Below are 54,895 nucleotides of genomic sequence, written 5' to 3'. Positions count from 1 at the left end.
AGGCGGGCGTTCAGGAGGCTGAGCGGATCAGCGCACGACGGCGATCTGCTCGCGGGCACCACCCTTGTAGGTGAACAGCGTCAGGGCGCCATTCTTGATGTCACCCTTCTCGTCAAAGGCGATGGTGCCGGTCACACCCTTGTAGCCGGCCGTCTTGGCCAGCACGGGCAGGTACTTGGCCGGCTCGGCGGAACCGGCCTTGACCATGGCGGCAGCCATCACATTGACGGCGTCGTACACATAAGGTGCATAGATCTGCACGTCGACGTTGAACTTGGCCTTGAACTTGGCCTTGAAGTCGTCCATCGACTTCTTGGCTTCGCCTTCGACGCCACCGGCTTCGGCACAGACGACCTGGCCGTCACCCATGGTGCCGGCGGCCAGCTTGGGCAGTTCGCCCGAGCAGATGCCGTCGCCGCCCATGAACTTGGCTTCAATGCCCAGTTGCTTCATCTGGCGCAGCATCGGGCCGGCCACGGCGTCCATGCCGCCGAAGAAGACGACGTCGGGCTTCTTGCCCTTCAAGGAGGTCAGGATGGCGGTGAAGTCCGTGGCCTTGTCGTTGGTGAATTCGCGACCGACAACCTTGCCGCCCGCGCCCTTGACGCCCTTTTCGAACTCGTCGGCAACGCCCTGGCCATAGGCCGTGCGGTCATCGATGACGGCGATGGACTTGCCCTTCAGGTCCTTGGCGGCATAGCGGCCCAGCGTGCCACCCAGGTGCACGTCATCGGCCACGACGCGGAAGGTCGTCTTGTAGCCATTGCGGGTGAACTTGGGGTTGGTGGCCGACGGCGAGATCTGCGGAATGCCGGCGTCGCTGTAGACCTTGGAGGCCGGGATGGAGGTACCCGAGTTCAAGTGACCCACGACGCCGTTGACCTTGGAGTCCACCAGCTTTTGGGCGGCGGCGGTGCCCTGCTTCGGATCGCCGGCGTCGTCTTCAGCCAGCAGTTCGAACTTGGCCTTCTTGCCGCCGATCATGACGCCCTTGGCGTTCAGTTCCTCGATGGCCAGACGGGCGCCCAGTTCGTTGTCCTTGCCCAGGTGGGCGATGGCGCCGCTGGTCGGGCCGACGTGGCCGATCTTGACGACCAGGTCCTGAGACATCGCGGCACCGCTGAGCAGCGCTGCAACGGCACCCACCACCACATTCAATTTAACTTGCATGGATCAACTCCAGTTTGAAAGAGAGAGGAACAAACAGAGAACTGTTGATTTTTCAACCAATTGAACATACCCCAAATCCGGGGGGCTCTCATTCGGGAAAGCGTGGACGCAGCGTTGTCAACCTGCCGCTGAAAAGTGGTCCAGCTTGGCACCGGCCTGCTGATAGACGCGGTAGCGCGCACGCCCAGCCTGAACGCGCTCCGGCGCCTGTCCGATGACCTCCAACACGCGTTCAAATGCAAGCGCGTCCGAGGGCATGTCGTCGCACAGGTTCAGCAGCAGCCCGCGATGCGGCAGGCGCGCCGCGTCATCAACCAGGAGCACCTCGCCCGGCGCCGGCGGCGTGGCGCCGTCCCAACGCCGATGCGGGATGAACTCGGCCGCGTCGAAGCTCCACAGCAACTCGTCTAGACGAGTGGCGTGGGCGGCCGACACACAGACCCCCACCGGCTTGCCCGACGCGAGGGCGCGACGGATCAGCCGGCAGGCGTAATGCAGCGGTTCCGCCGCGTCGCTGTAGAAGCTGACCTGAACGACCACTTATTTCGCGTGGCTCAGCACGAAGTGCGTCAGCAGGCCCACGGGCCGGCCGGTCGAGCCCTTCGCAGCGCCGCCCTTCCAGGCGGTGCCGGCGATGTCGAGATGGCCCCAGCGGTATTTGCCGGCAAAGCGCTGCAGGAACTTGGCCGCCGTGATCGAGCCGCCCGCGCGGCCGGCGATGTTGGGCACGTCGGCAAAGTTGCTCTTCAGGCCTTCCGCGTACTCGTCGTCCAGCGGCATGCGCCAGCAGGGGTCCAGGGCCGCGTCGCCCGCCGCGGTCAGCGAGGCGGCGAGTTCGTCGTCGCTCGCGTACATGCCGCTGCGCACGCCACCCAGCGCGATGACGCAGGCGCCGGTCAGCGTGGCCACGTCGACGACGACGGCCGGCTTGAAGCGCTCCGCATAGGTCAGCGCATCGCAGAGGATGAGGCGGCCTTCGGCGTCGGTGTTCAGGATCTCGATGGTCTGGCCCGACATCGACGTGACGACGTCGCCCGGCTTGACGGCACGGCCGCTGGGCATGTTCTCGCAGGCAGCCACGATCATGACAAGGTTGAGCTTGGGCTTGAGTTCGGCCACCGCACGCAGCGTGCCGATGACGCTGGCCGCGCCGCCCATGTCGAACTTCATCTCGTCCATCTCGGCACCGGGCTTCAGCGAGATGCCGCCGGTGTCGAAGGTGATGCCCTTGCCCACCAGCACGACCGGCGCGACCGTCTTGGCCGCGCCTTCGTAACGGGCCACGATGAAGCGCAGCGGCTCGTCCGAGCCCTGGGCCACGGACAGGAAGCTGCCCATGCCGAGCTTTTCGACGGCCTTCTTGTCCAGCACCTCGACCTTCAGGCCATGGGCCTTGCCCAGGCCCTGCACCACCTCACCCAGATAGGTCGGCGTCGCATAGTTGGCCGGACGGTTGGCGCATTCGCGTGCCAGCTCGATGCCGGCAGCGATGGCCTCGCCGCGCGCCAGGCCCAGCTTGGCGGCCTTCACATCGGCCTTGCCCACCAACAGGGCCAGCTTGGCCAGCTTGGATGCGGCCGGCGCGCTGGGTTTGGTGTGGCGATAGACATAAACCGCATCGGTGCCGGCCACCGCGGCCTGCTCGGCCAGCGACTCGGCCAGGCCCGCATCGAAGCCCGCGAACGCCACGGCCGCGCTGACCACGCCGCGCGACTTGATCTGGGCCAGGCCCGCCGCCAGGGCGGCGCGCGCGGCGGCCAGCGTCGTCTTGCCACTGGCGACAAGCACGAGGCGGGGCGCCTTGACGCCTTCGACCTGCGTCAGCGTGAGCGCCTGACCGCCCTTCAACGCGAAGTCGCCCAGCTTGATCGCGGCCTGGGCATGCTTGGCGACGACAGCATCCAGACCCTTGGGCAGCGCCTCGCCGCCGAGCACGACGATCAGGGCGTCGGCACCTGCACCCGCGAGCCCATCCAGCTCAGCGGTTTGAATCTTGAAGTCCATAATGACCGAAAGTAGATAGAAGTGCGTTTGATGTTATTCGATTCATCCACGCGATCGGAGTTGGCCAAGAGCTTCGGCGTCACCCTTGTGGTCATCCTGACCATCATGTTGACGTCGACGCTGATCCGTACGCTGGGCCAGGCCGCCGGGGGCAATGTGGCGCCCCAGGACGTGGTGCTGCTGATGGGCTACGCCACCATCGCCCACCTCGCGACCATGCTCATCCTGTCGCTGTTCATCGCCGTCGTCCTCACGCTCAGCCGGTTCTACCGCGAGTCCGAGATGACGATCTGGTTCGCCAGCGGCGTGCCGCTGTCGCGCTTCGTGCGGCCGGTGCTGCGCATGGCCTGGCCGGTGCTGCTCGGCGTCATCGTGCTGGAGCTGCTGGTCTGGCCCTGGGGCAACCAGAACAGCGCCGAGCTGCGCGACCGCTACCAGAAGCGCGGCGACCTCTCGCGCGTCGCGCCGGGCCAGTTCCAGACCTCGCGCGACGGCAGCCGGGTCTTTTTCATCGAGCGCGACGGCGACAACGCCGCGACCGGCCGCAATGTCTTCATCCTGGCCAACCAGCATGAACGCGAGTCGGTGACGACCTCGGCCCGTGGCCATCTCGAGATGGAAGGCGATGACCGCTTCCTCGTGCTGGACCATGGCCAGCGCAACGAGAGCCAGCTCAAGACCGGCGAGAAGAGCCTGGCGCGCTTCGAGCAGTACAAGGTGATGACCGACACCCAGGTGCTGGCCAATGCCAACCAGCTGCCGCCCAAGGCCATGGCGACGCTGGACCTGCTGCGCCTGCCCACGCCGAAGAACCAGGGCGAACTGGCCTGGCGCTTCGGCATGATCCTGGGCGGCCTGAACATGGCGCTGCTCGGCGTCGGCCTGTCGGCGTCCAACCCGCGCCGCGCCAGCAACTGGAATCTGCTCTTCGCGCTGCTGGCCTTCATCATCTACTTCAATCTCATCAACCTGTCGCAGTCCTGGGTCGGCAACGGCCGCATGGCCCTGCCGCGTGCGCTGGTCGTCGTCCACGGCAGCGCCCTCTTCCTGGCCCTGACCGTCATCTGGCTGCGCGACAACGCCAACCGCTTCAGCCTGCGCCGGCGCGGCAGCAAGGAGGCGGTGGCATGAGAACCGTCCGCGCCCTGCTCTACAAGGACATCGCCGGCTCGGTGCTGCTGGTCGCGCTGGCCTTCCTGTCACTGTTTTTCTTCATCGACTTCGTCGACGAGATCGAGCGCATGACGCGCGTCGGCGCCGGCGCGGGCAAGGCCGCCCTGCTCGCCGTGATGGAGTTGCCGGGGCATTTCTACGAGCTCTTTCCCATCGCCGTGCTGATCGGCGCCATCGTCGCGCTGGCCCGGCTGGCGCAGAGCAGCGAATTCACCATCCTGCGCACCGGTGGCCTGGGCCCCGCACGGGCGCTGGCGCTGCTGGCCGGCCTGGCCGCCGCCTTCGCCGCGCTGACCTTCTTCATCGGCGACTACGTGGCCCCGCGTTTCGAGCGGGAAGGCGATGAGATGCGCGCCCGCTTCGTCCGCGACAGCAGCCCCGCCAAGCGCGGTGCCTGGCTGAAGGACCACCAGAAGATCGACGGCCAGGAGCGCAGCTATTCAGTCAAGGTCGGCCGGGTCGGCGGCGGCGGCGAACTGGAGGACGTGCGCATCTTCGAGTTCGACGCCGAAGGCCGGCTGATGTCGCGCACCGAGGCCGAGAACGTCGACGTCGACGCGCAGGGCCTGTGGCATCTGCAAAAGGTCAGGCGCACGGTCTGGAACCCCGGCACGGCCACGGCCAGTGGCAGCGTCGGCGACGTCGTCGTCAGCGAGCAGCAGCTCGACAAGCTCGACTGGCAGAGCTCCCTGCATGCCGGCGTCATCGCCGCGGCCGTGCTGCCGGCCATGTCGATGTCGACACTGGAGCTCTACCGCTACACCGAGCATCTGTCGGCGCAGGAGCAGTCGGCCCAGGCCCACAACATCCAGTTCTGGCGCAAGGCCTTCTATCCCTTCGCCTGCTTTGTCATGGTGGCCCTGGCCCTGCCCTTCGCCTATCTGCACGGGCGCTCAGGCGGCATCAGCATCAAGGTCTTCGGCGGCATCATGCTGGGCATCAGCTTCGTGCTGCTGAACAACGTGGCCGGCCATCTGGGCCTCTTGAAGAACTGGACGCCCTGGGTCGTCGCGGCGACACCGAGCCTGCTCTACCTGGGCCTGTCGATGGCGGCCTTCACGTGGCTGGTGAGATATCGATGAGCGAAGGGCTGCTGCTTTTCGCCCACGGCGCCCGCGATCCGGCTTGGGCAAGACCTTTCGAGACCATTGCCGAGCGATTGCGCGCGGCACGGCCCGGCACGCCGCTGGCGATGGCCTATCTCGAGTTCATGTCGCCGGGCATCGAAGAGGCCGCCGAACAACTGGTCAGTGCGGGTTGCACGCGCGTGCACGTGCTGCCCCTTTTCCTTGGCACCGGCGGCCATGTGCGCCGCGACATACCCCCGCTGCTGGACCGTCTGCGTGAGCGCCATGCCGTGGAATGGCTGCTGCACGCACCCCTCGGTGAACAGGAAGCCGTGCTCAACGCCATCAGCCTGGCCTGCCTGGGCGTCCTCGAATGAACCTCCACCAATTCCGCTTCGTCCAGGAAGCTGCCCGCCGCAACCTCAACCTCACCGAGACGGCCAAGGCGCTGTTCACCTCCCAGCCCGGCGTGTCCAAGGCCATCCTCGAGCTTGAGGAGGAATTGGGCGTCGACATCTTCTCGCGCCACGGCAAGCGGCTGCGCAGCATCACGGAGCCGGGCCAGCAGGTGCTGGCCTGCGTCGAGATCATCCTGCGCGAGGTCGGCAACCTGAAGCGCATCGGCGAGGAATATTCGCGCCAGGACAGCGGCACCTTCTCCATCGCGACCACCCACACCCAGGCCCGCTATGTGCTGCCCGCGCCGGTGGCCCAGCTGCGCAAGAACCTGCCGCAGCTGCGCATCAGCCTGCACCAGGGCAGCCCGGACCAGGTCGCCAAGATGCTGCTCGACGAGACCGCCGACCTCGGCCTCGCCACCGAGTCCCTGGCCCAGTACCCCGACCTCGTCACGCTGCCCTGCTACGAATGGCAGCACGTCATGGTCGTGCCGCGCGAGCATCCACTGGCCAGCGCCGAGCGTGTCAGCCTGGAGCAGCTCGCCAGCGAGCCGCTGGTGTCCTACCACCCCAGCTTCACGGGCCGCACCCGCATCGACAAGGCCTTCGCTGCGCGCCACCTGACGCCCAATGTCGTGCTCGAAGCCATCGACTCTGACGTCATCAAGACCTATGTGCGCCTGGGCATGGGCGTGGGCATCGTGGCCGAAATGGCCATGCGTGAAGAGCCGCCCACCAGCGACCTGGTGGCGCGCCCGCTGGGTGCCCTGCTCGGCAGCAACGTCACGCGCATCGCGTTCAAGCGCGGCGCCTATCTGCGCAACTACGTCTATGCCTTCGCCGAGCTGCTGTCGGACCGGCTGAGCCGCAAGCTCATCGAAAAGGCCATGAGCGGCGAAGCCGACGACTTCGATCTCTAGGACCGGGTGTCGCCGAAGCGGGAGTCGATCGGCAGCATCAGGTCGACCTCCTCGCCGCGCAGGCCGGCCTCGAAGAGATCGCGGGCCACGCTGTAGAGCGTCAGCAGGTCGCGGTAGGCCGGCAGCTCGAAGCTCGACACACCCGGGCCGCCACCGCGGGCGAGCAGGTCCTGCAACATCTGCATGGCGGTACCCGGATCGGTCCAGACCACTTGCAGATGCGCGATGACGCTGGGGCTGGTGTCCAGGCTGCGGCCGCGCGCCAGGCTTTGCGTCCATTGCGGAGCCTGCACGCGGAAACGCGGCTCGAACTGCTTGACGAGCTCGGCGAACACCTCGGGCTCGCCACGCTGCTGGCACAGCTCCATCAGCATCAGATAGGGCATGGCCCCGGCATTGCCGCGCGCCAGCCGCGTGGCCAGCAGGTCGGCGGCCGCCTCGTGCTGGCCGAGCAGTTGCAGGAAATCGACCTGCTGCTGCAGGTCCAGCAGCTCGTCCGCGACGGTCAGCTCGTTGGACAGCGTCGGGGCCGCGGCCGCCTGCAGGCGCTGGGTCATCTGCAGACGTTGGGTCGCCTGCAGATCGGGCGCGGGCGGCGCGACCGGCGCAGGCGGCGGTGGCGGTGATGCGATCGGCGCCGGCGGCCAGGCCATGGGCCGGGGCTGCGGCCGCGTGGCCTGGTGCTGGCCTTCGTCAGGCAAGGCCGCAGCACGGCCGGCGGAGGGTGGCGCCATGCCCGGCGAAACCGGCGGCGGCGCCGCCGGTGGCAGGCCGGCACCTTCCGCGGCGTGCAAGGCGCGCCAGTAGGCCAGCTCACGGCGCGCGCGCTGGTCGCGCCAGCGGCTGCCATAGAAGGCCGCCGAACCCGCCAGCAGGCCCAGCCCCAGCGTGAGCACCCAGGTCATGGGGTCGCGATAGGGCGACGCGTGCGCGCTGTGCACGACCGCCGGTGGCGGCGCCACGACCGGCGCGGAAGCCGCAGGGATGGCGGCCGCGGCCGATGCCGCGGCTTCGGCCTGCAGCCGCGCCTCCAGGTCGGCGCGCAACTGGGCCACCGTCTGTTCCAACTGGGCGATCTGGGCCTCCAGTTCGGGCGTCAGCTCCATCTCGGGCGCGCTGGCGGCGGGCTGGACCGGCCGCGGTGCTTCGGCCACCAGCACCTCGGGCCGCTCCAGCATCAGGCGCGGGCCGCTGGCGCGCGGCTTGGCGCGGGGCTTGTGCCGAATCACCGGGGCCGGCGCAGGCGCTGCCTCGGCCACTACCTGAGGGGCGGGGGCCGCGGCGGGCGGCGCCATCGGCAGCGGCGCCGGCGCGTTGCCAGCACCCGCCGCCGGATCGATGAAGGCGTTGAATTCGCGCGTCAGCCGCAGCGGGCAGCCCAGGGCCAGCGTGATGCGCAGCGCCGGCTCATCGATGCGGGCCAGGCTTTGCAGACGGATGCGCTGCTGACCGGGTTCACCCTCGACGCGCATCTGCAACAGCCCGGCCGGCACTCGCGCATCGCCGGCCGAGACCTCGGCGCGCACGCAGGAATCGGTCAGCTGTTCACCATCGGCCAGCGTCACCGGAATGCTGGCATCCAGCGGTTTGCCCAGGGCGGAGTGGATTTGCGGTCGCCCCAGACCCAGGCCCTGAGCGTCTTGCGCCAGGCCGAGCAGCAGTGCCAAAGCGGGTGTGAGGGCGCCAGCCAAGGTCAGGCGCGGGGCCGTAAGGGGCATCGACTGCAGGCGGCTAGCTATCGGTTGAATGAGGGGGTGGAGACAGCGCGGATCACTCTAGCATGGGGGGCACCCGCCAATGGCCCCAATCCCAGGGGATGCGCGGGCGGCACAATGCCTCCCAGACCATGAACGCACTCAGCCTCACTCCCGCCGAACGCCAGCAGATCGACCAGGGCCCCTGGTTCTCCAAGCTGTCCGAACCGCTGCGCAACGACATCCTGCAGCGCGCCTTCGTGCGCCGCCTGGCCGACGAGACCATGTTGTCCCACCGCGGCGAGCCTGCCGAGGAGTGGTCGGCCGTGGCCAAGGGCGCGGTGCGCGTCAGCTCGGTGTCGCTGGCCGGCAAGCAGATCTCGCTGACCTATGTCGAGCCCGGCACTTGGTTCGGCGACATCGCCCTCTTCGACGGCCTGCCCCGCACCCACGACGCCTATGCCCATGGCGAGACGACGCTGCTGTGCGTGCGCAAGTCGGACTTCCGCGCCCTGCTGCTGGCTCATTCCGAGCTCTACGACGCGCTGCTGAGGCTGAACTGCCGCCGCCTGCGGCTGATGTTCGACATGATCGAGGACCTCAACACCCGGCCCCTGGCCGCCCGCCTGGCCAAGCAGGTGCTGCTGCTGGCGCGCTCCTACGGCGTGCAGGAGGGCGACGAGACGCGCATCGGCCTGCAGCTCGCCCAGGAAGACCTGGCCCAGCTGCTCGGCGCCTCGCGCCAGCGCGTCAACCAGGAATTGAAAGCCTTCGAGCGTGAAGGCGCCGTGCGGGTTGAGCCCACGCGCCTCGTCGTGCTGAGCCGAGAGAAGCTGCTGGCTGCAGCGTCGCGATAGGGACACGCCCGCCGGCCCTTGCCTTTCAGAATGGAAAGTTCGACCCCTGCGAAACGACCTCCATGGAAGCATTCACCGGCACCCGCCCCCTCGCCCAATCGCTGGACACTGCGGCTCTTGAAGCCTGGCTGGCCGCCCATGTCGACGGCTTTGCCGGGCCGCTGACCCTCGAGCAGTTCAAGGGCGGGCAGTCCAACCCGACCTATCTGCTGAAGACGCCGGGCGCGCAGTACGTGATGCGCAGCAAGCCCGCGCCGGTGGCCAAGCTGCTGCCGTCGGCCCATGCCATCGAGCGTGAGTTCCAGGTCATGGGGGCGCTGGCCGGTACCGACGTGCCCGTGCCGGCCATGTATGCGCTGTGCGAGGACGAGGCCGTCATCGGCCGCGCCTTCTATGTGATGTCCTTCATGCCCGGCCGCGTGCTGTGGGACCAGAGCCTGCCCGGCATGAGCAATGCCGATCGCGCCGCCCACTACGACGAGATGAACCGCGTCATCGCGGCCCTGCACCAGGTCGATTTCAAGGCCGTGGGCCTGGAGGCCTACGGCAAGCCGGGCAATTACTTCGAGCGCCAGATCGGCCGCTGGAGCAAGCAATACCTGGCCTCGGTCACCGAGCCCAACCCGGCGATGGATGCACTGCTGGCCTGGTTGCCGGCCCACATCCCGGCCTCGGCACGCGACGAGAACGAGGTCGGCATCGTCCACGGCGACTACCGCATGGACAACGTCGTCTTCCATCCCACCGAGGCGCGCGTCATCGCCGTGCTGGACTGGGAGCTGTCCACGCTCGGCCATCCGCTGGCCGACTTCAGCTACCACTGCATGAGCTGGCACATCCAGACCTCGGGCGCCGCGCGCGGCCTGGGCGGCCAGGACCTGGCCGCGCTGGGCATTCCCAGCGAGCGCGAGTATGTGCAGCGCTACTGCGAGCGCACCGGCCGCGCCGACGTCGGCGCCGTCATGGCCGACTGGAACTTCTACATGGCCTACAACCTGTTCCGCATCGCGGCCATCGTGCAAGGCATCGCCAAACGCGTGGTGGACGGCACGGCGTCCAGCGATCAGGCCAGGGAAACCGCCAAGAACGCCCGCCCCCTCGCTGAGTTGGCTTGGAGCTTCGCGCAGAAGGCGTGAGCACCGTACCAGTTGCGGGCCGAGCGACGGGCCGCCCCTAGCCGGCCCGCGCAGGGCGATGTGCTTGCCGGTCGGCGTCCAGCGCGGCAAGACTGGACGAGGGGCTTCAGCTCACATCACCGGGGCGCGTTGACGGCGTCCAGGCGATCGACGTCGTCGTCGGCCAGGCCCCGCCCTCGGACAGCCGGCCGCTGACGCGTTGCGCCTCGCGCGCCGCGGTCTCGAGCAGGCGCACCAGGGCCTGCACCTTGGGCAGGTCGGCCTCGCTCATCTCGGTGCGCAGATACAGATTGCCGCGCATGCTCATCAGCACGAAGGGATGGCCTTCGGGCAGCAGGTCCTGGCTGGCCTGCACCAGCATTTCGCTGAGCTCGCCATCGATCCACGCGCTCGTCAGCTCCTTGGTCACGCCGACGATGCCGAAGCGCTGGCGCACGATCTGCGACGCCGCGTTGTTGAACTTGGGGAACATGACCAGCCAGCGCATCTCCTCCGGCGTGTCGGTGTCGACGCGGGTCTTGAGCGTGTCGGTATAGGCCTCGAAGACGGCGCGCTCCAGGTTCTCCATCAGCGCGCGGCACAGCACCATCATCTGCAGGTCGTGGTGCAGGCCCATCTCGCAGCGCATGCGCAACTCGAAGCCGGGCAGGTAGCTGCGCTGCGACACCCCCCACTCGATGCGCAGCGGGCCAGGCAGGGCCTTGGGCGCCTCGATGAGAAAGCCCAGGCCGTCGCGCGTCTGGCTGAACTCGGAATTGCGTGACTCCGCCCACTCCTCGATCGGGCGCCAGCGCGCTGCGTTGGCGCGCGTCACGAGCCAGTGCTTGACTTGCTTTACCACCATGAGTCGTGAGGAAGTCTGAGAATGGGGCCTGCTTGCTAGGCACACCGCATGGAGGCGACGAATGATCGAAGTGTATTCATGGCCCACGCCCAACGGCCACAAGGTGCACATCATGCTGGAGGAGTGTCGCCTCGCCTACCGGGTGCATCCCGTGGACATCGGCGCCGGCGAGCAGTTCGCACCGAATTTCCTCGCCATCAGCCCCAACAACAAGATCCCCGCCCTCACCGATACGGATGGCCCCGAGGGCAAGCCCATCTCGCTGTTCGAGAGTGGCGCCATCCTGCTCTACCTGGCCGGCAAAACGGCCAAGCTGCTGCCCACCGACGTGCATGGCAAATACGAGGTGCTGCAGTGGCTGATGTTCCAGATGGGGGGCGTCGGCCCCATGCTGGGCCAGGCGCATCACTTCCGCATCTACGCGCCCGAGAAGCTGCCCTATGCCATCGACCGCTACACCAACGAGGCCCGGCGGCTCTACAGCGTCATCAACAAGCGCCTGGCCCACTCCACCTATCTCGGGGGGCCTGACTACAGCATTGCCGATATCGCCGTCTTCCCCTGGCTGCGCTCCTGGAAAAACCAGGGCGTGGAAATGAGCGACTACCCGCACCTGAAGGGCTGGTTCGACGAGATCGCCAAGCGCCCCGCCGTGCAGCGCGGTGTGGAGGTACTGGCCGGCGCGCGCAAGCCGCTGACGGACGACAAGGCGCGCGAGGTGCTGTTCGGCAAGCGCCAACTCGAGCAACGCTGACGTCAGGCCGGCACCAGGCGCAGCTCGCGATGCGCCGGTGGCAGGCCATGGCTGGCGAGGATGAGGGGCTCATGCGCCGCCACGGCGCCGGGCACAAAAGCCGCCCGCCCCTCGACGTCGGCCAGGGCGACCACCGCCGGCTGGTCGGCGAAGGCCAGCACATCGGGCGCACCCAAGCCCATGGAAGCCGCGCCGAAGCCTGGATCGGCGAAGACCTGCAGTGCCGCGGCCCCGATGCTGCCCGCGCGCGGCGGCGGTAGATGCAAGGCCAGCCGTCCCTCGCCATCGCTCGCACCTTCGTGCACACGGCCTTCGGCATCGACCAGGGACACTCGGGCCCAGGCCGCCGGCTCGCCGTCGCCCTGCCAGGTCAGCAGGCCGTAGACGCTGCAGACACCCGGTGGCGGCCTGCGCGTCGGCGCACTGAGCAGGCCCACGCGCATCATGCGCATGCCTCCCAGCACCCGGTCACTGAGGATCTGGCCCACCGGCCTGGCTGGCAGCGGCCAGGGCAGGCTCAGGGGCTGGAAGCGTTGCAACTCATCGCGCACCAGCACGTCGGCGCTGAAGGCCTCCTGCGGCTGGCGCCAGCGCTCGGGCAGGTCGGGCCACACATGCAGGCCCGACGGCGTGACGACTGAACGACCGAGCAGCCGGCCGCCGCCGCGCTGCACCAGGCTGCAGCGCAGGCCCGTCGTGATGAGGTCTCCGCTGGCCAGGTCGACGAAGACCAGCGCTTCGCCCACCGGCAGCCGCAGGCGCTCCAGTGTCGGTTCGCGCCTTGTTGTCGTGACTGCCATGGCCCGATCCTAGGAAGGAGGGGGTGTAACAGTCACCCTGTTTGTTAGGGGCGCACTCCGGGAGGCTGGATTGCCATGCCGGCCGAACGCCGCGCCAGATACACCTCCAGCGCCAGCAGTTCAGCGCTGTCCCAGTCCCACACGGTCGCGCGCACGCCGCTCAGGCAACCGCGCAGGCGGCGCTGCAGGCTGCCCAGGGATTGCCATTCCAGGCGGAAGACCGGGTAGTCGTCAACATGGGCCTGGGGGATGAGGCTGCCGCCCAGGCGCAGTCCCGCGCGCTCGTCGTGGCACTGGGCGCAGGACAGGTTGAGGGCGCCGATGCGCGTCGTGTAAAGGCGCTGGCCCCGGCTGGCCGCCTGGTCCAGTTCAGGGCCGCGCGGGGGGCTGAGCGGCAGGCCGCGCGACCGCTGGGCGACCAGGGCACTCAGCGCAAGCAGCGGCTCGGCTTCGGGCGCCCAGGCAGGCTGCTGCTGATGGCGAACGCGGCAGCGCTGGATGCGACCGGTCAGGTCGACGAGGCCCTGATCCCAGGCCGGGTAGCGCGTCGCCGCGCCGCGCAGCTTCTCTGGCTCGCCATGGCAGCTCGCGCAGGACCTGGCGCCGGCACCCCACTGCTCACGGCCCAGGGCCAGCGCAAGTTGGGCGGGATGCTGGGCGTCGTCGGCCTGCAGCGTGCGCAGTGCCGGGCTCATCGTGTCGCGGCCGGAGCGGCGCTCGTCGGCGCCGGCGGCCAGCGCGATGAAGAGCAGCAGCCAGGCTCTCATGCCACGGTCAGCGGGCGAATCTCACGGTGCTCGAAGCCGTTGTCGCCGCGCCAGACGAAGCTCAGCTCGCCGGACCTGTCCGAGCGCATCCAGAAGGCCAGATAGGGATTGGCCGAGATGGCCGCGTAGAGATCGGCCGCGAAGACCAGTTCGCCATCCAGACGGCACTCGAAGCGCCGCACCAGATCGCGCAGCAGCCGTGCACCGTCGTCGCCGGTGCGGTAGCCCGTCTCCATCGCATGGGCCACGGTCGCCCTCACTTCAAAGGCTTCGCCGGCCTTGACGGCGGCGGGCAGGGTGATGACGGCGCGGCTGGCCATCCTCAGGGCTCCACGCAGGCGGCCAGCGTCACGATGACGTCCACACCCGTCTGCCAGCAACGCCCGTCGGCCGCCTTGGCCACGGCGACGATGCGCTGACTGCGCGCCAGGCGCATGCGCGTGCTGAACTCGGGCCGGGCCATGGCCGCGCCCAAGGCCGCATGCACGACCTCGGGCTCGGGATTCAACGGCGTGAACAGGGCCAGCCCCACCACAGCCTCGTCAGCCACGATGCGCACCGGCACCGCATTGCCGTTTTCCACCAGTTCGGCAATCTCGATCTTCAAGACGCCGGCCTCGGGCGTGCGCCCGGCCCAGGTGCGGATGGCCGCGCGCATGGCCTCGTCGCTGGCCTGCGCCTCGGGCAGCAACGCCAAGGCTGCAGCCGTCATGGCGAACTCGCGCCGCTTCATGGCCTGCCCAGCGTGCCCAGGTAGGACACGATGTCGTCCAGCTGCTGCTCGGTCAGGGCCGCTCTGCCCTGCCAGGCCGGCGCGACGTCACGCAGGCCCTCGGTCGAGCGAAACGGCGGCATGACGGTGGCCGGGTTGAAGCGGCGCATGTCGGCAATGCGCTCGCGCAGGCCCTTGGCATCCAGCCGCGTCGCCACAGCCTCCAGCGGCGGCGCGAGATTGCCCTGGTTGGCGTCGCCCGCACTGTGCAGTGCATGGCAGAGCAGGCACAGGCTCTGGGTGCGATCGGCCACCAGGGCGCGGCCGCGCTCCACGTCGGCGGCCTGCGCATGGGCCGCCCACAGCAGAGCGAGCAGCCAGCGCATCACACCAGCTTGTGCTTGGCCAGCGGCAGGTCGCGGATGCGCTTGCCCGTCGCCGCGAAGACCGCGTTCAACACCGCCGGTGCGGCGACCGCGATGGTCGGCTCGCCGACGCCGCCCCAGAAGCCACCCGACGGCATGACGATGGTCTCGACGGCCGGCATGTGCTCCATCTTGACGACCGGGTAGGTGTCGAAGTTCTGCTGCTCGACGCGGCCGTCCTTGACCGTGATCTCACCGAACAGTGCCGCCGACAGGCCATAGACAAAGCTGCCCTCGACCTGGGCCGCGATCTGCTGCGGGTTGACGGCATGGCCGGGATCGGTGGCGGCGACGATGCGGTGGATCTTCAATTCGCCCTTCTTGTTGACCGACACCTCGGCGCAGGCCGCCACATAGCTGCCAAAGCCCATGATCTGGGCCAGGCCCAGATGCCTTCCCTTCGCCCGCGGCTTGCCCCAGCCGGCCTTGGCCGCCACCGCGTTCAGCACGGCGAGATGCTTGGGCGAATTGGCCAGCAGTTCGCGACGCAGCTCCAGCGGGTCGCGCTTGGCGGCATGGGCCACCTCGTCGATGAAGCACTCCATGTAGACCGCGTTCTGATTCAGGTTCACGCCGCGCCAGAAGCCCGGCGGCACCGTCGGGTTGCGCATCGCATGGTCGACGAGCAGGTTGGGCACCGCGTAGCCGAGCGCGCCTTCCGCACCACCAGCGTTCAAGCCCTGGAAGACGACAGGATCCTTACCGTCCTTGATGTTCTGCGGAAAGATGCCCGCGATGATGCTCTGGCCCGAGATGCGCATGTGCAGGGCCGTCAGCTTGCCAGCCGCGTCCAGGCCCGCCGTCAGCTTGCATTGGGTCACCGGGTGGTAGCGGCCATGCAGCATGTCCTCCTCGCGGCTCCAGATCAGCTTGACCGGCGTGCCCGGCAGTTCCTTGGCGATGGCCACGGCCTGGCGCACCCAGTCATGCACGGCGCCGCGCCGGCCGAAGCCGCCGCCCAGATGCAGCTTGTAGACCTCGCACTGCGCCGGCGTCAGGCCCGAAGCCTCGCTCGCCGCGGCCAATGCGGCTTCACCGTTCTGCGTCGGCGTCCAGACCTCGCAGCGCTCAGGCGTCCCGGGCTTTGCAGGCGTGATGAGCGCGGTGGCGTTCATCACCTCCATGGTTGCGTGGTTCTGGTGCGGGTAGCTGTAGACGGCTTCGACCCTTTTCGCGGCACCGGCCAGCGCCGCCTTCACATCGCCCTGGCTGCTGCCGACTGCGGCCTCGGGCGCGTCCAGTGCTGCCTTCAGCGTGGCCGCCGTGTCGGCGCTGTTCTGGCTGATATTGGCGCCCTCGTCCCAGACGATGGGCAAGGCCTCCAGAGCCGTCTTGGCCCGCCACCAGGTGTCGGCCACGACGGCCACTGCCGAGTCGCCGACCTTGACGACCTTCTTCACGCCGGGCCGGCCCTCGATGGCCGCGGCGTCGAAACTCTTCAGCTTGCCGCCAAAAACGGGGCAGTCTTTGATGGCCGCGTTCAGCATGCCGGGCAGCTGCAGGTCCATGCCGTAGACCAGCGAGCCGTCCAGCTTGGGCTTGGTGTCCAGCCGCTTCATCGGCCGGCCGGCCAGCTTCCAGTCCTTGGCGGGTTTGAGCTGGATGTCGGCCGGTGCGGCCAGCTTGGCGGCCTCGGCAGCGAGCTGGCCATAGCTGAGCTTCTTGCCGGCGTGGGTCACCCAGCCCGAGTTGGTGGCGCATTCGACGACCGACACCTGCCACTGGTTGGCCGCCGCCTGGATCAGCAGGGCCCGCGCCAACGCGCCGCCCTTGCGCACATACTCATGCGATTCGCGCACGCCGCGGCTGCCGCCGGTGCTCATGCTGCCCCAGGCGCGGTTGCGCGCGAGGTTCTGGCCGGGCGTCGGGTACTCGGTCTTGACCTTGCTCCAGTCACACTCCAGCTCCTCGGCCACGAGCTGGGCCAGGCCAGTCAGCGTGCCCTGCCCCATCTCGGACCGCGCGATGCGGATGACGGTGGTTTCGTCGGGCAAGACCTGCACCCAGGCGTTCAGCTCGGGCGTCCCTGCCGATTGGGCGAGACCGGGCACATGGAAGCCCACCATCAAGCCGCCGGCCGCGGCCGAGGTGGTGTGCAGGAAGGACCTGCGTGAGAGAACCGCGCTCATGCCTGGCCTCCCTCGATGACGATGGGGATCTGCTTGCGCTGCACCTGGCCGGCGGCCAGGTGGATGGCGGCCCGCACGCGGTTGTAGGTGCCGCAGCGGCAGATATTGGTCATGGCCGCATCGATATCGGCATCGGTCGGCTTGGGCTTGGCTTTGAGCAACGCCGCGGCGGCCATCAACATGCCGCTCTGGCAGAAGCCGCACTGCGGCACGTCCAGCGCGTCCCAGGCCTTCTGCAGCGGGTGCGAGGCGTTGGGTGCCAGGCCTTCGATGGTGGTGATCTTCTGCGCCGTTGTCAGCGCCGAAGCCGGCATCACGCAGCTGCGCACCGGCGCGCCGTCGATGTGGACCGTGCAGGCGCCGCATTGCGCGACACCGCAACCGTACTTGGTGCCCGTGAGACTGAGCTGCTCACGCAGCACCCAGAGCAGCGGCGTGTCGGCTTCCGCCTCGAACTGCATCCGCTTGCCGTTGACCGTCAATTCCGCCATGCCGCTTGCTCCCATCCGCCACCGCTGGCGGGCGCGGGGCAGCCTAGCAGCATAGTCACCCTTCTGTCTTTAGGATGCTCAACATGGCTCGCATCCTCATCCCCCTGCCCGCCCAGGACTACGACCCGTCCGAGGCCGCCATCCCCTGGCGGCTGCTCAGCGCAAGCGGCCACGACATCCGCTTCGCGACGCCCGACGGCCGCCCCGCCCAGGCGGATCCGCGCATGCTGGACGGCAACGGTCTGGGCGTCTGGAAAGGCGCGCTGCGGGCCGATGCCAACGCCCGCGATGCCCATGCGGCGATGGTGCAGAGCGAGGCCTTCCGGCAACCGGTCCGCTATGACGACATCGACGCCAGCAGCGTCGACGCCCTGCTGCTGCCCGGTGGCCATGCGCCGGGCATGAAGGTCTATCTGGAGTCACTCCGGCTGCAGGCCCTGGTGGCGGCTCAGTTCGCGGCCGACAAGCCGGTGGCCGCCATCTGCCACGGCGTGCTGCTGGTGGCCCGATCCAGGCGTGCCGACGGCAAGTCCGTGCTGCATGGTCGGCGCACCACCGGCCTGACGAAACAGCAGGAGATGACCGCCTGGCTGATGACGGCGGCCTGGCTGGGCAGCTACTACCGCACCTATGCCACGCCGCTGCAGACCGAAGTGCAGTCCCTGCTGGCCAGGCCGCAGGACTTCGACACCGGTCCGCCGCCGCTGCTGCGCGACGACCCGGCGCATCTCGGCCGCGGCTTCACCGTCCGCGACGGCAACTACCTCAGCGCTCGCTGGCCGGGCGACGCCCACGCCTTCGCGCTGGCCTTGGCCCAACTGCTGCAAGCCTGATCAGACCGCCAGCGCAAAGCGCAACTCGACACGCAGGCCCTGGCCGTCGGCGCCGCGCGACAGGCGCAGCGCAACGCCGTGGCGGTCGGCCACCGCCTTGACGATGGCCAGGCCCAGGCCGCTGCCAGGTTGGGCCTGATCGGGTACGCGGAAGAAGCGGTCGAAGACGCGCCCATGCAGGTCCTCGGGGATGCCGGGGCCGGTGTCCTCGACCCACAGCAGCAGCTCCGCGCCCTGCTCGATCAGGCCGAGCTCCACGCTGGAACCCGCGGGCGAATACTTGATCGCGTTCTCGACCAGGTTGTCGATCAGCGACGTCAGGCCCTCGCGCTCGCCGTCGACCATGCCTTCGGTGTGAGCACGCAGCTCCAGCTCGATACGGCCCTGGCGCGCCAGGCCGCTCAAGGCCGCCAGCCTCTCCTGCACCAGTTCGGCCAGGCTCAGGCGCACCCGCTCGCTCAGCGGCCGTGCGGCGTCGCTGCGCATCAGGCCCAGCAGCTGCGCCACCAGGCGGCTGGTGCGCACACTGCTGCGCACCAGGCCGTCCAGCAGTTCCTGGTCGCGCGGGTTGTCACGGTGGCTGCGCAGGGCCTCGACGTTGATGCGCATGGCCGCCAGCGGCGTGCGCATCTCATGCGCCGCGTCGGCGATGAAGCTGCGCTCACGCTCCACGCTGGCCGCCACGCGCGCCAGCAGCTGGTTCACCGCCTTGGACAGCGGGCGCAGCTCGCTGTAGCTGCTGCCGAACTGCAGCGGCGCGAGGTCATCCGGGCCCCGCGACGAGATCTCCTCGGAGAAACGCCGCCACGGCCGCAGCGCCAGGCGCACCGACAGCCAGGCCGGCAACACCAGGAAAGGCAGGCTGATCAGCAGCGGCAGGATCAGGATGCCGCGCGAGCCCAGCGCAAAGATGATCTTCATCGTGTGACCCGAGCGGATCAGCGTGACGCGGGCGTCGGACACGTCGGAGGCCTGGCTGTAGGTGCGCCAGGGCGTGCCGTCGACTTCCAGCTTCTCCAGCTGGCGGTTTTTCAGCGTGCGCAGCACGCCGGGCTCGCCTGGCGACGCGTAGACCAGCCTGTCGCCCTTCCACACCACCATGGTCTGGCGCAGGGCGGGGTCGTCTTCCTCGTGGCTCTCGCGGCGCTGGAAGACGTCGATGCGCTTCAGCGCGGCGGCCAGCTTGTCGGGCTGGTCGGCCAGCGCATCGACGACGGCCAGGATCATGTCCGCCCGCGGGCTGGCCAGCCGGGGCTCGAGGATCTCGTCGTAGCGCGCGGTGTCGTGGATCAGATAGGCGCAGGCACTGCCCCACAGCAGCAGCACCAGGGCCATCTGGGCCAGCACCAGGCGCCCCACCAGCGACGAGAACAGCAGCCTGCGCAGACGGGCCCACATCAGCCCGGCTCCCCGGCGCTGTCGATGCGGTCGATGACATAGCCGACGCCGCGCACCGTGCGGATATAGCCCGGCCCGATCTTGCGGCGCAGATTGGAGATGTGCACGTCCAGCACATTGCTCTCGTTGTTGGCGCCGCCGGGCAGCACCTGCTCCTCGAGCATGCGGCGCGTCAGCACGCGGTCGGCACGCTTCATCAAGAGGTTCAGCAGGTCGAACTCGCTGCGCGACAGCTCAGCAAGCTTGCCGTCGACGGTGACCCGCATCGTCGCCGTGTGCAGCGCCAGCTTGCGCACCTCCAGCGTCTCGCCCGCCATGCCGTAGCTGCGACGCGCGAGCGCCCGCACGCGCGACACCAGCTCGGCCAGCGCGAAGGGCTTGACGAGATAGTCGTCCGCGCCGCGGTCCAGGCCCGCGAGCCGGTCGGCCAGCGCATCACGCGCGGTCAGGATGAGCACGGGCGTCGTCTCGCCCTCGCGGCGCAGGCGGGCCAGCAACGTCAGGCCGTCGCCGTCGGGCAGGCCCAGGTCCAGCAGCACGAGGTCGAAGGGCCGGCTGTCCAGCGCCTGCAGCGCATCGCCCAGGCGGCGCACCCAGAGCAGCGCCAGGCCCTGGTCTTCAAGCGCGATGCGCACGCCATTGCCCAGTTCGAGATCGTCTTCAACCAACAGGATGTTCATGCCAAGGATTGGAGCGGCCGTAGATGAAGAAAGCCTGAAGCGGCGTGCGAATGGTGCCCGTTCATGAAGCCTTCAGAAAGGCTTTGGCTTCGGTTCATCTGCGATTTCGACACTGCATTGGCGCCGAAACACAACTCGGCCGCCGGCACCGAAATGCGAAGCACGGCAGCCCGGCCACCTCTTCATCCGCTTCGACAACTCCAAGGAAACACCATGAACCGCATCCAACTCGCCACGCCCCTGCTCTGCATGCTCGCCATCTCCTCGGCCTGGGCCGGCAACACGGACACCACCACGCAGGAATCCGGCCCCTACGTCGGCGCCGCCCTCGGCCGCACCTCGTTCTCGGCCAAGAACCTCGGCCTGCCCAAGACCGGCAGCGACGAATCCGCCCAGGCCAGCAAGGTCTATGGCGGCTATCGCTTCAGCGATCGCCTGGGTGTCGAAGCCGGCTATGTGCGCCTGGGCAACGCCGTGGAGACCCTGACCGTCGGCAACAACGCGGTCTCGCAAACCGTGAAGGCCCGCAGCCTCTACGTCGCCGCCACCAGCCGCCTGCCGCTGTCCAGCGATTTCGCGCTGACCGGCAAGGCCGGCGTCTCCTTCGGCAGGGCCAGCGGCAGCAACGTGCTGCCGGTAGCGGCCGACATGACGGGTTCCAAGCGCTCCTTCATGTGGGGCATCGGCGCCGAGTACCAGCTGACGAACGCGCTCGCGCTGACGGCCGACTTCGACCACTTCGGTCAGGTCTCGAACAAGATGCGCGCCAACCTCTTCAGCGCCGGCGTCCGTTATCGCTTCTGAGCCTCAAGCCTCCAAAAGCCCTGCCCGGCCTTGGCCCGGCAGGGCTTTTCCGCGTCACGTGCACGCCGCGCCCAATCCTCGAATAATCGGCCGGCCCCGAGGCTCGGAGCAGGTCCAAACAAACACGGAGACTTCGATGACGACATTGCAGATCAATGGCCAGTCGACGACGGTGGAGGCCAGCGACGAGACGCCGCTGCTGTGGGTGCTGCGCGACCACCTCGGCATGACCGGCACCAAGTTCGGTTGCGGACTGGCGCTGTGCGGTGCCTGCACGGTGCACCTGGACGGCCAGCCGGTGCGCGCCTGCCAGACGCCGCTGTCCGCCGCGGCGGGCAAGCGCGTCGTGACCATCGAGGGCGTCGGCGCGACGAAGACCGGCCAGGCCGTTCAGCACGCCTGGGTCAAGCTCGGCGTGCCGCAGTGCGGCTACTGCCAGGCGGGTCAGATCATGAGCGCGACGGCCCTGCTGGAGCACAAACCCAAGCCGACCGACGCCGACATCGACGCGGCCATGAGTGGCAACCTCTGCCGCTGCGGCACCTACACGCGCATCCGCAGCGCCATCAAGACGGCCGCCGGCCTGGAAGGCGGTGCCGCATGAACGCCTTCATTCCCCAGCAGCTGCTGAGTGACACGGGCCTGAGCCGCCGCGCGCTGCTGAGCGCCCTGCCCTTGACGGGCCTGGTGCTCGCCGTCGGCCTGCCCGGCATGGCGGGCGCCGATGAACCCAAGAAATACGGCGGCGACGGCATGCCCCACGGCATCCAGGACAGCCCGCGCACCTTCGTGGCGATCGCGCCCGACGGCACGGTCAGCATCGTCGTCAACCGCTCCGAGATGGGCCAGGGCGTGCGCACCAGCCTGCCCAAGGTGCTGGCCGACGAGCTGGAGGCCGACTTCGCGCGCGTCAAGGTCGTGCAGGCCCCGGGCGACGAGGACAAATACGGCAACCAGGACACCGACGGCTCACGCAGCATGCGGCACTGGTTCATGCCCATGCGCCGCTGCGGCGCCGCCGCGCGCGCCATGCTGGAGCTGGCTGCGGCCCAGGCCTGGGGCGTACCGGTGGCCGAGGTACAGGCCGGCAACCACGCCGTCACGCACAAGGCCAGCGGCCGCTCGCTGGGCTATGGCGCACTCGCCGAGGCCGCCGCCAGGCTGGACGTGCCGGCCCGCGACAAGCTCAGGCTCAAGGACCCGAAAGACTTTCGCTACATCGGCAAGCAGGACAGCCACCTGGTGGACGCCGAGGTCATCGTCACCGGCAAGTCGCAGTACGGCATCGACACGCGGCTGCCGGGCATGCTGTATGCCGTCGTCGCGCGGCCACCTGTGCTGGGCGGCAAGCTCAAGTCCGTCGACTCTTCCGAGGCGCTGAAGGTGCCGGGCGTCGTCAAGGTCATCGAACTGGCGGGCACGCCGCCGCCGTCGGAGTTCCAGCCGCTGGGCGGCGTGGCCGTCGTGGCCAAGGACACCTGGGCCGCGATGAAGGGCCGCGAGGCGCTGAAGATCGTCTGGGACGATGGCCCGCACGCGAGCTATGACTCGGCCGCCTTCCGCAAGGAACTGGAGGCCGCCGTGGCCAAGCCGGGCGGCAAGGTGGTGCGCAATGACGGCGACGCCGAAGCCGCCCTGGGCAAGGCCGCCAGGCGCGTGGCGGCGGACTACTACGTGCCTCATCTCGCGCACGCGACGATGGAGCCGCCGGCCGCCACCGCGCGCATCGTGGACGGCCGCTGCGAGGTCTGGACCTCGGTGCAGTCGCCGCAGGCCGCGCGCGAGCGGGTCGCCCAGCGGCTCGGCCTGGACCTGGCCAAGGTGACGGTCAACGTGACGCTGCTCGGCGGCGGCTTCGGCCGCAAGTCCAAGCCCGACTTCGCCGTCGAGGCGGCGCTGGTGTCGCAGGCCATGCAGGGCGTGCCGGTCAAGCTGACCTGGACGCGCGAAGACGACCTGCATCACGACTATTTCCACACCGTCACCGCCCAGCACCTGGAAGCGGGGCTGGACGCCAAGGGCCGGGTCACCGCCTGGCTGCAGCGCGCGGCCGAGCCGACCATCCTGTCCATCTTCGCCCCCGACCCCAAGCAGTTGGCGGAGTTCGAACTGGGCCTGGGGCTGATCAACCTGCCCTATGCGATCCCGAACGTGCGCATCGAGAACCCGGCCGCGACGGCGCATACCCGCATCGGCTGGCTGCGCTCCGTCAACAACATCCAGCATGCCTTCGCGGCCCAGTCCTTCGTCGCCGAACTGGCCCACGCCGCCAAGCGCGACCACCGCGACTTCCTGCTGGAATTGCTCGGCCCGCCGGCGCAGATCCCGCCGCCGCAACTGGGCGACGGCTGGAACCATGGCGAGTCGCCCAAGCTCTACCCGGTCGACACCGGCCGGCTGCGCGGCTGCATCGAGCGCGTCACCAAGGAGGCCGGCTGGGGCCGCAAGCTACCCAAGGGCCAGGGCCTTGGGCTGGCGGCCAACTACAGCTTCGTGACCTATATGGCCGTCATCGTCGAGGTGCGCGTGTCGCCCAAGGGCGAGCTCAGCATCCCGCGCATCGACGTGGCGCTGGATTGCGGCCCGGCCATCAACCCGGACCGCATCCGCTCCCAGGTCGAAGGCGCCTGCATCATGGGCCTGAGCCAGGCGCTGTACAGCGAGATCACCTTCAAGAACGGCCGCGTCGAGCAGAGCAACTATCACGACTACGAGATCGCAAGGCTCAATATCGCGCCCAAGAAGATCGCCGTGCACATCATGCCGAGCAAGGGCTACGACGAACCGCTGGGCGGCGTCGGCGAGCCGGCCATCGGGCCCATCGCACCGGCGCTGATGAACGCGATCTTCGCGGCGACGGGCAAGCGCATCCGGCAGTTGCCGCTGAAGGACCAGCTGACGGCGAAGAAGGCCTGAGGCGGCTGGAGAAGACGCATGGCCAGGGCAGGCAAGGTCGCACTGATCACCGGCGGCGGCACGGGTGTCGGCGCCGCCACGGCGCTGATGCTGGCCGGCAAGGGCTACGACCTGTTGATCAACTACTCGCGCAGCGCGGACGAGGCCGCAGCCTGCGCCGCGGCCTGCCGTGCGGCCGGGGCCGACGTGCTCGTGAAGCAGGGCGACGTGGCGCAGGACGGCGACTGCCGCGCGCTGGCGCAGGCCGCGCTGGAGCGCTGGGGCCGCATCGACGCCCTGGTGAACAACGCCGGCGTGTCGGTGTTCGGCGCCGCGGCCGACTGGGACGCGCTGGACGCCGACACCTTCCAGCGCATCCTGGCCGTCAACACGCTGGGCAGCTTCCAGATGGTGCGCGCCTGCGTCGACGCGCTGAAGGCCGCGCAGGGCTGCATCGTCAACGTGTCGTCGGTGGCCGGCGCGCTGGGCGTGGGCTCGTCCATGCCCTACATCGCGTCCAAGGGCGCCATCAACGCGATGACGCTGCACCTGGCCCGGTCCCTGGCGCCCGCCGTGCGCGTGAACGCCGTGTGCCCCGGCCTCATCACGTCACGCTGGTTCGTGCAGGGCGTGGGGCAAGCGGGCTACGAGGCGGGCCTGAAGGCCTATGAAGCCGGCGTGCCGCTGCAGCGCGCCTGCTCCCCCGAGGACGTGGCGGAAGCCATCGTCTGGCTGGTGGACGGCGCCCGCACGGTCACCGGTGAGCTGCTGATGCTGGACAGCGGCATGCACCTGGCCGGCGTGAAGCCGCCGCGCTGAGCTGTCGTCAGCGGCCCAGCAGCCCGGCGTCCTGCATCACGCGGGTGAAGGCTTCCGGCGCTTCCAGCGACGGCAGGTGGGCCGTCCCCGGCAGCGCCACGTGGCGCGCACCAGGGATGCGCGCGGCCATCTGCCGGCAGCGCTGCACCAGATAAGGCAGGTCCAGGTCGCCGCACACCACGCACGTGGGCACGGCCAGTTGCTCCAGCCGCGGCCAGGCGTCGGGCGCGGGCTGCAGCTCGCCGATGGCAGGCGCGTGCAGCGCGATGCGGTTCATCGCCAGGAACAGCTCGCGCGCGGCGCCGCCGACCCGGCCTTCGGGCTGGCCGGGGCCATCCAGCCACAGGCGGGCCTGCAGGCGGTTGACCTCGTCGAGCTGGCCAGCGGCGCGGGCGGCCTGGGTGGCGTCGTTCAACTCACGGCTGGCGGCATCCAGCTCGGGCGTGGGGTCGGGTGCGCCGGTGACGGCAGGCGCCACCAGCGTCAGGCCGGCCACGCGATCGGACGAAGCCAGCGCGAAGTCGATGGCGATGCGGCCGCCCAGCGAGCAGCCCACCAGCTCCACGCGATCCAGCCGCAGCGCGTCCAGCACGGCGCGCAGGTCACTCACCCAGGCGTGCGGGCGGGCGACGGTGACACGAGTCTGGCCAAAGCCGCGGCGGTCCATGCGCAGCGCCGACCGCAGGCCAGCCGCGGCAGCCATGGCGCCGTCCCACAACCGGCCGTCGGTGACGCCGGCATGCAAAAAGACCAGCGGCGCGCGGCCATCGTCGTGGGGGCGGTATTCGACGGCCAGCTCGGCGCCGTCGACGGGGATCCAGTGGGTGACTTGCACGAGGGAGATCAATTCGGTTCGGCGATGCGGTAGCCCACGCCCGGCTCCGTCAGCAGCACGCAGGGCTCGGCAGGCTCGACCTCCAGCTTGGCGCGCAACTGGCCCATGTAAAGGCGCAGGTAGTGGGTCTGCTCGGTGTCGTCCGGGCCCCAGACGTCGGCCAGCAGGCGGCGGTGGGTGACGACCTGGCCGGCCTGGCGCACCAGGCGGGCCAGCAGCTTGAATTCGGTGGGCGTCAAGCGCACGTCGACACCGTCGCGACGTACGCGGTGGGCGGCCAGGTCGACCTCCAGGCCGGCACGGCGGTACATCGTGATGGCCGGCTGGGCGACGGTGCCACGGTGGCGCAGCGCCACGCGCAGCCGCGCCAGCAGCTCGCCGATGCCGAAGGGCTTGACGAGATAGTCGTCCGCCCCGGCATCGAGCAGGCGGATCTTCTGGCCCTCGACCTGGCGGGCCGAGATGACGATCAAGGGCGTCGAGCGGTCGCGGCGCAGGACCTGCAGCAGCTCCTCACCGTCGCCGTCGGGCAGGCCGAGGTCGAGCAGCACGGCGTCCAGGTGGCCGGCATGGGCGAGCTGGGCCATGGCGTCGGCGAGGCTGGCGGCGGTCAGCACCTCGTAGCCCTCCACGGCGAGGGCCTCGCGCAGCGTCACGCGCAGTTCGCGGTCGTCTTCGACAAGCAGGAGTTTCATCCGGCGGCCTCCGGCAACTCGGGCACCGCACGCAGCGGCAGACGCAACTCGAAGCTGCAGCCGCCATGGCCGCGCGGGCGCAGGCTCAAGGAGCCCTCATGCGCCTCGGCAATCGCGCGGCACAAGGCCAGGCCCACGCCCGAGCCCGGCGGGCGTTGCGAAAAGGCGGCCAGGTCGCCGCGCTGGAAGGCATCGAAGACGCGGTCGCGCCAGGCCGGGTCAATGCCCGGACCGCGGTCGCGCACGGCGAACAGGGCCTCGCCGCCCAGGCGACGCACCACCAGCTCGACCGGCGCCGTGGCCGGGCTGTACTTCAGCGCGTTGTCGACGAGGTTGTCCAGCAGTTGAGACATCAGGGCCGCATCACACCACAGCAGCGGCAGCCCCGGCTCGATGCGCGCCTTCACGCGCTCGCCGTCCGGCCGGCGGCGCACGCGGCGCAGGGCCGCACCGACGATCTCCTCGGCCGACTCCCAGTCGCAGCGCAGGGCCACGCCCGGCGCGCCCAGCCGGGCCAGCTGCAGGGTGTTGTCGGTCAGGCGCACGAGGCGGGCCGTCTCGTCGACGATACGGCTGGCCAGCTCGCTGCGCTGGGCCGCCGTCAGCCTGTCGCCCTGGGTCTGCAGGGCCGAGGCCGAGCCCATGATGGTGGCCAGCGGCGTGCGGTAGTCGTGAGAGATGGCGGCCAGCATGGCGTTGCGGGTGGACTGGGTCTCGGCCAGTTCGCCGGCCAGCCGGGCCTCGTCCTGCACGCGGCGGCGCTGCAGGGCCAGGCCCATCTGGTCGCACAGGGCCTGGGCATGGGCGAGCTGGTCGATGGCCAAGGCCTCGGTGCCCAGGCCGCGCAGCGTCACGGCGCCCAGGGCCGCATCGCGGCCGCGCAGCGGCAGATAGAGGTCGGGCTCCTCGGCATGGTGGGCCGTGCCGGGGCCCAGCGCCCGGCCGCTGTCGGCGCACAACTGCAGGCCGGCCAGCGCATTGGCATCGGGCTCGCCGACGACGATGTCCTGCGCACCCGGCGACGGCCGCAGCAGCGCCGCGGTGGCCAGGCCGGTGTTGCCGGCCAGGGCCTGCAGCAACTCGTGCACATGCACCTCGGGCTGGTCGGCATCGCGCATCAGGTCACCGAACTCGCGCAGGGCGCGTTCCAGCTGGGCGGCCCGCTGCGCGGCGCGCAGGCCCTCCCAGGCCTGGCGCAGCTTCCAGCCCACCCAGGCGAGCGCCATCAGCGAACCGGTGGCAATCCAGGGCAGGAACTGGACGATGGGGCGGGGAATCATGGGCGGCGCAGTTTAGGTGGCCTCCACGACGACCTGGGCCGGCTCCGGCCTGGCCAGGCGGTCCTTCACCAGGCCGGCCAGCAGCACGTCCACCAGCGTGCCGCCCTGCCCGCCCGTTTGCGCACCGCCCGCCACCAGCACTTCGGGCACCAGTTGCACGCCGGCGCCGGCCAGGGCCTGGGCGACCTGCACGATGGCGTAGTTGCCCGACTCCATGGAGCCGATCTTCTGGCGGATGACCTCGGCCTCGGCTTCACCGATGGCCAAGGTGCGACCAGCTTCGGCCTGGCCGGTGACACGCGTGACCTCGGCGTCGGCCTCGGCCGTGATCTTCTTGGAGCGCGCCGCACCGTCGGCCGTCTTCACCGCCGCCTGAGCGTTGAACTCGGCCATCGCCACCTTGCGCTCGGCGTCCACCACCTGGGCCTGGGTGCGGGCCAGGGCCGTGGCCTGCTCGAGCTGCTGGCGCACGCCCTGCGCTTCCATCTGGATCGTGAAGGTGACCTTCTCCTGTTCGGCCAGCTTGCGGTCGGTCAGCGTCTTCATCAGCTCGGCGGGCGGCACGATGTCGCCGATCAGCGTCTCGACGGCACCGACGTCGTAGGCCTTCAGCGCCGCGGCAATCGCGGCCTTGGCTTCGGCCTGACGCTCGCTGCGCTTCTTCAGGAAGTCGATGACGTCAGAGTTCTGCGCGGCATTGCGGAAGTAGTTGCCGATGGTGGGCTCCAGCACCTGCGTGACCAGGGCCTCCATGCTGCCGAAGCGGGCGATGACCTTGGGCGCGTCATTGCGCGGGATGTGGATGATCTGGCTCACGTCCAGGTTGAAGGTGAAGCCGTCGGCCGAGCGCACGGTGATGGTCGAGAGATTCGCGTCCAGCTTGTGGGCCTCGGTCTTGCCGGTGGCCCAGTTCAGCACGACGTTGGCCGTGGGCACCACGCGCACCTTGTGGGTGTAGGTGTTGATGGCGTATTTGCCGGGGTCGAGCACATCCACCCAGACGCCCTTCTCGCCGCGGCGGACCATGTTGGCGTGGCGGAAGCCCTCGCCCGTGACGTCCACGCCGGGCGTGCCGACGAAGGCGACGACGACACCGACGGAGGCGATGGGCACTTCGGTCATGTCGATGATCTCGACGGTGGCGAACATCGGGTTGATGAAGTAGCGGCCGGCCAGCAGCACCTGCTCCTGCAGGCCCTTGGTGCCGCCGGCATTGACGAAGGCCTGGGGCTCCTGGAAGAGGTTGTGGCCGGGCACTTCGGGGCCGGCAATCTCACCGGTGGTCAGGGACGCACCTTCGCGCGTCGTCACGATGCCGACCTTGTTGTCGGGCACGTCGGTGACCTGCACCTGCGCGACCTTGAACAGGCCGGGGTTGATGCGGTACTTGCCTTGGGGAATGACGCTCATCTGCGGGCCACGCTCGCCACCGCCGTCCATGAAGGCACGGGCGTCCTGGAAGCTGTCGCAGGCCACAGCGCGGCCGATGACACGGCCACCGGCCAGCGGGCGGCCGTCGCGCGCCTCGACGATGCCGATCTTGCCGGGCTCGATGATGGTCATGCGCTCCAGGCGCACGGTGAACAGCAGCGTGTTGATGCGCCAGGCACCGGGGGGCACGACGCTGGTCTGCAGGCCACGCTCGCCACTGGCGAGGAAGGCGCGGGCGTCCTGGAAGTTGTCGCAGGCCACATGGCGGGCCAGCACGCGGCCGTCCGGCAGCGGCGCGCCGTCGCAGGCTTCGACGATGCCGATGGCGTCATCGGGCACGACGGTGAACTTGACCAGCTCGACCTCGTACTGCCACGGCCACAGGCCGAGGTGCAGGCCGGGGGCCAGCGTGTCGGCCTGCAGGCCGGCTTCGCCGAACAGCGCGACGATGCGGCCAGGCGGCAGTTCGCGGTGGCTGCCGAACAGCACGAAGCCCTTGGTGACGGTGCCGATGGAATCGTCGGGCACGATGACGAAACCGAACAGGCGCAGCGTGCGCTTGTAGAAGACCAGGGCCAGCAGGGCTGCGACCACGAGGGCGGTCAGCCAGGGGTGAACGACGGGGAAGGACAGGATGTCCATGTGAGGCCACTGTTGTGAAGGAGCCTGCACTCTCGGCGGCACCGCGTTAGGGCCACATAAGGACGCCGCGGTCGTTGCGGCAAAACAAAAGGCGCCGGGCCGAAGCCGGGCGCCCTGGGGGGCGAAAGCGTGGGCGCGGCGTCAGCCGCGACGACGCCGGGCAGCGCCGCCGCAGGCCAGCAGCGCGACACCGGCCAAGGCCAGCGAAGCCGGCTCGGGCACGCGCGCAGCCGTCGTGATGTTGAAGGAGTAGAACGCCGCGTTCGTACCGTTGTAGAAGTTGGCAGTGTCGAAACGGAAGCTGGCCGTGCTGTCCGTGAAGCTGAAGCTGCCCAGGCCGCCGGCCGCCAGGTTCTTCGACGAGGCCAGTGCGAGCGCCGAGATGGACTCATCAAAGCCGGACAGGTCCAGGAAGAAGGAGCCCGCGGCGCTGTTCGTGGAGCCTGCAAAGCTGATGGTGATCGCCGTGTTCGAGATGTCGATGCCCACGAATAAGCCGGACGACGAGCAGTTGTTGGCCGACGGGCCCACGCAGGCAGCAAACTCGCCGCCTGCCCCGACCGTGGCAGAGGCCGGCCCGAAGGTCTTCATCTGTGTGGCGCCGGTGGCCGAGGCGTTGAAGTCCACCGTGGTGCCCACGAGGCCGGCCTGGGCCGAGGAGGCGGCCAGCGCTGCAAGGGCCGCAATGGCCAACGTTTTGTTGAAAAGCATGTGTGAGTTCTCCGGGGGTAGAAACTGACTTGATCACGCCGCCCAGCAAAGACGAGGCACTGATGTCCCAGAGGCGGCCCCGGGATAAAAGTAAGTTTCCGTAAGCAATTATCGAGCCGTTGAGCTAACCCATTGATTTATTGGATGGAAAGATGTAACGACAGGCAGCGCTGTCAATTTAGCCGACACCCTGCCCACCCCGGTGGGCAGGGTTTTCACGGTGAGGCACGCAGAGGCGCGCGAGCTCCGAGCACTCCTTCATGTGTCGGGGAACATCAGTGCGAAGCCACATCAGCAAGCGCCCTGACCCGGTGGAAGCGGCAGTACTGCCGCCGCCAGCCCTCATGGTCCCTGGCGTCGACGACGGTGCGCCACTGCATATTGGCAGCGGCGTCCTCGCCATCGGCACAGGTCGGCACGATGTGTCCGATCACATGGCCCGGGCAGACACCCGCGGTCTGGCCGGTCGCCGGGCAAGGGTTGGAGCGCTTGAATTCCGCCACGGCGGCGCTGGGCCGCTGCGGCCTCGCGTCGGCCAGCGGTGCCATCACCAGCAGTGCGGCGCCAACCAGGGCTGCAGCGACGGCGGCGACCGCCAACGTCAGCGCCCTCACAGCACCACCCGACGAACGTCGATTTCGGTGTCTTCCCACACCATGGCATCCGGCTTGGGCAGATCGACCGGGCCGCCGAAGAAGCCGATGGGCACGGCTTCTTGCGGACCAGTCTCGTGCAGGCGTTTCACGCGGCGCATCGCGTCGCGAATCTGCAGGACCGAGTCCTGGGCCAGGGTCTGGAAGGGAATCTGCATGGCGGGCTCCGTTGTCGAGAACGACAGTCTCGGCAGCAGCGGGCCATGCGGAAATCACCCTTAGGGGTGCAGCAGGGCGATGTGCTGGGGGGTGCCTCCCCCTCGCATCCCTCCAAAGGGGGATGGCAAAAAAATGCCCCGGCCAGTGGCCGGGGCTGCAATCGCTGGGACGCCTGAGAGGCCGTACCAGTGGTCTGCTCAGGGAGGGAGAAACAGACAAGCTCAGGTTAGCGCGACGAGGGCCGCACTGATGTAGGACGTCGCCGCAGCAGCGAGAAACATGCGCTGACAAACGACACGCCTCGCAACCGGCGCCGCGTGAGAAATCTCATGAGACAAATGCCACCGATGTATCGGTCTGTGAGACCCCACCCATTCAGGGGGGTGACTCCCTAGACTGCGCCGCTCGCGCAATTCAGCGCGGAAAAGGATGCAGTCCATGGTCCCTGTTGTTGAAGCGCGGCGCAGCCCGCCGCCCCACGCCTTTGCGGGCGCTGCGCTGGACATGAACAGCGACTTCGGCGCGCTCGATGGCGAGGCGCTGGGCCTCGTCGAGCGCCGCTATGGCGACCGCGGGCTGGTCATCTCGCGTGAGCGCTACAGCAGCCGCAACCAGGACGGCGACATCGTCTGCACCGGGCGCGACGGCGACCAGATCGTCGGCACCCTGTCCGTGCGTTTCGACGGCAAGGGCGGCCTGCACGCCGACCTGCTGTTCAAGGCCGAACTGGACGAATGGCGCGCCGCGGGCGTCAAGCTCTGCGAGTTCGGCGGCCTGGCCGTGGACAAGCATTCCCACGACCCCAAGCGCGTGCTGGCCCAGATCTTCCACCTCGGCTATCTGCACGCCCACCGCCGCGCGCGCTGCGAACGCCTCGTCATCGAAGTCAACCCGCGCCATGTGGGCTTCTACCGGCGCTGCCTGGGGCTGGTGCCCTACACGGCCGCCCGCCACAACCCGCGCGTCGATGCGCCGGCCGTGCTGATGAGCATCGATTTCGCGACCATCCGCGAGCAGATCGCGCTGTGGGGCGGCCACCCCGACTCGCTGGCGTCGGCACGAAGCCTCTACCCGCTGGCCTGGGACGAGGCGACCGAGGCCACGATGCTGGCTCGCCTGCCTTGAACTAAGTTGGGCGACGAGTCATTCCACCGGCAGCAGGGCCAGGAAACGGTCCAGCATGTGGAAGTGGTCGTCGAAGAACTGTTCTTCCATGCCCGCCAACTCGGCCACCGGCACCCAGCGCGCCTGGGCCGCATCGTCTGCTCCCTGCACTTCGGGCAGCTCGCGCTCACCCAGGTCGAAGTGATGGGCATGCGTGATGGTGCGGCCGCGTTGGCTGCGGTCCGGGTGATCGAACACGGCCACGCCCAGCAGCGCCTGCTGCAGCGTCTCGGGTAGCAGGCGCAGCCCGGTCTCCTCCTCCAGCTCGCGCACCGCCGATTGGTAAAGGGTGTCGCGCGGCTCGACAAAGCCGCCGGGCAAGGCCCACAGGCCCTGGCCCGGGTCCTGGGCGCGCTGGATCAACAGCACATGGCCGGCGCATTGCAGCACCAGGTCGACGGTGACGAAGACCGGCGCATAGGGCGCTGCCGCCCATGCCTGACGGTAGCGCTTGAGCATGGCCCACTCGCGCCGCAGCGCAGCCAGATACGGCAGATGCGCCCAGGCCTGCATGAAGGACCGCGTGCCCGGCGGCACCTGGTCGACCCAGCTGGCCAGCACGCCGTCCAAATCCTCGGGTTCGGCCTCGAACAGCGCGGCACGCAGGTCCGTCGCGTCCACGCGGTGCTGGCGCGGCAGGCTGTGCAGCTTCCACGGCGAGAAGCGGCGCAGATAGTCGCTGGTGGCGTCCTTGAAGTGGCCGACCAGCGTCACGTCGGCATTGCCCACGCGCTGCTGCACCGCGCCGCGCACGGCCTGCACCCAACGGGCTTCGTCGTAGAGGTCGCGCAAAGGCACGACCTCCACCCGTTCGCGTTCCTCCTCGCTCAGGGCCAGGCGCAGCATCTCGGCGCGCTCGGTCCAGCTGAAGGGGTGGCGCGGCGAGCGCGCCTGATGGGCCGAACCCAGCATGACGATGACACGCGGCGCCTCGGCCAGCGCCGCGCGCAGCAGGGCGAGATGGCCGTTGTGGACGGGTTGGAAGCGGCCGATGACGATGGCGACTTCGCTCATGACAGCACGCTCGGAAAAACCGCCGCGATCGGCATCTGCCGCCCCTGACCGAAGGCCCTCGCGCGCAAGCGGATCAGCGGCGGTGCCTGGCGGCGCTTGTACTCGCTGCGCTGGATCATGCGGGCGATCCGCTCGATCAGCGCCCTGCCCTCGGGCGTTGCGCGCAGGGCCGCCATGCGGGCCTCGGCGGCCTCGCGCTCCCCGCCCGCCAGGCGTTCGCCTTCGATGAGCACCTTGAGCATCTCGTCCAGCACGGGGTAAGGCGGCAGGCTGTCGCTGTCGCGCTGGCCCGGCGCGAGTTCGGCCGACGGCTCCTTCTCGATGATGGCCGTGGGGATGAGCTCGCGCCCGGCCGCTTCGTTCAGGTGGCGCGACAGCGCGAAGACCTCCGTCTTGTAGAGGTCGCCAATGAGGCCGAGGCCGCCATTGGTGTCGCCGTACAGCGTGCAATAGCCGACCGACACCTCGCTCTTGTTGCCCGTGGTCAGCAGCAGGTGGCCGTTGGCGTTGGAGTAGGCCATCAGGATGGTGCCGCGCACGCGGGCCTGCAGGTTCTCCAGCGTCAGGCCCTGCATGGGCGCGCCGAAGCTGTCGGCAAACTGGGCCTTCAGCGCCTCCACGGCGGCGTGGATGGGGTGGTTGAGCAGCTGGATGCCGAGGTTGCGGCACAGGGCTTCGGAGTCCGTCACCGAGCCGCTGGACGAGAAGCTGGACGGCATGGTGATGCCGACCACGTTGTCCGCGCCCAGGGCCTCGGCGGCCAGGGCCAGGGTCAGCGCGCTGTCGATGCCGCCCGAGCTGCCGACCACCGCCTTGGTGAAGCCGCAGCGGCGGGCGTAGTCGCGCAGACCCAGCACGGTCTGGGCGCGGTAGAAGGCCATGGCGCTCAGGCCCGCCGGCTCGGGCCGCGCGAGGCGGCTGCCGTCCGGTTCGACAAAGTGCCCTTCCTCGAAGCCCAGCGTGCGGACCGACTCGACGAAGCGCTCCGCCTCGAAGACGACGCCTGCCTCGGGCTCGACGGCGAAGCTGGCGCCGTCGTAGACGAGCTGGTCATGCCCGCCGACATGGTTGACGTAGAGGACCGGCAAGCCGTTGCGCCGGGAGGCCGACGCGAAGACCTGGTGGCGCTGCTCGCGTTTGCCGATGTTGCTGGGGCTGGCGTTGATGCTGATGACGAAGTCGGGCGCCGCATCGCGCAGCCGCTCGAAGGGGTTGACGCCATAGTCGGCACCGCCGTCATTCCAGCCGTCTTCGCAGATCAGCAGGCCGACCTGGGCCGAGCCGATGCGCAGCACCTTGGCGACATCGGGGCCGGGCTCGAAGTGGCGGCGCTCGTCGAAGATGTTGTAGGTGGGCAGCAGCTGCTTGGCATAACGCAGCAACACCTCACCACCCTTGAGCGCCAGCAGACCGTTCTCCAGCTTCTTGCCGGGCCCTTCGCGCGTCAGCGGCGCGCCGAACACCCAAGTCAGCTCGGGCAGCTCGCGCGAGGCCGCGCGCAGCGACTGCAGGCCCGCTTCGATCTGGCGCAGGAAGGCGGGTTCATCCAGCATGTCCCCCGGGTAGTAGCCGCTGACGGCCAGTTCCGGAAAGACGACCAGCTGCGAGCCGGCCCAGGCCGCCTGGCGCGCCGCGGCCACCATGCGGGCCACGTTGCCGGTCACGTCACCCACCGTGAGGTTGAGCTGGGCAAGGGTGAGCTTCATCATGACTTGATGCCAAACACCTGACGCAGATAGGCCAGGAAGGTCTCGTCGTCGCAGAGCGTCTTGCCGGGGCTGTCGCTGAGCTTGGCCACGGGCTGGCCGTTGGCATGGGTCAGCTTCATGACGATGTTCAGCGGCGTTGGCCCCAAGTCGTTGCTGAGGTGGGTGCCGATGCCGAAGCCGACCTGCACCCGATCAGCGAAATGACGATACAGCTCGATGGCCTTGGTGACGGTCAGCCCGTCGCTGAAGACGAGGCGCTTGGTGTGCGGGTCGATGCGCAGCTTGGCGTAGTGGGCCAGCGCCTTCTCGCCCCAGGCGACCGGGTCGCCGCTGTCGTGGCGCAAGCCGTCGAAGAGCTTGGCGAAGTAGAGATCGAAGTCGGCCAGGAAGGCATCCATGCCGACGACGTCGGTCAGCGCCGTGCCGAGGTCGCCGCGGTACTCCTGCACCCAGTCTTCCAGCGCGGCCTTCTGGTGGTCGCGCAGGCGCACCGTGCCCAGGGCCTGGTAGGTCTGCAGGTATTCGTGGGCCATGGTGCCGATGGGCACCAGGCCCAGCTCCTTGGCCAGCAGCACGTTGGAGCTGCCCTTGAAATGCTGGGGCAAGGCGTCGCGCAGCTGGGTCACCACCTCGCGCTGCCAGGCGCCCGAGAAGCGGCGGCGCAGGCCGAAGTCGAACAGGTCGAAAGGATGGCGCTGCGGCCGCGGCTCGGCCGCGAAGGCCTGCAGCGCGGCGATCTTGTCGTCCAGGCGGCGCTGGCCTTCAGCGCGCACGGCGGGGGTATCCAGGCGGCGGAAGTAGAGCTCGTTGACGATGGCCAGCACCGGGATCTCGAAGCCCATCACATGCACCTGCGGGCCGCGGGCGACGATGTTGAGCTGGGCGCCGTCGGTCGTCACTTCGACGAAATCGCGCTGGAACTTGAAGATGCGCAAGAAATCGACGAAGTCGCTTTTGATGAAGCGCAGGCCCTTCACATAGGCCAGCTCATCGGCGCGAAAACTCAAGCTGCACAGCGCCTCCAGCTCGCGCTCGACGTCGGCCTTCAACTCGGCCAGCGGGTAGCCCGGCTGGTTGCGGCAGACGAAGCGGTACTCGGCCTGGGTTTGCGGATGGCGATGCAGCAGGGTCTGCCACATCGTGAACTTGTAGAGGTCGGTGTCCAGCAGGCTGGTGATGACGGGAGTGCTCATGCTGTTGCTTCTCAAATCTCGGTGCTGAGGGCCAGTTGCAGGCCACGTGCCTGCATGGCAGCCAGGAACTCGGCCTGCTGGGCCTCGAAGCCTGCCACAGGGCTGATGCAGTCGGTCAGCAGCACCAGCTTGTTCATGCGACCGGAAGGCAGATGGGCCGCCAGATGCTCGACGGTGGCGCGCACGCAGTGGCTGCCGGCCTCACCGGCGATGAGCACGCGATCGAAGCGGTCCAGCTCGGCCAGCAGCGCCTGGTTCAGTTCAGTGCCCTCGTCGTCAGGGTCGGGCACCTCGGCCTGAAGCGCGCTGTAGTGCTCGGTCCAGGGGTTCTCGCCCTTGGTGACGACTTCCACCGAGCGCCCCTGCCCGTCCGACCAGGCGTCCAGTTGCGCCTGCAGGCCGGCGTGCACGCCATGCCCCCAACTGCCCATCTGGCAGTGCACGGGCCAGACCATCAGCGTGTAGCGGCCGGTGGCTTCCAGTGCGTCGAGATAGGCCAGCACGCGGTCGAGCTGGGCGGCATCACGCGGCAGATAGGCGCCGGCGCGCACCTGGGCCGCCGTGATGGGCGTGAAGGGTCCCGGCGCGCGCTGGTTGGCCGTCTCCACCCAGAAGCCCGGGTGGGCGATGTCGATACGGTGGTGGGAGTCCAGCGTCACGGTGACGGCGGCTATCGCGCCGCCCAGGCGCTTCACCAGGCTGGCCGCGCGCTGCAGGTCGGCGTGGGCGCCGGCCACCGGCAGCGCCGGCTTGATGAGCTCGCCCGTCACCGGCGAGCGTGGCAGCCAGTCCGGCGGCAGGTCGCAGAAGTCATTCTGGGGATCGATCAGCAGCAGATGCGTCTTCATGTGCATGTCCTCTTGTGGTGTGGCCACATGATAACTCCACTTAAATTAATTTTGCAACTAAGTAGTCGCCGAGCAGCCTTCGGTCCCATTGAAGGCTTATCCTTGCTTCGGTGAACAATTCAACGAACTCCTTGACGGACACCCGGCTGATCTGCACGGTCGACATCGTGCTGCTGACGCTGCGCGAGGGCCAATTGCAGGTCATGCTGCTCAAGCGCGACCGCGAACCCTTCGAAGGCGCCCTCGCCTTGCCGGGTGGCTATGTTCACACCAATGAAGACCAGGGCTGCGAGGATGCCGCCCAGCGCGTGCTGCTGCAAAAGGCCGGGCTGCAAAGCCCCTACCTCGAGCAACTGGCCAGCTTCAGCGGCCCCGCCCGCGACCCGCGCGGCTGGAGCGTGTCGGTGGCCTATTTCGCGCTGGTGGCCACGCCCGAGGCCAGCCAGCCCGGCCAGCACTGGCTGCCGGTGGACCGTCTGCCCCAACTGCCCTTCGACCATGGCCGCATCGTCGTCGCCGCCGCCGAGCGCGTGCGCAACAAGAGCCAGTACTCGTCCCTGCCCGTGCACCTCTGCCCCGAGCCCTTCACGCTGCCCGAACTGCACGCCATCTACCAGGCCCTGCTCGGCGAGGCCATCAACCCGGTGAGCTTTCGCCGCAAGATGGACGAACTGGCCATCCTCGAAGCGGTACCGGGCGCCAAGCGCGCCGACGGGCCGCACCGGCCGGCGCAGCTGTATCGGCTGAAGGAGGAGTTCAGGCAGACGCTGCGGCTGGTGGGGCGGGGGTTGAATGCCTGAGTCAGTCCTTGGCGGGCGTTCTCGATCGAATGAAGAGGTGCTTGCGCCCTCTCCTCGGGTTCGCAGCTACCGCGTAGTCCTGCGGCGAAAAGCCTTCGCGCTGGGAGCGCAAGGCGTCGCCGTCGACATGCTGGGCGGTCGAGGCGATATCTGCCTCCGACACCCCGCACGCCTTGAAGTGCTCTCGCCAACCGTTCACGGCTTGAATCACCCTGGCGACCTCTTGGGCTGCGTCGGGTGGTTGCAGGCCGAACGCCGCGCACTGCGACATCGCATTGCTCAGCGTCGAATCATGCCCTTCGGAGCCACAGACGAACTCCTGGTATCCATGCGCCCCTGCCGAGGGCAGGACATCGTATGCCGGTGAAAGTCTGTAGCGGCCGTTGCTGCGTGGCTCGACGACCATCAGCGAATGGTTCTTCTCGTGGTCGTCCGTGTTGTCGATCAGGATGTTGAACACCATGCGACGGAACAACTCTCGGGCATCAAGCTGGTTCACTCCTGCGGTCGCGACGCCGGCCCGCCTCAGCAAGAGTGCAAGCGCGGGGTAGGAAAGCTCAGGATCGTCAGCGTCCGGGGCGACGGCTCGCAACGCCGTTCCGGCCGAAATGCTGTGAATTCGACGCTGACCGTCGCGGTCAAAGCGCCGGATGGCAACGGCGTGGCGCCGGCGAAGCGGGATGGGCAAAGTGTCGGCCACGGCAATGCCGGCAAGCTTCGCCAAAGTCATGGCCGCGTGCTCGATGAGCGGTGAATTCAGTGGGTCGTCCTTGCGCGGAAATTTGACGACCCACTCATCACCCTCGATCTCCATCAGAGCCTTGGGCTGAGCGCCTCCCAGTGTCCCGCCCGCGGAAAGGATGCGCTGCTCCGCAACGGTGAGCGGCTCGGATGCCTCCAACTTGGCGACAACCTCGCTGACCGTTTGCACCATCTCGAGCCGCGGCAGCGCCTGGCCGCGATGAGGAAGGTATGCGGCGTCGGAAGTCGAGACACCCAATGCGCCAAACCGATCGTCTCCTGCATAGAAGAGGTACTCCATCAACGACAGCCGCGCCGGCTTGTCGACGTATCTGATCACCCGCTCGCCCCACCGATCGGGCCTCGCGTCGTCGACGGCCCCGACCGCTCGAGGCGAATCAGCCTGCAGCCGTCCTCGCGGCGCGTACTCGCCGTCACTCAGCGGCAGGTCTTCGCTCAGCGGGAAACCGGCATCGAGCCAGGAGGCGCTGTATTGCAGGGCCACGCCGCGGCCCGATTCCACGAGGCGCAACTGTCCAACGAGTACCGGCGAGCGGGGATCCTCGATGTACCAAAGGAAGAGGATGTCGTGCCGCATGGCTACTTGGGCTGACGCGCCTTGCTGGTGATGGCAGCCTCGGCGGTCGACCGTGCGCGATCCTCGGCAAGCTCGATGGCTTCCCTGACGCTGAGTTCCAAGGCGCCCCTGTCATGCTCGGGCGCCGCAAGCCGCGTCAACTCGCCGTCTCGCCCAATCAACCAGAGCGCCGTCGCGACGATGCCCACGCTGACCGAAGGATCCCCAGCCTCCAGCCGCAGCAACGTGGGGATGGTGATCCCCAATCGCTTCGCCCAGGTTCTCAGGGATTCCCTTCTTCGAAGCCTGGCGACCGTGAGGTCAGCCCCCAGCCGCTGCAAGGCATTCGCAGTCGCCGGAGGCATCTGAAGGATTGCTTTGGAAAGCTTAGGCATACAAATAGAATTTACCTCATCGCGACGCTTTGGTATGTTCTATTTGCACGAACCTAATCTAACCCGCCTTTTCTCTCGCCAAAAGCGGCAGCAAGCCGAGGCGCGCGTCTGGGAACAAAAAAGCGCCTAAGCCCTTGAAGGGATTAGACGCTTTGGGAGTCGCGGGACTTGAATTTGGCCTGCCCGGAGGGACTCGAACCCCCGACCTGCTGCTTAGAAGGCAGCTGCTCTATCCAGTTGAGCTACGGGCAGACAGAACAGGCGATTAGATCAGCACGCCGATGATCGCGTCGCCGATGCCCATCAGGGCGGCACCGGAGATCAGGCCGGCGCAGATGGGCTCCATGCCTTCGACCCAGATGCGGTGGCCGCGGGACTCGGCGGGGGCGTTCTTGTACTTCTTGGCCAAGTACCAGAACATCAGCGCGCCGACGAACATCATGAAGGTGGCTTGCGGCGGCAGCGTGACGCCCAGGCCGATGGCCACGGCCGACAGGCCCGACTTGCCCTTGGTGACGATGCGTGCCAGCTCGATGACGATGGCCGCCACGGCCGCGACGCCCATGGAGATCAGCGCAGAGGTGGGCAGGCTCTTCAGGCCCTTGGCGATGATGTCGGCCACGCCCTTCCATTGCAGCGCAGCGGGGAAACCGAACTGGTCGGACACCATGCCAGCCGCGCTGGCAGCGCCGTTCGCATCAGGCTTGATGAAGAGCAGGAAGAACAGCGGCACGCAGACCAGCACGCCAGCCAGGTTGCCGATGATGTGGCCGATGGCCTGGTGGCGCGGCTTGCCGCCCAGCATGTAGCCGGGCTTGATGTCGGACAGCAGGTTGGCCGCGTTGGAGGCGATCTCGGCCGTCATGCCGGCGGGCAGCAGGTTGGAGCCGGGGTTGGTGCGGTCCAGCGCGCCCATCGTGAACTGCGTGATCTTGGACAGCGATCCGGTCGGCGTCCAGGACGTCAGCGCCATGGAGTTGGTGCAGATCACGGTCAGCACGAAGATCAGCGGCAGCGACACGATGGCCAGCCACAGCGGCACGCCGAAGAAGGCATGCGTGGCATAGCAGCCCATCAGGCTGACGACGGGCACGCCGATCCAGCTGATCCACAGCGGCACCTCGATGTCCTTGAGCAGGTCGCTCTTGGGCTCGGCCTTGGCAGCGATCTGCGCCGGGGTCTTGCGCTTGAACGCACTCGTGAAGATCTCGGGCTTGGCCAGCAGCGACACCAGGGCGCCCACGACCATCATCGTCACGCCCCACCACAGCGACCATTGGTTGACGATCTCGACGCGGTTCAGCGGGATGAGCACGCCATTGGCGCCCAGGCGCGGTGCGATGTCGCCGGCCTGGATCATCAGCGGCGCCAGGATCACGAAGTTGACGATCACGCCCACAAAACAGCTCGCCGCCACCGCGAGGCCCATCAGGCCACCGGTGCCGATCAGCGCGGCGTCCACCACCAGGCGCAGGCCCAGGGTGCGGAAGTCGGTGCCCAGGATGCTCGGGATGAAGCCATGCGCCTTGACGGCCCAGGCGTAGTAGTAGTCATCGATGCGCTCGTGCAGATGCCAGGGCTCGGCCATGCCGGCCCACTTGTCCATGGCCAGCAGCTTGAACTGGACCAGCTTCATCCAGCCCTCGCCGCAGATGCCCTGCAGCAGCGCCGCACCGCCGGCCACCCAGCCCAGCAGCTTGGCCTTGAACATGCCCTCGCTGCCCTTGCCGTGGTACAGCGAGTCGAGCACCACGCCGCAGGCGCGGCCTTCCGGGAAAGGGGCCTGGTCTTCATTGATGAAGCGGCGCTTCAGCGGGAAGGCCAGCAGCACGCCCACCAGCGACACCAGGAACATCCAGATGGCGATCTGCCACCACAGCGGCACATGGCCCGTCACCAGCATGTAGGCCGGCAGGCTGGAGATCAGCGCCGTGGTCACATAGCCCGACGCCGTGGCGATGGACTGGGTGCAGTTGTTCTCGAGGATGGTGTAGTCCTGGGCTAGGCCGGCCGCGTGCAGCGCACGGAACAGCGCAAAGGCCAGGATGACCGACGTGAGGCCAACGCCGAGGGAGATGCCCGTCTTGGCGCCGATGTACAGGCCGGTGGAGGAGAGCACACCGCCGAGCAGGAAACCGGTGATGCCCGAGCGCAGCGAAAGCTGGGCCATGTCGCCGCGGAAGACGTTCTTGAACCACCACTCGTCCTTTTGGGCGCGTGACATGGTGGCGATCTGCTCGTCGGTCAGGTGTTGAATTGCCATGGGATCACGGCGGCGCTTGTGGCGCGGCCTGTTGAACAAAGCTGGGGATTGTCCCGGCCGACCGCTCGGTCGGACTTTGGGATATGCCCTGGGTCAAAGCCCCTGGGTTGCGGGGGCCTGAAAAAATGCCGCCACGGCAATGCCGACGGCGGCTCATTCGCATGCAGGCCGTTGGTTTGCCTGCAGCGGCAAGGGATTTTGCCAGCTTTCGCCGGGGCGGCCAGCGCCACACCACTCATGGCGACAAACACCACCGCAGTCCAACGTCGGCGATATCAACGGCGGCTTCTGGAATCGCCGAGTCGCAAAGGCCGAGTTACGTCCACCGCGACCGCACCAAGGACACTTGCGGCATGTTCCGCCTCGTCAAAGCCCTCTTCCGTATACCCCTCGCGCTTTGCGCCATCGGCGCTCCCGAGTCACATGCTTGGGGTGCGAACGGCCATCGACTCATCGCCGAGCTGGCTCAGATGCAGCTAACGCCCGCGGCGTCCGCTGAGGTCAATCGCCTGCTAAGCCTGGAGCCCGGCGCCACGATGGCGTCAGTATCGACCTGGGCAGACGAGAGACGGTCGAACGCCACGGCGCCGCTGCACTACGTCAACTTGCCAGAAGGAGAGTGCAATTACTACCTAGGGCGCGACTGCCCAAACGGTAGATGCGCGGTCGAGGCGATGTCGGCAAAGATCGCGATCCTGAGTTCAACAGCTCCGGATGCGGAACGGCTGATAGCGCTGAAGTGGGTCATCCATTTGGTGGCCGACATCCATCAGCCGTTGCATGTGGGCATGGCCGCTGACAAGGGAGGCAACCTGTTCCAGGTACGGGCGTTCGGACGCGGCTCCAACCTACACGCAGTCTGGGACGGCGAACTCATCCGGCGCCGCGCCGGCGGCCTAAGCCGGTTACTGCTCGACGCATCGACCCCAAGTCCCGACGGCGCGAGCACGGTTGACCCGGCGCAGTGGGTGAACGAGTCATGTGCAGCCCGAAGCGCCGCGGGTTTTTATCCTGAGGGGCGAGTGGTAGGCCCGGCCTATGCTGAACGGTGGGACGGCACGCTGGTGGAGCAGCTCGCGCTGGCAGGGCGCAGGCTCGCCAGCACGCTAAACGACAAACTCAGTCGAGCGCGCTGAGGACGGCTTCGCAGCGGCTACTGACGCTCGCGGCCGGCGTTCGTAGGGCAGCAAAGTGCCCAAAGCTGAAATCGGCGGCGCCTGAGTAGGCCGGCTCGAGAAACTGGTCAGGCGGCCCAGCAATTGCCAGCTGCTACGAGCTCAATCACGTTTCCGAAGCCTAGGACGTACCCAATTGCGAAGGCGGCCATTGTTGAACTCCATAACCATCAGGCCGTTGTTGTCGCATTGAGCGCCGTCATCTTCACCACACACGTCTCCCGCGAGCCAGAACTCCGGCATTCCGTTGTTGTCTATGTCAGTGATGGCCGACACGAACCCTGTGTTGTAGAGAAATCCGTGCATATACAACTCAGCTTCAGCGACATGGTCCGCATTCACTACAAATGCAAGCGGGTACTCCAAATATGCGTAGTACCCCTCATGTAGATCCTCCGGTGCCGCTTCCTTGATCGAAGAGAGCTTGCAAGGGACCAGCAGCACGATCGACGGTCTGCCCTGCTTCTTTAACAAATGTGCCTCGCCGGGAAGGCATCTATGTCTTTCAACAGACGCCTGAATCTTTGCAAAGGCCAGCGGTCGCAGATGAGTCGATGCAGATTCGACCCCTGAAACGATAAGTGATGTGAACTTCTCGTCCACTCGAGGAGGCTCAAGCCTGGCGTACCGCTCGGCTGCTTCCGAGTATGGCGACAACACTGCCGCGAGGACTACCAACAGGTGCAAGTGGCGGGATTTCATTACGCTCATTCCCCCAGCTCTTCGGCTGAAGACCAGTTCCATTTGAGCATTCTTCAGCCAGCCCACCGCGCAGTTCGTGTCGCCAAGGCTGACGCAAGCCAGACAACTCCTGGCCTGCAGCTGCCACCCAAACTTCCGCTTTGGGCACATTGCTGCCCCACGACTGACGAATCCGAGCGGCAGCAGCCAGCCTGACGCGGACTCGCGTCAGTGCCATGCCCCCAGGATGCCGCCCATCACCGTGTACGCCACCACCTGGTAACCGCTGTTGATGAGCCAGAGCTTGAGCGGGCGCTGCTCGAAGAGGTAGATGACGCCCAGGCTCATGGCCACCCAGCCGAGGCCGGTGGCGAAGCCGGCGAACAGGCCGAAGCTGAGGGTGGCTTTGGCGCCGAGGAAGGCGGCCAGGTTGAAGGCCATCACCAGCGAGGCCAGGCCCGACAGGCCGAAGACCTTGGCCGGGCTGGCCTGCCTGGTCTGGGCTTCGGTGAGGCCGGCCTCGGCCATCCACGACTTGGCGAACAGGATGGGCGAGTACCAGAGCCCGCCGATCAGGAAGCTGGTCAACGCCGCCACAATGACCGCCGGGAAGTTGAATTGCACTGCGTCCATCGCAGTCCCCTCGTGAAGTTGTTGGTGCGGCGATGCTGAGGCGCGCCGGTCGCCGGCAACAGTGGCCGCACGCCCAAGTCGAAGATGAGCACGCCCAAGCCCGACAAACCGCTGCCGAACCCGCCCACGCAGGCACGCCTGGACGACCGGTTGCTGATGACGGGCGGCTCGCTGGCCTTCGGCCTGGCCATCCCCTGGCTGACCGGGCTGTTCGGGCCGCTGGGACCGGGCGACGCGCGCTTCTGGGTCGGCTTTGCCGGCTTCATCGCGCTGGCCTTTGCCATCTGGGGCGGCAACCGCTGGCTGCTGTTCAAGCAGCGCGAGCACCTGAACTGGTTCGCCCACCCGCTGCGCAAGCTGCTGATGCTGGTCAGCGCCAATGTGCTCTACACCGCGCCGCTGACGCTGGCCGCCATCTGGGCCTGGTTCCAGGTTGCGGGCCTGCCGCTGGACGTGAATGCGCTCAAGCTCGTCGTGGCCACCAATGTCATCTGCGTGCTGTTCGTGACGCATGCCTACGAGACCATGTTCCTGATCCGCGAACGGGAGTCGGACATGCTGCGCGTCGAGCGCCTGGAGCGCGCACGCACGCAGGCCGAGCTGGGTGCGCTGAAGGCCCAGGTCGATCCGCATTTCCTGTTCAACAGCCTGAACACGCTGGGCCATCTGATCGAAAGCGACGCGCGCAGCGCCCGCGAGTTCAGCGACACCCTGGCCGAGATCTACCGCTATGTGCTGGACAGCCGCCAGCGCGACCTGGTGCCGCTGGACGAGGAGCTCGCCTTCCTGCGCCACTACCACCGGCTGCTGGCCCTGCGCTTTGGCGCCGCCATGCCGCTGGTGCTGGACCCGGCCCTGCAGACCGCGCAGTGGCTGGTGCCGCCGCTGGCCTTGCAGACGCTGCTGGAGAACGCCATCAAGCACAACGAAGCGAGCATCGCCCAGCCGCTGACCGTCAGCTTCACGCTGCAAGGTGACCACGTGAACGCACGCAATGCGCTGCAGCCGCGCCGCAGCGCCCTGCCCTCGTCAGGACTGGGCTTGGCCAATCTCGACGAACGCTGCCGCCTGCTGGCCGGCCGTGCGCTGCAGCGCAGCGCCGCGGGCGGCGTGTTCGAAGTCTCCATTCCGCTGCTGGCCCGCCCATGAAGATCTTCATCGCCGAAGACGAGACCCCGGCGCGCGAGCGCCTGACGGCCACGCTGACGCGCGTGGCGCCCGAGGCCCGCGTGCTGGGCCACAGCGACACGGTGCAGGGCACGCTGGCCTGGCTGGCTGCCAACGCGAAGCCCGACCTGTTGCTGCTCGACATCCAGCTCGCCGACGGCCTGTCGCTGGAGTTGTTCCGCGACCGCAGCCTGACCGTGCCCACGGTCTTCACGACGGCCTACGACCAGTTCGCGCTGCAGGCCTTCCAGGCCCTGGCGGTGGACTATCTGCTCAAGCCCGTGTCGGACACGGCACTCGCTCAGGCGCTGGCCAAGGCCGAGCAGTGGCGGCGCCATTTCGATGCGCAGGCTCAGGCGCGCTGGAATCACCAGCTCGACGGCCTGTTGCAGCGGTTGAGCCCGCCCACTGGCCGCCAGCGCATCGTCGGCCGCAAGGGGGGCCAGCAGTTCCATGCGCTGGAGCTGGCCGACATCGCCTATTTCGTGTCGGTGGACAAGCTCAGCTTCGCCGTCACCCAGGCGGGCGAACGCTATCTGGTCGAGCCGACGCTGGGTGTGCTGGAAGAGGAACTGGGGCCGCAGCGCTTCTTCCGCGCCAACAGGCAGCTGCTGGTGGCGGCCGGGGCCGTGCAGCGCTTCGCGCCGGCCGGCAAGGGGCGACTGAAGCTGGACCTCAGCCCGGCCCTGGACGGCGAGCTGCTGATCAGCCAGGAGCGGGCTGCGGCCTTTCGAGCCTGGCTGGAAGGCTGAGGCTCAACGGTAGCGCTGCATCAGCCGCGTGAGTTCACCGCGCTCCACCACGGCCCGCAGCGCCTGCTGCAGGCGACCGGCCGGCAACCGGGTCTTGCCACCCAGCAGGCAATGCGTCACCGTCTGGCTGACGACCTGCAGGGCTTGCAGCGTCTCAGCGGGCGCGCGGCCGCGGTTGTACTGGGTGAGCACGAAGCGATCGACCACCGCCGCTTCGGTGCGTCCGCGAGCCAGCTTGTCGAGCACACCTTGCTGTGTGGCGGCGTCTTCGCGCACGAGACGGCCGTCATCGAAGAGCGGGCCCAATTCCGTGTAGCGATAGCCCAGTACCGTGCCCACCCGCAGGCCGCGCTGGGCCGACAGGTCCAGCGGCTTGCCATCGCCCCGCCCCGCGGCCACGGCGAGCACGTCTTCCACCACCACCATGGGCGGGCCGACACGATCCCGCCCCAGCGGCTGGGCCAGCCACTTGGGGCTCATCATGCACATCAGGTCCGCCTCGCCGGCGTGCAGGGCGGCCTGGGTGCGCTTGGGCGGCAGCATCAGGTACTCGGGGCGGGCGCCGGCGGCGCGGGCCACCGCCTCCATCAACTCGAAGGCCAGGCCGCCGACGGGCTGGCCGTCGCGCAGCACCAGATAGGGCGGAGCCCAATCCTCACCGACGATGAAGCGCAGCGTTGGCGCCGCCTGTGCACCGGCCAACCCGGCCCAGAGTGCCAGGACCGTGGCCAGGCCTCGCATCAGGGGCTTTGTCGCGCCGCCGCTGGGCAAGGCCCTCACGGGCGGACAATCCGCTGAAATCGCCATGCCCCGAGTGTAGGAAGCCCAGCCGCCGCCACACCGCATCCCCTCGAGAGACCCGCTCGCATTCCATGGAAACCCAGCTGTTCGACTACACCAAGCAGGACGCCGCCGGCGCCTGCTCCACGGCCTTTGCGTGGGCCAAGACACCCGCGCCGCTGACGCCGCCCGAGCGCACTGCGCTGACTGCGCGAGCCAAGGCCCTGCTGAAGAAGCACAACGCCGTCCTCGTCGCCCATTACTACGTGGACGGCGCCCTGCAGGACCTGGCGCTGGAGACCGGCGGCATCGTGTCCGACTCGCTGGAGATGGCCCGCTTCGGCCGCGACCACGCTGCCCAGACCCTGGTCGTGGCCGGCGTGCGCTTCATGGGCGAGACGGCCAAGATCCTCAGCCCCGAGAAGCGCGTGCTGATGCCCGACCTGGACGCCACCTGCTCGCTGGACCTGGGCTGCCCGGAAGACGAGTTCGCGGCCTTCTGCGACGCCCACCCCGACCGCAAGGTCGTCGTCTACGCCAACACCAGCGCCGCCGTGAAGGCCCGCGCCGACTGGATGGTGACCAGCTCCTGCGCGCTGGAGATCGTGGCCGACCTGCATGCCAAGGGCGAGAAGATCCTGTGGGCGCCCGACCGGCATCTGGGCCGCTACATCCAGGAGCAGACCGGCGCCGACATGCTGATGTGGAACGGCGCCTGCATCGTGCACGACGAGTTCAAGGGGCTGGAGCTGGAGCTGCTGCGCGAGCAGCACCCGGGCGCCCTGGTGCTGGTGCATCCCGAGTCGCCCAAGAGCGTCGTCGAGCAGGCCGACGTCGTCGGCTCGACCTCGGCGCTCATCAAGGCCGTCGTCGAAGGCACGGCGCCGGCCTATATCGTCGCCACCGACAACGGCATCCTGCACCGCATGCGCCAGCTGGCGCCGGGCAAGGTGCTGATCGAGGCTCCGACGGCAGGCAACAGCGCCACGTGCAAGAGCTGCGCCCACTGCCCCTGGATGGCCATGAACGGCCTGGCCAACCTGGTCGACTGCCTGGAGAGCGGCCAGCCCGAGATCGAGGTCGACGAGGCTGTGCGCCTGAAGGCCCAGGCCTGCATCACGCGCATGCTGGATTTCGTCGCCGCGAGAAAGAGTGCCGCGGCGGGCATGACCCCAGGTATCGGCGCGGCCTGATGGGGCTATAAATCGGCATTCAACGTCTTTGACGAGGCCCGCCATGAACGCCGACTTCAGCTCCCTCTACAACCACCATGAGCGCGAGATCTTCGCGGCGGTGTTGGCCTCGGCACCCGACTATCCCGACATTGCCGCCAGCGCAGACCTGCTGTGCGACGTCGCCTGCGTCGCCCTGAACCGCCTGCCCCCGCGCTACATCCGCCACGAGGTGGACTTCAGCTTCTACCTGACCGAGCACGAACGCCTGGAGATCGACAACGCGATTGTTGAGGCGGTGTCGTATGCGTTCAACTTTGTGCAGGCACGCACGGCGTTGAGGTCGCGCAAGTAGGCGCGGCCATGAAAAAGGCCCGCGTCTCACGAAGCGGGCCTTTCACAAGATTCCTTAAGGGAATCAATCAGTTATAGATGGTCGGGGCGGCGGGATTCGAACTCGCGACCCTCTGCTCCCAAAGCAGATGCGCTACCAGGCTGCGCTACGCCCCGATCAAGCCCGCCATTCTAGTGCCAGTTTCGCGATCGTCACCAAGCCTGGGTGCACGTATCAGCCAGAAAGCCGCCGCGAGGTTCCAAACCAGTTGGGCCAGCAGCACCGTCAGGATGGAAGCCATCGTCATGTTGACGCCTGCGCCCAGCACCGCCGCAGCGACCGCGAGATTGGCGACAACGCCTACCGTGCCGACGATGCGAGTCCCTCCTGCCTCGACCAGCAACACGCCAGCCCAGAGCAGCGCGCCGGCGGCCTGCAGCAGCCAGCCGATCTTGGCCGCATCGGTCAGGGCCAGGCCAGCGGCGTGCACCAGCTCATAGCCGACCTGCAGCCGGGTGGCCGAGCCGGCCGCTGCGTCTGCCGCCAGGTGCGGGATGACGAAGCCGTCAACGACGGTGGCGCCGGCCAGGGCCACGCAGCCCATCAGATAGCAAACCAGGCCCGCCAGCACCGCGGGACGGCGCAGCGACAGGCGCCGGGCCAACGCCGTATAGCCGAAGGCGTAAGCGCACAGGCTGGCGATGGCGACGCCGTGGACCACGGCCTTGAGCAACTGCAGCCGCGCGATGCTCTGCAGGATCTCAAGCTGGCCCTGGCCGCCACCGCTTTCATCGAGGGCAACGAAGACGGTGGACAGCACGGTGGCCAGGCCGATGGCGATGCCGGCTGCACGCGTGCCCGCCGGGGCGGTCGCTTGCGGGTGGGAGTCATGGTGCATGAAGCGGTTTCCTGGAATGAAACGATGAGGAAACCGACCATACTCAGCGCCCCCGCCGATGGCCCGAACAGGCCGCAGGCGGTTGTTCGCTACCGAACAACCGCCTGCGCTTTGTTCGGCAAACCCCTCTTCCGATGCCAGAGACGCTTGCCAAGACCGACCGCCGCGCCCAGCGCTCGCGCGAGCTCATCCTCGAAGCCCTGTTCGCGCTGATGCTCGAGCGCGGCTACGAGAGACTGACCATCCAGAACCTCATCGACCGCGCCGGCGTCGGCCGCGCGACCTTCTACGCCCATTTCCAGAGCAAGGACGAGCTGCTGGCCGCCAGCATCGGGCGGCTGCGCGGCTGGCTGGAGCAGACCGGCCGGGCGCAGGGCGATGAGCCCCTGGGCTTCACCCTGCCCTTCTTCCAGCACCTGGCCAGCCATCGGCGCATCTACGAGATGACGGTGGCGCGCGAGAGCGAGGTCAGCGTCGAGCGCCATGTGAAGGCGATGCTGACCGACCTCGTGCGTCAGGACCTGCGGCGCCGGCACGCACCCATCACCGGCGCGCGGCTCGACCTCGCCACCCACTACGTCGTCGGCGCGCTGTGGTCCAGTTTCATCTGGTGGATGGAGAGCGCCCAACCCCTGGCGCCCGAGGACCTGAACGCACTGTTCCAACGCCTGAGCTTTCCGGGGTTGGAAGCGGCGGTGGCGGCCTGACTAGAGCTCGACCGGCACAAAGCGGCCGGTGCCGCTGATCAGCGCGGCCTTCACCGGCTCTCCCGGCTGCAGCAGCTGCACGGCCGCGACGTAACCGCGCATCTGCGCCAGATAGGCCGGCTCCCGCTCGGGCGTGGCACCGAGCTTGTAGTCCAGCACCCACCAGGTGCCGTCGCGCTTCTGCACGAGGCGGTCGATGCGCTGGTCTTCCCCGCCCTGCCCCACGGCCACCTCGTTGCCGGCCCAGAGCAGGTCGGCCGGATCGAAGAAGGGCCGGCAGTCGGCGCTGGCCAGGATGGCCCGGGCCGCCTGGGCATGCTGCTCACGGGCCTTGGCGTCGAGGCCGAAAGCCTGGGCCGACGCGGCCAGCAGCACGTCCAGCGCCTGGGTCTGGCCGGGTGCCGAAACCCACTCCAGCACGCGGTGCAGGGCTTCGCCGACCCTGGCCTCCCGCTCGTTGCGGGCCGTGCCGTCGCGCACGGGCGCGGCGGGCGGTGGCTGCCAGCGCGGCAGCGGTGCGAGGCGAGGTGCCAACATGTCGGTGCGCGCGCCGGCGTCCATCGCAAAAGGCCAGGGGCGCGCCAGCGGCTGCAGCCGGTCCCACCAGCTCGTGGCCTGGCTGCGGCCGGGCGTGTGGCTGAGCACCAGCGCGCGTCGCGCCCGCGTCAGCGCGACGTAGAGGCCGTTCAGCTCCTCACGCTCGCGAGCGACACGTTCCTCGTCGACCAGGGCTTGCAGCGAAGGCGGCGGCCGGGCCTCGGAGGCCAGGAAGGCCGCGCGCTTGGGCGCGAGCTGGCCGACGGGCCAGTCCAGCAGCAGGCCCAGCGTCTCGGCCTTGGGCGGCGCGGCATCGGTGTCGAGCAGGAAGACGACCTCGGCCTCCAGGCCCTTGGCGCCGTGGATGGTCAGCAGCTGCACGGCATCGGGCGCTGCGGCGGGCACGAACTTGACGGGCCGGCTCTTCAGCGCGCGCACGAAGCCGTAGAGCTGGGCGTAGCGGCCGCCGTCCAGGTCCAGCGCCGCGTGCAGCAGGGCGTGCACGCTTTGCAGGCGCACTGCCGCATCGGCAGCCGGCACGGCCGCTGCGATGCGCGCGAGCAGATCGCCTTCGTCGACGATGCGGTCCAGCAGCTCGTGCGGTGTGCGCTGGCGGGCCTGCGCGGCCCAGTCACGCAGCAGGGCCTGGGCGCGCGCCAGCGCCGGGCTGGGTGATTCGAGACCCTGCAGCGCGTCCCACCAGCGGCGGCGCTCGGCGGGCGGGCGCCCCAGCCACTCGGCCGTGCCGGCGGCTTCGGCCAGCGCCAGCAGCTCGGCTTCGGTGACGCCGAACAGCGGGCTGCGCAGCGAATGCGCCAGCGACAGGTCGTGGCCGGGCGAGGCCAGCACGTCCAGCAGGGCCAGCAGGTCGGCCACGTCGGGCAGCTCGGCGAGCGGCTGCTCCTCGGGCGCCGCGTGCGGCACGCCGGCGGCCGTCAGCGCTTCGCTGAGCTGGCGCAGCGGGTCGCGCTTGCGGGCCAGCACGAAGATGTCGCCGGGCTTGAGTTCGGGGCGCTCACGCAGCAGGCCGACGATGGCCCCGCAGACGCGTTCGCACTCCGGCGCACGGCGGCTGATCTCCGCTTCAACGCGGGCCTCGGTCAGGCTGGGACGCCAGCGCAGCGGGTCGACGTCCGCCTGGGCCGGCGCGGCCCTGACGTCGGCATCCAGCGCCCACAGCCCCGCCAGCTCGTCCACACCGGCCTGCTCGGTCGTGTGGACGCGAAAGCCCTCGTAGGCACCGGCGCGCTGGGCGCCGTCGAAAGTCGCATTGACGGCCGCCAGCACCTCGGGCGCGTTGCGGCGCGTGTGGTCGCAGGCCAGGCGCACACCGGCGAGGCCTTCGCAGACGAACTCCTGGGCCGCGGCAAACACGCGCGGGTCGGCACGCCGGAAGCGGTAGATGCTCTGCTTGGGGTCGCCGACGATGAAGACCGACAGCGCCGAGCCCGCACCCGCGCCGGCATAGGCCTGCAGCCAGCCATGCAGGGCCTGCCATTGCAGCGGGCTGGTGTCCTGGAATTCGTCGATGAGCAGGTGGCGCACCTGGGCGTCCAGCCGCTGCTGCACCCAGCCAGCCGTCTGGGCGTCTGCCAGCAGGGCCAGGGCGCCGCGCTCCAGGTCGTTCATGTCGACGAGGCCGCGTTCGCGCTTCAACGCCTCGAAGGCGTTGACCAGTTGCAGGGCCAGGCGGCGCATCGCGACGTGTTCGTCGGCGGCGCGCTGCTGGGCGATGGCCGCGCGCAGCAGCAGCAGCTCTTCGCAGAGCTCGTCCAGGTCCGCGCTGTCGACGCCGAGCTTGCGCGGCTCACCCTTCAGCGTGAACAGCGCGGCGAAACTGGCGTCAAAGTCCTGCGCCCGCTCCAGCGCCATGGCGGCGTCCTGCGCCTTCTTGCCCTTGGCCTGGCCGAGCTGGCGGGCCAGCGCGATCAACGGCTCGCGCAGATGCCCGAAGAACTGTTCCGGCGTCGTGCCCAGCAGGTCCACCGCTCCCGGCAGGCTGCCCTCGAGCACGCCAGCGGCTTCGGCGAGGCGCAGCTCGACGCGCTTCGCAAAGGCACCCAGCAGCCATTCGCGCAGATTGAAGCGGCCGCGCGACTGCGTCAGCGCCTGGAAGTCCGCCCGCAGCGTCTCATCCGCCAACACGGCGACGTGGAAGCGCCGCCACAGCGTGGGCATCAGCTCCTCTTCGTCTTCGATGAGCTGCAGCTCGGGGGCGATGGCTTGCGCCTGCAGGAAGGCCAGCGGCGCGGCACGCAGCAGTTGTGAGAACCAGCCGTGGAAGGTGCGCACCTCGACGGCCCGGCCGCCGCGCAACAGCTCGGCCTGCAGCATGGCCAGGCGCGGCCGCAGCGTGACGGCGTCTTCCGCCGAGATGCCGCGCTGGCGCAGCGCCACGATCTGCTCGGCCTCGGGCGCCTTCGCGAACTCGGCCAGCCATTCGGCCAGGCGCTGGCGCATTTCGCCAGCGGCCTTGCGCGTGAAGGTGATGGCGACGATCTGCTGCGGCTCGGTGCCGGCCAGGAGCGCACGCAGGATGCGCGAGACCAGCATCCAGGTCTTGCCGGCGCCGGCGCAGGCCTCGACAACGATGCTGCGCGCGGGGTCGCAAGCCAGCGCGTAGAAGCGCTCGCGCGGGATGCGGTAGCCGTCGGCCCAGTAGGCCAGTTCGGCGCTCATGTCGCGCTCCAGTCGTCGCGACGGCACAGGCCGCGGGCTTCGCAGTAGTCGCAGACCTTGCCCTCACCCAGCGCCGGCAAGGGCGTGCCCTCGCTGATGGCCATGAGGTCGGCTTGCAGCCCATCGCGCAGGGCCAGCGCCGTGTCGCTGACATCCTCGTGCGGCAGTAGCGCGATGCCCTTGCCGTCGTCCAGCACCAGATAGGCCGCCTTCAACCCGGGCTCGGCGCCAGTCAGCAGCGCATAGGTGGCGAGCTGGGTGTCCTCCAGCTTGCCGGCCACCTTGTCCTTCAGCCCCTTGGCGTCGCCGGTCTTGTAGTCCAGCAGCCAGGTCTGGCCGCCGGCCTCGTCGATGCGGTCGATGCGGCCCTTCACGACTAGACCATCCAGTGGCGCGTCGAAAGGGCGGGCTTCGCGGGCGACTTCACCCTCGGCATAGCGCTGGCCGCCAGCTTCTGTTTCGGCCAGCCAGGCCAGGTAGAGCGGGCACAGCCGCTCGAAGGCGGCCGAGAAAGGCAGGAAATCGGCCGCATCCAGCAGCGCCAGCTCGGCCTCTGCCGCGGCGCGCAGGGCGGTGTCGTCGTCGCCATCACGCGCCTCGTGGAAGCGCTTCAGCACCGCATGCAGCCAAGTGCCGTAGTCGCGCTTGCTCAGCTCCTGCTCCAGCTCATCCGCCTCGCGCAGGCCCAGCAGCACGCGGCTGAAGAACTGGTAGGGGCAGTTGCGCAGTGCGTCGATGGCGCTGGCGCTCAGCGCCGCGGGCAGGCGGCTGCCGGCGTCGGCGGCGGGCCGGGTCTGCGGATGAAGCGGCGGCACGACCGTCTCGCGCTCGTCGGCCCATGCCGGCAGCGCCTGCCCGGCCTTGGCCGCCGCGCCGGACAGGCGTTCCAGCAAGGGGCTGGGCGGCAGCGGCTCGGCGCCGGCAAAGGCGCAGCGCAACAGCGTCAGCACCGGCGCGCGCAGCAGTTGGGCAAAGCCCAGGGCCTCGGCCTCGCGCCGCTCAAGCAGGCTGGGCAAGCCCAGGGCGGACGCGTCCGCATCGGCCAGCAGGCCGGCCTGCGGGTTGACCGGCCCCAGCGTGGCGGCATCCGCGCCGGGCAGCACGATGGCGCCGAAGGGCCGCAGCATGGCGCGAGCCAGCGGCGTGATGACGACTTCGGGCGCGCCTGCTTCCTCGGCGGGCTCGAACTGGGCGGCCTCCAGCGTGTCGTTGACCCAGGCGAGAAATTCATCGGGCCGCAGCCGCGTCTGCGCCAACGCCGCCTCGTGGGCGCTGCCGGCCCAGGGGTTGCGAGAGATCCACAGCGTCTCGAGCAGCGCCTCCCCGCCTTCGACTTCGGCCAGCGGCGCCAGGCCGTTGAGCGCCTGGCCCAGCCCCACCAGCCAGCCGCCGAGCGAACGCGAGCCGCCTGCGAGCGGCTCCAGTTGGCGCCGCGCCCGCTGCCAGGCGGCGCCGGTGGCCGGCGGCAGCGTGGCCGCGGCGAGCTGGGCGGCCTGGCGC

Annotated in this window: 54 protein-coding genes and 2 tRNA genes; 20 read left to right on the top strand and 36 right to left on the bottom strand. The window is 68.7% G+C overall.

The features are described 5' to 3' along the window. Positions 1-27: 27 nt before the first annotated feature. The 3 genes from AC1DW3_RS24895 to AC1DW3_RS24885 form a co-directional block, all read right to left on the bottom strand. Entirely contained in the window at positions 28-1,170 is a 1,143-nt protein-coding gene (locus AC1DW3_RS24895) for a branched-chain amino acid ABC transporter substrate-binding protein (RefSeq protein WP_477935955.1), read from the bottom strand. A 117-nt stretch (positions 1,171-1,287) separates the two neighbouring features. Next, the gene (locus AC1DW3_RS24890; protein WP_477935953.1) at positions 1,288-1,710 is read right to left on the bottom strand and encodes a DNA polymerase III subunit chi; all 423 of its coding nucleotides are present in this window, start codon (positions 1,708-1,710) and stop codon (positions 1,288-1,290) included. Next, complete coding sequence (locus tag AC1DW3_RS24885) at positions 1,711-3,174, bottom strand: leucyl aminopeptidase (RefSeq protein ID WP_477935951.1); 1,464 nt, start codon at positions 3,172-3,174, stop codon at positions 1,711-1,713. Between the two features lie 30 nt (positions 3,175-3,204). Between AC1DW3_RS24885 and lptF the strand changes: the two genes are divergently transcribed. From lptF to AC1DW3_RS24865, 4 genes are read left to right on the top strand one after another with little or no spacing between them, the layout of a single operon-like run. Next, on the top strand, positions 3,205-4,305 hold the full coding sequence (gene lptF / locus AC1DW3_RS24880; RefSeq protein ID WP_477935949.1) for an LPS export ABC transporter permease LptF: 1,101 nt from the start codon (positions 3,205-3,207) through the stop codon (positions 4,303-4,305). Further along, positions 4,302-5,429: an LPS export ABC transporter permease LptG gene (lptG, locus tag AC1DW3_RS24875; RefSeq protein WP_477935947.1), complete on the top strand. Its 1,128-nt coding sequence runs from the start codon at positions 4,302-4,304 to the stop codon at positions 5,427-5,429. Before lptF ends, lptG begins: the two co-directional genes overlap by 4 nt. Continuing rightward, positions 5,426-5,791: a sirohydrochlorin chelatase gene (locus AC1DW3_RS24870; RefSeq protein WP_477935946.1), complete on the top strand. Its 366-nt coding sequence runs from the start codon at positions 5,426-5,428 to the stop codon at positions 5,789-5,791. Before lptG ends, AC1DW3_RS24870 begins: the two co-directional genes overlap by 4 nt. After that, a complete protein-coding gene (locus AC1DW3_RS24865) occupies positions 5,788-6,732 on the top strand; it encodes a CysB family HTH-type transcriptional regulator (RefSeq protein ID WP_477935944.1) in 945 nt (314 codons plus the stop codon). The genes AC1DW3_RS24870 and AC1DW3_RS24865 overlap by 4 nt, the downstream gene beginning before the upstream one ends. On the opposite strand, the gene AC1DW3_RS24860 is transcribed toward AC1DW3_RS24865, so the two are convergent. Then, positions 6,729-8,450: a type IV pilus assembly protein FimV gene (locus AC1DW3_RS24860; RefSeq protein WP_477935942.1), complete on the bottom strand. Its 1,722-nt coding sequence runs from the start codon at positions 8,448-8,450 to the stop codon at positions 6,729-6,731. The genes AC1DW3_RS24865 and AC1DW3_RS24860 overlap by 4 nt on opposite strands. 128 nt (positions 8,451-8,578) lie before the next feature. Here AC1DW3_RS24860 and AC1DW3_RS24855 point away from each other — a divergent pair, with 128 nt between their 5' ends. After that, positions 8,579-9,283, top strand: a complete 705-nt coding sequence (locus tag AC1DW3_RS24855) for a Crp/Fnr family transcriptional regulator (RefSeq protein WP_477935940.1) — start codon at positions 8,579-8,581, stop codon at positions 9,281-9,283. Between the two features lie 62 nt (positions 9,284-9,345). Then, positions 9,346-10,419 carry a phosphotransferase gene (locus tag AC1DW3_RS24850; RefSeq protein ID WP_477935938.1) on the top strand — a complete coding sequence of 358 codons (1,074 nt, stop codon included), beginning with the start codon at positions 9,346-9,348 and terminating at the stop codon, positions 10,417-10,419. Positions 10,420-10,525: 106 nt separating this feature from the next. Here AC1DW3_RS24850 and AC1DW3_RS24845 read toward each other — a convergent pair whose 3' ends face one another. Continuing rightward, positions 10,526-11,233: a hypothetical protein gene (locus AC1DW3_RS24845; protein WP_477935936.1), complete on the bottom strand. Its 708-nt coding sequence runs from the start codon at positions 11,231-11,233 to the stop codon at positions 10,526-10,528. A 91-nt stretch (positions 11,234-11,324) separates the two neighbouring features. Between AC1DW3_RS24845 and AC1DW3_RS24840 the strand changes: the two genes are divergently transcribed. Next, on the top strand, positions 11,325-12,017 hold the full coding sequence (locus AC1DW3_RS24840; RefSeq protein WP_477935934.1) for a glutathione binding-like protein: 693 nt from the start codon (positions 11,325-11,327) through the stop codon (positions 12,015-12,017). Positions 12,018-12,019: 2 nt separating this feature from the next. On the opposite strand, the gene AC1DW3_RS24835 is transcribed toward AC1DW3_RS24840, so the two are convergent. The 7 genes from AC1DW3_RS24835 to AC1DW3_RS24805 are packed head-to-tail and all read right to left on the bottom strand — an operon-like array spanning position 12,020 to position 17,341. Continuing rightward, complete coding sequence (locus AC1DW3_RS24835) at positions 12,020-12,817, bottom strand: hypothetical protein (protein ID WP_477935933.1); 798 nt, start codon at positions 12,815-12,817, stop codon at positions 12,020-12,022. Between the two features lie 44 nt (positions 12,818-12,861). After that, entirely contained in the window at positions 12,862-13,584 is a 723-nt protein-coding gene (gene soxA, locus AC1DW3_RS24830) for a sulfur oxidation c-type cytochrome SoxA (RefSeq protein ID WP_477935931.1), read from the bottom strand. After that, positions 13,581-13,904: a thiosulfate oxidation carrier complex protein SoxZ gene (locus tag AC1DW3_RS24825; protein ID WP_477935929.1), complete on the bottom strand. Its 324-nt coding sequence runs from the start codon at positions 13,902-13,904 to the stop codon at positions 13,581-13,583. The genes soxA and AC1DW3_RS24825 overlap by 4 nt, the downstream gene beginning before the upstream one ends. 2 nt (positions 13,905-13,906) lie before the next feature. Continuing rightward, positions 13,907-14,296 (bottom strand): thiosulfate oxidation carrier protein SoxY, encoded by a 390-nt coding sequence (locus tag AC1DW3_RS24820; protein ID WP_477935927.1) that lies wholly within the window; start codon positions 14,294-14,296, stop codon positions 13,907-13,909. Positions 14,297-14,313: 17 nt separating this feature from the next. After that, entirely contained in the window at positions 14,314-14,682 is a 369-nt protein-coding gene (soxX, locus tag AC1DW3_RS24815) for a sulfur oxidation c-type cytochrome SoxX (RefSeq protein ID WP_477935925.1), read from the bottom strand. Continuing rightward, a complete protein-coding gene (locus AC1DW3_RS24810; protein WP_477935923.1) occupies positions 14,682-16,850 on the bottom strand; it encodes a xanthine dehydrogenase family protein molybdopterin-binding subunit in 2,169 nt (722 codons plus the stop codon). The genes soxX and AC1DW3_RS24810 overlap by 1 nt, the downstream gene beginning before the upstream one ends. Continuing rightward, positions 16,847-17,341 (bottom strand): (2Fe-2S)-binding protein, encoded by a 495-nt coding sequence (locus tag AC1DW3_RS24805; protein WP_119042024.1) that lies wholly within the window; start codon positions 17,339-17,341, stop codon positions 16,847-16,849. The genes AC1DW3_RS24810 and AC1DW3_RS24805 overlap by 4 nt, the downstream gene beginning before the upstream one ends. Positions 17,342-17,424: 83 nt before the next feature. Between AC1DW3_RS24805 and AC1DW3_RS24800 the strand changes: the two genes are divergently transcribed. Continuing rightward, on the top strand, positions 17,425-18,174 hold the full coding sequence (locus tag AC1DW3_RS24800; protein WP_477935921.1) for a type 1 glutamine amidotransferase domain-containing protein: 750 nt from the start codon (positions 17,425-17,427) through the stop codon (positions 18,172-18,174). Here the strand turns inward: AC1DW3_RS24800 and AC1DW3_RS24795 are convergent, their stop codons facing one another. Then, positions 18,175-19,572: an ATP-binding protein gene (locus AC1DW3_RS24795; protein WP_477935919.1), complete on the bottom strand. Its 1,398-nt coding sequence runs from the start codon at positions 19,570-19,572 to the stop codon at positions 18,175-18,177. It abuts the gene before it with no gap. After that, complete coding sequence (locus AC1DW3_RS24790) at positions 19,572-20,252, bottom strand: response regulator (RefSeq protein ID WP_477935917.1); 681 nt, start codon at positions 20,250-20,252, stop codon at positions 19,572-19,574. Before AC1DW3_RS24790 ends, AC1DW3_RS24795 begins: the two co-directional genes overlap by 1 nt. 213 nt (positions 20,253-20,465) lie before the next feature. Between AC1DW3_RS24790 and AC1DW3_RS24785 the strand changes: the two genes are divergently transcribed. The 4 genes from AC1DW3_RS24785 to AC1DW3_RS24770 all read left to right on the top strand — a co-directional run bounded on the left by AC1DW3_RS24785 (position 20,466) and on the right by AC1DW3_RS24770 (position 24,770). After that, complete coding sequence (locus AC1DW3_RS24785; RefSeq protein WP_477935915.1) at positions 20,466-21,056, top strand: outer membrane beta-barrel protein; 591 nt, start codon at positions 20,466-20,468, stop codon at positions 21,054-21,056. A gap of 136 nt (positions 21,057-21,192) precedes the next feature. After that, complete coding sequence (locus AC1DW3_RS24780; protein WP_477935913.1) at positions 21,193-21,660, top strand: (2Fe-2S)-binding protein; 468 nt, start codon at positions 21,193-21,195, stop codon at positions 21,658-21,660. Beyond that, positions 21,657-23,972, top strand: coding sequence for a xanthine dehydrogenase family protein molybdopterin-binding subunit (locus tag AC1DW3_RS24775; RefSeq protein ID WP_477935911.1), 2,316 nt, complete (start codon positions 21,657-21,659; stop codon positions 23,970-23,972). Before AC1DW3_RS24780 ends, AC1DW3_RS24775 begins: the two co-directional genes overlap by 4 nt. Before the next feature lie 18 nt (positions 23,973-23,990). Further along, complete coding sequence (locus tag AC1DW3_RS24770) at positions 23,991-24,770, top strand: SDR family NAD(P)-dependent oxidoreductase (RefSeq protein ID WP_477935909.1); 780 nt, start codon at positions 23,991-23,993, stop codon at positions 24,768-24,770. A 7-nt stretch (positions 24,771-24,777) separates the two neighbouring features. Here AC1DW3_RS24770 and AC1DW3_RS24765 read toward each other — a convergent pair whose 3' ends face one another. The 7 genes from AC1DW3_RS24765 to AC1DW3_RS24735 all read right to left on the bottom strand — a co-directional run bounded on the left by AC1DW3_RS24765 (position 24,778) and on the right by AC1DW3_RS24735 (position 31,175). Continuing rightward, complete coding sequence (locus tag AC1DW3_RS24765; protein ID WP_477935907.1) at positions 24,778-25,605, bottom strand: alpha/beta fold hydrolase; 828 nt, start codon at positions 25,603-25,605, stop codon at positions 24,778-24,780. An 8-nt stretch (positions 25,606-25,613) separates the two neighbouring features. Continuing rightward, a complete protein-coding gene (locus AC1DW3_RS24760) occupies positions 25,614-26,300 on the bottom strand; it encodes a response regulator (RefSeq protein WP_477935905.1) in 687 nt (228 codons plus the stop codon). Continuing rightward, complete coding sequence (locus tag AC1DW3_RS24755) at positions 26,297-27,580, bottom strand: sensor histidine kinase (RefSeq protein ID WP_477935903.1); 1,284 nt, start codon at positions 27,578-27,580, stop codon at positions 26,297-26,299. The genes AC1DW3_RS24760 and AC1DW3_RS24755 overlap by 4 nt, the downstream gene beginning before the upstream one ends. Before the next feature lie 12 nt (positions 27,581-27,592). Then, positions 27,593-29,653, bottom strand: a complete 2,061-nt coding sequence (locus AC1DW3_RS24750) for an SPFH domain-containing protein (protein ID WP_477935901.1) — start codon at positions 29,651-29,653, stop codon at positions 27,593-27,595. Positions 29,654-29,794: 141 nt separating this feature from the next. After that, positions 29,795-30,364, bottom strand: coding sequence for a PEP-CTERM sorting domain-containing protein (locus AC1DW3_RS24745; RefSeq protein WP_477935899.1), 570 nt, complete (start codon positions 30,362-30,364; stop codon positions 29,795-29,797). A 275-nt stretch (positions 30,365-30,639) separates the two neighbouring features. Next, positions 30,640-30,963: a hypothetical protein gene (locus tag AC1DW3_RS24740; protein ID WP_477935897.1), complete on the bottom strand. Its 324-nt coding sequence runs from the start codon at positions 30,961-30,963 to the stop codon at positions 30,640-30,642. 11 nt (positions 30,964-30,974) lie between these two features. Continuing rightward, positions 30,975-31,175, bottom strand: coding sequence for a hypothetical protein (locus AC1DW3_RS24735; RefSeq protein ID WP_477935895.1), 201 nt, complete (start codon positions 31,173-31,175; stop codon positions 30,975-30,977). A 439-nt stretch (positions 31,176-31,614) separates the two neighbouring features. Here AC1DW3_RS24735 and AC1DW3_RS24730 point away from each other — a divergent pair, with 439 nt between their 5' ends. Then, entirely contained in the window at positions 31,615-32,301 is a 687-nt protein-coding gene (locus AC1DW3_RS24730) for an N-acyl amino acid synthase FeeM domain-containing protein (RefSeq protein WP_477935893.1), read from the top strand. An 18-nt stretch (positions 32,302-32,319) separates the two neighbouring features. Here AC1DW3_RS24730 and AC1DW3_RS24725 read toward each other — a convergent pair whose 3' ends face one another. Genes AC1DW3_RS24725 through AC1DW3_RS24710 form a run of 4 tightly spaced genes read right to left on the bottom strand, consistent with a single transcriptional unit; the run spans position 32,320 to position 37,110 of the window. Further along, positions 32,320-33,354 (bottom strand): bifunctional nicotinamide-nucleotide adenylyltransferase/Nudix hydroxylase, encoded by a 1,035-nt coding sequence (locus tag AC1DW3_RS24725; RefSeq protein ID WP_477935891.1) that lies wholly within the window; start codon positions 33,352-33,354, stop codon positions 32,320-32,322. Then, positions 33,351-35,063 carry an NAD+ synthase gene (locus AC1DW3_RS24720; RefSeq protein ID WP_477935889.1) on the bottom strand — a complete coding sequence of 571 codons (1,713 nt, stop codon included), beginning with the start codon at positions 35,061-35,063 and terminating at the stop codon, positions 33,351-33,353. The genes AC1DW3_RS24725 and AC1DW3_RS24720 overlap by 4 nt, the downstream gene beginning before the upstream one ends. Beyond that, on the bottom strand, positions 35,060-36,256 hold the full coding sequence (pncB, locus tag AC1DW3_RS24715) for a nicotinate phosphoribosyltransferase (RefSeq protein WP_477935887.1): 1,197 nt from the start codon (positions 36,254-36,256) through the stop codon (positions 35,060-35,062). Before pncB ends, AC1DW3_RS24720 begins: the two co-directional genes overlap by 4 nt. A gap of 11 nt (positions 36,257-36,267) precedes the next feature. Continuing rightward, a complete protein-coding gene (locus tag AC1DW3_RS24710; protein ID WP_477935957.1) occupies positions 36,268-37,110 on the bottom strand; it encodes a cysteine hydrolase family protein in 843 nt (280 codons plus the stop codon). 125 nt (positions 37,111-37,235) lie between these two features. On the opposite strand from AC1DW3_RS24710, the gene AC1DW3_RS24705 reads away from it, so the two are divergent. Continuing rightward, on the top strand, positions 37,236-37,904 hold the full coding sequence (locus AC1DW3_RS24705) for an NUDIX hydrolase (RefSeq protein WP_477935885.1): 669 nt from the start codon (positions 37,236-37,238) through the stop codon (positions 37,902-37,904). Position 37,905: 1 nt separating this feature from the next. Here the strand turns inward: AC1DW3_RS24705 and AC1DW3_RS24700 are convergent, their stop codons facing one another. The 4 genes from AC1DW3_RS24700 to AC1DW3_RS24685 all read right to left on the bottom strand — a co-directional run bounded on the left by AC1DW3_RS24700 (position 37,906) and on the right by AC1DW3_RS24685 (position 41,880). Further along, complete coding sequence (locus AC1DW3_RS24700) at positions 37,906-39,243, bottom strand: type II toxin-antitoxin system HipA family toxin (RefSeq protein WP_477935883.1); 1,338 nt, start codon at positions 39,241-39,243, stop codon at positions 37,906-37,908. Between the two features lie 2 nt (positions 39,244-39,245). Then, positions 39,246-39,488: a DNA-binding protein gene (locus AC1DW3_RS24695; protein WP_477935881.1), complete on the bottom strand. Its 243-nt coding sequence runs from the start codon at positions 39,486-39,488 to the stop codon at positions 39,246-39,248. A gap of 304 nt (positions 39,489-39,792) precedes the next feature. After that, positions 39,793-39,869 (bottom strand) — tRNA-Arg (locus tag AC1DW3_RS24690). 13 nt (positions 39,870-39,882) lie between these two features. Further along, entirely contained in the window at positions 39,883-41,880 is a 1,998-nt protein-coding gene (locus AC1DW3_RS24685) for an OPT family oligopeptide transporter (RefSeq protein WP_477935879.1), read from the bottom strand. A gap of 353 nt (positions 41,881-42,233) precedes the next feature. Between AC1DW3_RS24685 and AC1DW3_RS24680 the strand changes: the two genes are divergently transcribed. After that, on the top strand, positions 42,234-43,016 hold the full coding sequence (locus tag AC1DW3_RS24680; RefSeq protein WP_477935877.1) for a S1/P1 nuclease: 783 nt from the start codon (positions 42,234-42,236) through the stop codon (positions 43,014-43,016). A gap of 141 nt (positions 43,017-43,157) precedes the next feature. Here the strand turns inward: AC1DW3_RS24680 and AC1DW3_RS24675 are convergent, their stop codons facing one another. Both AC1DW3_RS24675 and AC1DW3_RS24670 read right to left on the bottom strand, forming a co-directional pair. After that, entirely contained in the window at positions 43,158-43,799 is a 642-nt protein-coding gene (locus AC1DW3_RS24675) for a hypothetical protein (RefSeq protein ID WP_477935875.1), read from the bottom strand. A gap of 165 nt (positions 43,800-43,964) precedes the next feature. Then, complete coding sequence (locus AC1DW3_RS24670; RefSeq protein WP_477935873.1) at positions 43,965-44,369, bottom strand: DUF1761 domain-containing protein; 405 nt, start codon at positions 44,367-44,369, stop codon at positions 43,965-43,967. A gap of 84 nt (positions 44,370-44,453) precedes the next feature. On the opposite strand from AC1DW3_RS24670, the gene AC1DW3_RS24665 reads away from it, so the two are divergent. Beyond that, a complete protein-coding gene (locus tag AC1DW3_RS24665) occupies positions 44,454-45,518 on the top strand; it encodes a sensor histidine kinase (protein ID WP_477935871.1) in 1,065 nt (354 codons plus the stop codon). After that, a complete protein-coding gene (locus AC1DW3_RS24660; protein WP_477935869.1) occupies positions 45,515-46,288 on the top strand; it encodes a LytR/AlgR family response regulator transcription factor in 774 nt (257 codons plus the stop codon). Before AC1DW3_RS24665 ends, AC1DW3_RS24660 begins: the two co-directional genes overlap by 4 nt. Positions 46,289-46,291: 3 nt before the next feature. Here the strand turns inward: AC1DW3_RS24660 and AC1DW3_RS24655 are convergent, their stop codons facing one another. Then, positions 46,292-47,029 carry a substrate-binding periplasmic protein gene (locus tag AC1DW3_RS24655; RefSeq protein ID WP_477935867.1) on the bottom strand — a complete coding sequence of 246 codons (738 nt, stop codon included), beginning with the start codon at positions 47,027-47,029 and terminating at the stop codon, positions 46,292-46,294. 131 nt (positions 47,030-47,160) lie between these two features. On the opposite strand from AC1DW3_RS24655, the gene nadA reads away from it, so the two are divergent. Beyond that, entirely contained in the window at positions 47,161-48,261 is a 1,101-nt protein-coding gene (nadA, locus tag AC1DW3_RS24650; protein WP_477935865.1) for a quinolinate synthase NadA, read from the top strand. A 43-nt stretch (positions 48,262-48,304) separates the two neighbouring features. Continuing rightward, complete coding sequence (locus AC1DW3_RS24645; RefSeq protein WP_477935863.1) at positions 48,305-48,595, top strand: late competence development ComFB family protein; 291 nt, start codon at positions 48,305-48,307, stop codon at positions 48,593-48,595. 78 nt (positions 48,596-48,673) lie between these two features. Here the strand turns inward: AC1DW3_RS24645 and AC1DW3_RS24640 are convergent. Both AC1DW3_RS24640 and AC1DW3_RS24635 read right to left on the bottom strand, forming a co-directional pair. Beyond that, positions 48,674-48,750: transfer RNA gene (locus AC1DW3_RS24640), tRNA-Pro, on the bottom strand. Continuing rightward, on the bottom strand, positions 48,741-49,472 hold the full coding sequence (locus AC1DW3_RS24635) for a hypothetical protein (RefSeq protein ID WP_477935861.1): 732 nt from the start codon (positions 49,470-49,472) through the stop codon (positions 48,741-48,743). Before AC1DW3_RS24635 ends, AC1DW3_RS24640 begins: the two co-directional genes overlap by 10 nt. 134 nt (positions 49,473-49,606) lie before the next feature. Here AC1DW3_RS24635 and AC1DW3_RS24630 point away from each other — a divergent pair, with 134 nt between their 5' ends. After that, positions 49,607-50,179 carry a TetR/AcrR family transcriptional regulator gene (locus tag AC1DW3_RS24630; RefSeq protein WP_477935859.1) on the top strand — a complete coding sequence of 191 codons (573 nt, stop codon included), beginning with the start codon at positions 49,607-49,609 and terminating at the stop codon, positions 50,177-50,179. Here AC1DW3_RS24630 and AC1DW3_RS24625 read toward each other — a convergent pair whose 3' ends face one another. Further along, a complete protein-coding gene (locus AC1DW3_RS24625) occupies positions 50,180-53,395 on the bottom strand; it encodes a UvrD-helicase domain-containing protein (RefSeq protein WP_477935857.1) in 3,216 nt (1,071 codons plus the stop codon). Next, positions 53,392-54,895 (bottom strand): RecB family exonuclease (locus AC1DW3_RS24620; RefSeq protein ID WP_477935856.1); only part of this gene is annotated, 1,504 nt, incomplete at its 5' end. The genes AC1DW3_RS24625 and AC1DW3_RS24620, both read right to left, overlap by 4 nt.

It is taken from the genome of Roseateles sp. P2_H4 (assembly GCF_056403315.1).
Note: the sequence above shows the minus strand (reverse complement) of the source record. Positions and strands in the feature narration are given on the sequence as shown.

Bases quoted from the DNA above. Each gene is read 5' to 3' on its own strand.
- AC1DW3_RS24895 (WP_477935955.1), bottom strand. From the start codon at position 1,170: ATGCAAGTTAAATTGAATGTGGTGGTGGGTGCCGTTGCAGCGCTGCTC.
- AC1DW3_RS24885 (WP_477935951.1), bottom strand. From the start codon at position 3,174: ATGGACTTCAAGATTCAAACCGCTGAGCTGGATGGGCTCGCGGGTGCA.
- lptF (WP_477935949.1), top strand. From the start codon at position 3,205: ATGTTATTCGATTCATCCACGCGATCGGAGTTGGCCAAGAGCTTCGGC.
- lptG (WP_477935947.1), top strand. From the start codon at position 4,302: ATGAGAACCGTCCGCGCCCTGCTCTACAAGGACATCGCCGGCTCGGTG.
- AC1DW3_RS24870 (WP_477935946.1), top strand. From the start codon at position 5,426: ATGAGCGAAGGGCTGCTGCTTTTCGCCCACGGCGCCCGCGATCCGGCT.
- AC1DW3_RS24865 (WP_477935944.1), top strand. From the start codon at position 5,788: ATGAACCTCCACCAATTCCGCTTCGTCCAGGAAGCTGCCCGCCGCAAC.
- AC1DW3_RS24860 (WP_477935942.1), bottom strand. From the start codon at position 8,450: ATGCCCCTTACGGCCCCGCGCCTGACCTTGGCTGGCGCCCTCACACCC.
- AC1DW3_RS24855 (WP_477935940.1), top strand. From the start codon at position 8,579: ATGAACGCACTCAGCCTCACTCCCGCCGAACGCCAGCAGATCGACCAG.
- AC1DW3_RS24850 (WP_477935938.1), top strand. From the start codon at position 9,346: ATGGAAGCATTCACCGGCACCCGCCCCCTCGCCCAATCGCTGGACACT.
- AC1DW3_RS24840 (WP_477935934.1), top strand. From the start codon at position 11,325: ATGATCGAAGTGTATTCATGGCCCACGCCCAACGGCCACAAGGTGCAC.
- AC1DW3_RS24835 (WP_477935933.1), bottom strand. From the start codon at position 12,817: ATGGCAGTCACGACAACAAGGCGCGAACCGACACTGGAGCGCCTGCGG.
- soxA (WP_477935931.1), bottom strand. From the start codon at position 13,584: ATGAGAGCCTGGCTGCTGCTCTTCATCGCGCTGGCCGCCGGCGCCGAC.
- AC1DW3_RS24825 (WP_477935929.1), bottom strand. From the start codon at position 13,904: ATGGCCAGCCGCGCCGTCATCACCCTGCCCGCCGCCGTCAAGGCCGGC.
- AC1DW3_RS24820 (WP_477935927.1), bottom strand. From the start codon at position 14,296: ATGACGGCTGCAGCCTTGGCGTTGCTGCCCGAGGCGCAGGCCAGCGAC.
- soxX (WP_477935925.1), bottom strand. From the start codon at position 14,682: ATGCGCTGGCTGCTCGCTCTGCTGTGGGCGGCCCATGCGCAGGCCGCC.
- AC1DW3_RS24810 (WP_477935923.1), bottom strand. From the start codon at position 16,850: ATGAGCGCGGTTCTCTCACGCAGGTCCTTCCTGCACACCACCTCGGCC.
- AC1DW3_RS24805 (WP_119042024.1), bottom strand. From the start codon at position 17,341: ATGGCGGAATTGACGGTCAACGGCAAGCGGATGCAGTTCGAGGCGGAA.
- AC1DW3_RS24800 (WP_477935921.1), top strand. From the start codon at position 17,425: ATGGCTCGCATCCTCATCCCCCTGCCCGCCCAGGACTACGACCCGTCC.
- AC1DW3_RS24795 (WP_477935919.1), bottom strand. From the start codon at position 19,572: ATGTGGGCCCGTCTGCGCAGGCTGCTGTTCTCGTCGCTGGTGGGGCGC.
- AC1DW3_RS24790 (WP_477935917.1), bottom strand. From the start codon at position 20,252: ATGAACATCCTGTTGGTTGAAGACGATCTCGAACTGGGCAATGGCGTG.
- AC1DW3_RS24785 (WP_477935915.1), top strand. From the start codon at position 20,466: ATGAACCGCATCCAACTCGCCACGCCCCTGCTCTGCATGCTCGCCATC.
- AC1DW3_RS24780 (WP_477935913.1), top strand. From the start codon at position 21,193: ATGACGACATTGCAGATCAATGGCCAGTCGACGACGGTGGAGGCCAGC.
- AC1DW3_RS24775 (WP_477935911.1), top strand. From the start codon at position 21,657: ATGAACGCCTTCATTCCCCAGCAGCTGCTGAGTGACACGGGCCTGAGC.
- AC1DW3_RS24770 (WP_477935909.1), top strand. From the start codon at position 23,991: ATGGCCAGGGCAGGCAAGGTCGCACTGATCACCGGCGGCGGCACGGGT.
- AC1DW3_RS24760 (WP_477935905.1), bottom strand. From the start codon at position 26,300: ATGAAACTCCTGCTTGTCGAAGACGACCGCGAACTGCGCGTGACGCTG.
- AC1DW3_RS24755 (WP_477935903.1), bottom strand. From the start codon at position 27,580: ATGATTCCCCGCCCCATCGTCCAGTTCCTGCCCTGGATTGCCACCGGT.
- AC1DW3_RS24750 (WP_477935901.1), bottom strand. From the start codon at position 29,653: ATGGACATCCTGTCCTTCCCCGTCGTTCACCCCTGGCTGACCGCCCTC.
- AC1DW3_RS24745 (WP_477935899.1), bottom strand. From the start codon at position 30,364: ATGCTTTTCAACAAAACGTTGGCCATTGCGGCCCTTGCAGCGCTGGCC.
- AC1DW3_RS24735 (WP_477935895.1), bottom strand. From the start codon at position 31,175: ATGCAGATTCCCTTCCAGACCCTGGCCCAGGACTCGGTCCTGCAGATT.
- AC1DW3_RS24730 (WP_477935893.1), top strand. From the start codon at position 31,615: ATGGTCCCTGTTGTTGAAGCGCGGCGCAGCCCGCCGCCCCACGCCTTT.
- AC1DW3_RS24725 (WP_477935891.1), bottom strand. From the start codon at position 33,354: ATGAGCGAAGTCGCCATCGTCATCGGCCGCTTCCAACCCGTCCACAAC.
- AC1DW3_RS24720 (WP_477935889.1), bottom strand. From the start codon at position 35,063: ATGATGAAGCTCACCCTTGCCCAGCTCAACCTCACGGTGGGTGACGTG.
- pncB (WP_477935887.1), bottom strand. From the start codon at position 36,256: ATGAGCACTCCCGTCATCACCAGCCTGCTGGACACCGACCTCTACAAG.
- AC1DW3_RS24710 (WP_477935957.1), bottom strand. From the start codon at position 37,110: ATGCACATGAAGACGCATCTGCTGCTGATCGATCCCCAGAATGACTTC.
- AC1DW3_RS24700 (WP_477935883.1), bottom strand. From the start codon at position 39,243: ATGCGGCACGACATCCTCTTCCTTTGGTACATCGAGGATCCCCGCTCG.
- AC1DW3_RS24685 (WP_477935879.1), bottom strand. From the start codon at position 41,880: ATGGCAATTCAACACCTGACCGACGAGCAGATCGCCACCATGTCACGC.
- AC1DW3_RS24680 (WP_477935877.1), top strand. From the start codon at position 42,234: ATGTTCCGCCTCGTCAAAGCCCTCTTCCGTATACCCCTCGCGCTTTGC.
- AC1DW3_RS24675 (WP_477935875.1), bottom strand. From the start codon at position 43,799: ATGGAACTGGTCTTCAGCCGAAGAGCTGGGGGAATGAGCGTAATGAAA.
- AC1DW3_RS24670 (WP_477935873.1), bottom strand. From the start codon at position 44,369: ATGGACGCAGTGCAATTCAACTTCCCGGCGGTCATTGTGGCGGCGTTG.
- AC1DW3_RS24665 (WP_477935871.1), top strand. From the start codon at position 44,454: ATGAGCACGCCCAAGCCCGACAAACCGCTGCCGAACCCGCCCACGCAG.
- AC1DW3_RS24660 (WP_477935869.1), top strand. From the start codon at position 45,515: ATGAAGATCTTCATCGCCGAAGACGAGACCCCGGCGCGCGAGCGCCTG.
- AC1DW3_RS24655 (WP_477935867.1), bottom strand. From the start codon at position 47,029: ATGCGAGGCCTGGCCACGGTCCTGGCACTCTGGGCCGGGTTGGCCGGT.
- nadA (WP_477935865.1), top strand. From the start codon at position 47,161: ATGGAAACCCAGCTGTTCGACTACACCAAGCAGGACGCCGCCGGCGCC.
- AC1DW3_RS24645 (WP_477935863.1), top strand. From the start codon at position 48,305: ATGAACGCCGACTTCAGCTCCCTCTACAACCACCATGAGCGCGAGATC.
- AC1DW3_RS24635 (WP_477935861.1), bottom strand. From the start codon at position 49,472: ATGCACCATGACTCCCACCCGCAAGCGACCGCCCCGGCGGGCACGCGT.
- AC1DW3_RS24630 (WP_477935859.1), top strand. From the start codon at position 49,607: ATGCCAGAGACGCTTGCCAAGACCGACCGCCGCGCCCAGCGCTCGCGC.
- AC1DW3_RS24625 (WP_477935857.1), bottom strand. From the start codon at position 53,395: ATGAGCGCCGAACTGGCCTACTGGGCCGACGGCTACCGCATCCCGCGC.